The organism is Caballeronia sp. LjRoot31 (genome assembly GCF_964253885.1).
Taxonomy (GTDB): Bacteria; Pseudomonadota; Gammaproteobacteria; order Burkholderiales; family Burkholderiaceae; genus Caballeronia.
Map to the genome: position 1 here is coordinate 403,700 of NZ_CAXURX020000002.1, position 55,058 is coordinate 458,757.

Annotated in this window: 58 protein-coding genes and 1 pseudogene (2 of these 59 running past the window's edge); 34 read left to right on the forward strand and 25 right to left on the reverse strand. The window is 59.6% G+C overall.

The window, feature by feature from the left end:
• From ACSQ8V_RS20145 to ACSQ8V_RS20160, 4 genes are all read left to right on the forward strand, one after another.
• A protein-coding gene (locus ACSQ8V_RS20145; protein ID WP_436206921.1) for an ABC transporter ATP-binding protein crosses the window boundary here: on the forward strand, window positions 1-618 show its 3' portion. The gene continues 441 nt to the left of window position 1, outside the view; only the last 618 of its 1,059 coding nucleotides appear in the window; its start codon lies beyond the left edge, outside the window; it ends in the stop codon at window positions 616-618.
• 139 nt (window positions 619-757) lie between these two features.
• On the forward strand, window positions 758-1,996 hold the full coding sequence (locus ACSQ8V_RS20150) for an ABC transporter substrate-binding protein (RefSeq protein ID WP_213768186.1): 1,239 nt from the start codon (window positions 758-760) through the stop codon (window positions 1,994-1,996).
• 83 nt (window positions 1,997-2,079) lie between these two features.
• Window positions 2,080-2,994: an ABC transporter permease gene (locus ACSQ8V_RS20155; protein WP_436207969.1), complete on the forward strand. Its 915-nt coding sequence runs from the start codon at window positions 2,080-2,082 to the stop codon at window positions 2,992-2,994.
• Between the two features lies 1 nt (window position 2,995).
• Complete coding sequence (locus ACSQ8V_RS20160) at window positions 2,996-3,907, forward strand: ABC transporter permease (RefSeq protein ID WP_213768173.1); 912 nt, start codon at window positions 2,996-2,998, stop codon at window positions 3,905-3,907.
• Window positions 3,908-3,929: 22 nt separating this feature from the next.
• Here ACSQ8V_RS20160 and ACSQ8V_RS20165 read toward each other — a convergent pair whose 3' ends face one another.
• Entirely contained in the window at window positions 3,930-5,168 is a 1,239-nt protein-coding gene (locus tag ACSQ8V_RS20165) for a pyridoxal-phosphate-dependent aminotransferase family protein (RefSeq protein WP_436206922.1), read from the reverse strand.
• Window positions 5,169-5,230: 62 nt separating this feature from the next.
• A complete protein-coding gene (locus ACSQ8V_RS20170; RefSeq protein ID WP_213768176.1) occupies window positions 5,231-5,539 on the reverse strand; it encodes a DUF2917 domain-containing protein in 309 nt (102 codons plus the stop codon).
• A 149-nt stretch (window positions 5,540-5,688) separates the two neighbouring features.
• On the opposite strand from ACSQ8V_RS20170, the gene ACSQ8V_RS20175 reads away from it, so the two are divergent.
• Window positions 5,689-7,089, forward strand: a complete 1,401-nt coding sequence (locus tag ACSQ8V_RS20175) for a PLP-dependent aminotransferase family protein (protein WP_213768178.1) — start codon at window positions 5,689-5,691, stop codon at window positions 7,087-7,089.
• 1,158 nt (window positions 7,090-8,247) lie between these two features.
• Here the strand turns inward: ACSQ8V_RS20175 and ACSQ8V_RS20180 are convergent.
• The 5 genes from ACSQ8V_RS20180 to ACSQ8V_RS20200 form a co-directional block, all read right to left on the reverse strand.
• On the reverse strand, window positions 8,248-9,591 hold the full coding sequence (locus ACSQ8V_RS20180) for an ABC transporter ATP-binding protein (protein WP_436206923.1): 1,344 nt from the start codon (window positions 9,589-9,591) through the stop codon (window positions 8,248-8,250).
• An 11-nt stretch (window positions 9,592-9,602) separates the two neighbouring features.
• Window positions 9,603-11,354: an ABC transporter permease gene (locus ACSQ8V_RS20185; RefSeq protein WP_436207970.1), complete on the reverse strand. Its 1,752-nt coding sequence runs from the start codon at window positions 11,352-11,354 to the stop codon at window positions 9,603-9,605.
• A 741-nt stretch (window positions 11,355-12,095) separates the two neighbouring features.
• Entirely contained in the window at window positions 12,096-13,067 is a 972-nt protein-coding gene (locus tag ACSQ8V_RS20190) for a ferritin-like domain-containing protein (protein WP_436206924.1), read from the reverse strand.
• A gap of 390 nt (window positions 13,068-13,457) precedes the next feature.
• Complete coding sequence (locus tag ACSQ8V_RS20195; RefSeq protein WP_436206925.1) at window positions 13,458-14,708, reverse strand: NRAMP family divalent metal transporter; 1,251 nt, start codon at window positions 14,706-14,708, stop codon at window positions 13,458-13,460.
• Window positions 14,709-14,829: 121 nt separating this feature from the next.
• Window positions 14,830-15,666 (reverse strand): alpha/beta fold hydrolase, encoded by an 837-nt coding sequence (locus tag ACSQ8V_RS20200; RefSeq protein ID WP_436206926.1) that lies wholly within the window; start codon window positions 15,664-15,666, stop codon window positions 14,830-14,832.
• A gap of 140 nt (window positions 15,667-15,806) precedes the next feature.
• On the opposite strand from ACSQ8V_RS20200, the gene ACSQ8V_RS20205 reads away from it, so the two are divergent.
• Entirely contained in the window at window positions 15,807-16,130 is a 324-nt protein-coding gene (locus ACSQ8V_RS20205; protein ID WP_436207971.1) for a porin, read from the forward strand.
• A 100-nt stretch (window positions 16,131-16,230) separates the two neighbouring features.
• Here ACSQ8V_RS20205 and ACSQ8V_RS20210 read toward each other — a convergent pair whose 3' ends face one another.
• A complete protein-coding gene (locus tag ACSQ8V_RS20210) occupies window positions 16,231-16,596 on the reverse strand; it encodes a hypothetical protein (RefSeq protein WP_047845755.1) in 366 nt (121 codons plus the stop codon).
• 310 nt (window positions 16,597-16,906) lie between these two features.
• Complete coding sequence (locus ACSQ8V_RS20215; protein ID WP_436183398.1) at window positions 16,907-17,497, reverse strand: hypothetical protein; 591 nt, start codon at window positions 17,495-17,497, stop codon at window positions 16,907-16,909.
• Between the two features lie 1,163 nt (window positions 17,498-18,660).
• Here ACSQ8V_RS20215 and ACSQ8V_RS20220 point away from each other — a divergent pair.
• Both ACSQ8V_RS20220 and ACSQ8V_RS20225 read left to right on the forward strand, forming a co-directional pair.
• A complete protein-coding gene (locus ACSQ8V_RS20220; protein ID WP_436206927.1) occupies window positions 18,661-20,160 on the forward strand; it encodes an AarF/UbiB family protein in 1,500 nt (499 codons plus the stop codon).
• Window positions 20,161-20,273: 113 nt separating this feature from the next.
• Entirely contained in the window at window positions 20,274-20,594 is a 321-nt protein-coding gene (locus ACSQ8V_RS20225) for a hypothetical protein (RefSeq protein ID WP_436206928.1), read from the forward strand.
• 116 nt (window positions 20,595-20,710) lie between these two features.
• Here the strand turns inward: ACSQ8V_RS20225 and ACSQ8V_RS20230 are convergent, their stop codons facing one another.
• From ACSQ8V_RS20230 to ACSQ8V_RS20240, 3 genes are all read right to left on the reverse strand, one after another.
• Window positions 20,711-20,965 carry a CsbD family protein gene (locus tag ACSQ8V_RS20230; RefSeq protein WP_213767963.1) on the reverse strand — a complete coding sequence of 85 codons (255 nt, stop codon included), beginning with the start codon at window positions 20,963-20,965 and terminating at the stop codon, window positions 20,711-20,713.
• Window positions 20,966-21,074: 109 nt separating this feature from the next.
• The gene (locus tag ACSQ8V_RS20235) at window positions 21,075-21,431 is read right to left on the reverse strand and encodes a response regulator (protein ID WP_436206929.1); all 357 of its coding nucleotides are present in this window, start codon (window positions 21,429-21,431) and stop codon (window positions 21,075-21,077) included.
• Entirely contained in the window at window positions 21,428-22,927 is a 1,500-nt protein-coding gene (locus ACSQ8V_RS20240; RefSeq protein WP_436206930.1) for an RAD55 family ATPase, read from the reverse strand. Before ACSQ8V_RS20240 ends, ACSQ8V_RS20235 begins: the two co-directional genes overlap by 4 nt.
• A gap of 250 nt (window positions 22,928-23,177) precedes the next feature.
• Between ACSQ8V_RS20240 and ACSQ8V_RS20245 the strand changes: the two are divergent.
• The 3 genes and pseudogenes from ACSQ8V_RS20245 to ACSQ8V_RS20255 form a co-directional block, all read left to right on the forward strand.
• Window positions 23,178-23,417, forward strand: a pseudogene (locus ACSQ8V_RS20245) (LrgB family protein); the annotation flags it as partial.
• Between the two features lie 704 nt (window positions 23,418-24,121).
• Window positions 24,122-24,823: a DUF2968 domain-containing protein gene (locus ACSQ8V_RS20250; RefSeq protein WP_436206931.1), complete on the forward strand. Its 702-nt coding sequence runs from the start codon at window positions 24,122-24,124 to the stop codon at window positions 24,821-24,823.
• Between the two features lie 402 nt (window positions 24,824-25,225).
• On the forward strand, window positions 25,226-25,933 hold the full coding sequence (locus tag ACSQ8V_RS20255) for an OmpA family protein (protein WP_436183404.1): 708 nt from the start codon (window positions 25,226-25,228) through the stop codon (window positions 25,931-25,933).
• Between the two features lie 123 nt (window positions 25,934-26,056).
• Here the strand turns inward: ACSQ8V_RS20255 and ACSQ8V_RS20260 are convergent, their stop codons facing one another.
• The 3 genes from ACSQ8V_RS20260 to ACSQ8V_RS20270 are packed head-to-tail and all read right to left on the reverse strand — an operon-like array spanning window position 26,057 to window position 27,625.
• On the reverse strand, window positions 26,057-26,560 hold the full coding sequence (locus tag ACSQ8V_RS20260; protein ID WP_213767967.1) for a methylated-DNA--[protein]-cysteine S-methyltransferase: 504 nt from the start codon (window positions 26,558-26,560) through the stop codon (window positions 26,057-26,059).
• Between the two features lie 29 nt (window positions 26,561-26,589).
• Complete coding sequence (locus ACSQ8V_RS20265) at window positions 26,590-26,850, reverse strand: hypothetical protein (RefSeq protein ID WP_213767968.1); 261 nt, start codon at window positions 26,848-26,850, stop codon at window positions 26,590-26,592.
• Window positions 26,843-27,625, reverse strand: a complete 783-nt coding sequence (locus ACSQ8V_RS20270; protein ID WP_213767969.1) for a DNA/RNA non-specific endonuclease — start codon at window positions 27,623-27,625, stop codon at window positions 26,843-26,845. The genes ACSQ8V_RS20265 and ACSQ8V_RS20270 overlap by 8 nt, the downstream gene beginning before the upstream one ends.
• A gap of 240 nt (window positions 27,626-27,865) precedes the next feature.
• Between ACSQ8V_RS20270 and ACSQ8V_RS20275 the strand changes: the two genes are divergently transcribed.
• Entirely contained in the window at window positions 27,866-28,945 is a 1,080-nt protein-coding gene (locus tag ACSQ8V_RS20275; RefSeq protein WP_436206932.1) for an alpha/beta fold hydrolase, read from the forward strand.
• 60 nt (window positions 28,946-29,005) lie between these two features.
• Window positions 29,006-29,326, forward strand: a complete 321-nt coding sequence (locus ACSQ8V_RS20280; protein ID WP_213767970.1) for a YnfA family protein — start codon at window positions 29,006-29,008, stop codon at window positions 29,324-29,326.
• Between the two features lie 36 nt (window positions 29,327-29,362).
• On the opposite strand, the gene ACSQ8V_RS20285 is transcribed toward ACSQ8V_RS20280, so the two are convergent.
• The 3 genes from ACSQ8V_RS20285 to ACSQ8V_RS20295 all read right to left on the reverse strand — a co-directional run bounded on the left by ACSQ8V_RS20285 (window position 29,363) and on the right by ACSQ8V_RS20295 (window position 32,303).
• Entirely contained in the window at window positions 29,363-30,394 is a 1,032-nt protein-coding gene (locus ACSQ8V_RS20285) for a DUF2891 domain-containing protein (RefSeq protein ID WP_436206933.1), read from the reverse strand.
• Between the two features lie 299 nt (window positions 30,395-30,693).
• Complete coding sequence (locus ACSQ8V_RS20290; protein WP_436206934.1) at window positions 30,694-32,046, reverse strand: type II toxin-antitoxin system HipA family toxin; 1,353 nt, start codon at window positions 32,044-32,046, stop codon at window positions 30,694-30,696.
• Complete coding sequence (locus ACSQ8V_RS20295) at window positions 32,046-32,303, reverse strand: helix-turn-helix domain-containing protein (RefSeq protein WP_436206935.1); 258 nt, start codon at window positions 32,301-32,303, stop codon at window positions 32,046-32,048. The genes ACSQ8V_RS20290 and ACSQ8V_RS20295 overlap by 1 nt, the downstream gene beginning before the upstream one ends.
• A 468-nt stretch (window positions 32,304-32,771) precedes the next feature.
• Here ACSQ8V_RS20295 and ACSQ8V_RS20300 point away from each other — a divergent pair, with 468 nt between their 5' ends.
• Entirely contained in the window at window positions 32,772-33,428 is a 657-nt protein-coding gene (locus ACSQ8V_RS20300) for a hypothetical protein (RefSeq protein WP_436206936.1), read from the forward strand.
• Between the two features lie 6 nt (window positions 33,429-33,434).
• Here the strand turns inward: ACSQ8V_RS20300 and ACSQ8V_RS20305 are convergent, their stop codons facing one another.
• Window positions 33,435-33,632, reverse strand: a complete 198-nt coding sequence (locus ACSQ8V_RS20305) for a hypothetical protein (RefSeq protein WP_213767975.1) — start codon at window positions 33,630-33,632, stop codon at window positions 33,435-33,437.
• A gap of 62 nt (window positions 33,633-33,694) precedes the next feature.
• Entirely contained in the window at window positions 33,695-34,768 is a 1,074-nt protein-coding gene (locus tag ACSQ8V_RS20310) for an AraC family transcriptional regulator (protein ID WP_436206937.1), read from the reverse strand.
• 228 nt (window positions 34,769-34,996) lie between these two features.
• Between ACSQ8V_RS20310 and ACSQ8V_RS20315 the strand changes: the two genes are divergently transcribed.
• The 12 genes from ACSQ8V_RS20315 to ACSQ8V_RS20370 all read left to right on the forward strand — a co-directional run bounded on the left by ACSQ8V_RS20315 (window position 34,997) and on the right by ACSQ8V_RS20370 (window position 45,617).
• On the forward strand, window positions 34,997-36,130 hold the full coding sequence (locus ACSQ8V_RS20315) for an acyl-CoA dehydrogenase family protein (RefSeq protein WP_436207972.1): 1,134 nt from the start codon (window positions 34,997-34,999) through the stop codon (window positions 36,128-36,130).
• Window positions 36,131-36,552: 422 nt separating this feature from the next.
• A complete protein-coding gene (locus ACSQ8V_RS20320) occupies window positions 36,553-37,296 on the forward strand; it encodes an IclR family transcriptional regulator (protein WP_213767977.1) in 744 nt (247 codons plus the stop codon).
• A 57-nt stretch (window positions 37,297-37,353) separates the two neighbouring features.
• Window positions 37,354-38,412: a cyclase family protein gene (locus ACSQ8V_RS20325; protein ID WP_213767978.1), complete on the forward strand. Its 1,059-nt coding sequence runs from the start codon at window positions 37,354-37,356 to the stop codon at window positions 38,410-38,412.
• Window positions 38,413-38,430: 18 nt separating this feature from the next.
• Window positions 38,431-39,132 (forward strand): SDR family oxidoreductase, encoded by a 702-nt coding sequence (locus tag ACSQ8V_RS20330; RefSeq protein ID WP_213767979.1) that lies wholly within the window; start codon window positions 38,431-38,433, stop codon window positions 39,130-39,132.
• Window position 39,133: 1 nt separating this feature from the next.
• Window positions 39,134-40,093, forward strand: coding sequence for a 3-hydroxyacyl-CoA dehydrogenase (locus ACSQ8V_RS20335; protein WP_436206938.1), 960 nt, complete (start codon window positions 39,134-39,136; stop codon window positions 40,091-40,093).
• An 80-nt stretch (window positions 40,094-40,173) separates the two neighbouring features.
• Window positions 40,174-41,508 (forward strand): short-chain fatty acid transporter, encoded by a 1,335-nt coding sequence (locus ACSQ8V_RS20340; RefSeq protein WP_436206939.1) that lies wholly within the window; start codon window positions 40,174-40,176, stop codon window positions 41,506-41,508.
• Window positions 41,509-41,538: 30 nt separating this feature from the next.
• A complete protein-coding gene (gene catC, locus ACSQ8V_RS20345) occupies window positions 41,539-41,823 on the forward strand; it encodes a muconolactone Delta-isomerase (RefSeq protein ID WP_213767982.1) in 285 nt (94 codons plus the stop codon).
• Window positions 41,824-41,848: 25 nt separating this feature from the next.
• A complete protein-coding gene (locus ACSQ8V_RS20350; RefSeq protein WP_213767983.1) occupies window positions 41,849-42,145 on the forward strand; it encodes a YciI family protein in 297 nt (98 codons plus the stop codon).
• A 329-nt stretch (window positions 42,146-42,474) separates the two neighbouring features.
• A complete protein-coding gene (locus ACSQ8V_RS20355) occupies window positions 42,475-42,858 on the forward strand; it encodes a DUF427 domain-containing protein (RefSeq protein WP_436183411.1) in 384 nt (127 codons plus the stop codon).
• A gap of 204 nt (window positions 42,859-43,062) precedes the next feature.
• A complete protein-coding gene (locus ACSQ8V_RS20360; RefSeq protein ID WP_436206940.1) occupies window positions 43,063-44,391 on the forward strand; it encodes an LLM class flavin-dependent oxidoreductase in 1,329 nt (442 codons plus the stop codon).
• Window positions 44,392-44,634: 243 nt separating this feature from the next.
• The gene (locus tag ACSQ8V_RS20365) at window positions 44,635-45,204 is read left to right on the forward strand and encodes a TetR/AcrR family transcriptional regulator (protein WP_436206941.1); all 570 of its coding nucleotides are present in this window, start codon (window positions 44,635-44,637) and stop codon (window positions 45,202-45,204) included.
• A 188-nt stretch (window positions 45,205-45,392) separates the two neighbouring features.
• The gene (locus tag ACSQ8V_RS20370; protein WP_436206942.1) at window positions 45,393-45,617 is read left to right on the forward strand and encodes a hypothetical protein; all 225 of its coding nucleotides are present in this window, start codon (window positions 45,393-45,395) and stop codon (window positions 45,615-45,617) included.
• A gap of 184 nt (window positions 45,618-45,801) precedes the next feature.
• On the opposite strand, the gene ACSQ8V_RS20375 is transcribed toward ACSQ8V_RS20370, so the two are convergent.
• Complete coding sequence (locus tag ACSQ8V_RS20375; protein ID WP_436206943.1) at window positions 45,802-46,068, reverse strand: hypothetical protein; 267 nt, start codon at window positions 46,066-46,068, stop codon at window positions 45,802-45,804.
• Window positions 46,069-46,226: 158 nt separating this feature from the next.
• Between ACSQ8V_RS20375 and hfq the strand changes: the two genes are divergently transcribed.
• Window positions 46,227-46,550, forward strand: a complete 324-nt coding sequence (hfq, locus tag ACSQ8V_RS20380; protein ID WP_436183415.1) for an RNA chaperone Hfq — start codon at window positions 46,227-46,229, stop codon at window positions 46,548-46,550.
• A gap of 273 nt (window positions 46,551-46,823) precedes the next feature.
• Here hfq and ACSQ8V_RS20385 read toward each other — a convergent pair whose 3' ends face one another.
• Entirely contained in the window at window positions 46,824-47,345 is a 522-nt protein-coding gene (locus ACSQ8V_RS20385; RefSeq protein WP_436183416.1) for a DUF6572 domain-containing protein, read from the reverse strand.
• 323 nt (window positions 47,346-47,668) lie between these two features.
• Between ACSQ8V_RS20385 and ACSQ8V_RS20390 the strand changes: the two genes are divergently transcribed.
• The 6 genes from ACSQ8V_RS20390 to ACSQ8V_RS20415 all read left to right on the forward strand — a co-directional run bounded on the left by ACSQ8V_RS20390 (window position 47,669) and on the right by ACSQ8V_RS20415 (window position 52,439).
• Window positions 47,669-48,193, forward strand: coding sequence for a hypothetical protein (locus tag ACSQ8V_RS20390; RefSeq protein ID WP_436206944.1), 525 nt, complete (start codon window positions 47,669-47,671; stop codon window positions 48,191-48,193).
• 260 nt (window positions 48,194-48,453) lie between these two features.
• Entirely contained in the window at window positions 48,454-48,675 is a 222-nt protein-coding gene (locus tag ACSQ8V_RS20395; protein WP_436206945.1) for an acetyl-CoA hydrolase/transferase C-terminal domain-containing protein, read from the forward strand.
• A 69-nt stretch (window positions 48,676-48,744) separates the two neighbouring features.
• Window positions 48,745-49,446 carry a nitroreductase gene (locus ACSQ8V_RS20400; RefSeq protein ID WP_436206946.1) on the forward strand — a complete coding sequence of 234 codons (702 nt, stop codon included), beginning with the start codon at window positions 48,745-48,747 and terminating at the stop codon, window positions 49,444-49,446.
• Between the two features lie 180 nt (window positions 49,447-49,626).
• Window positions 49,627-49,989 carry a DUF4148 domain-containing protein gene (locus ACSQ8V_RS20405; protein WP_436206947.1) on the forward strand — a complete coding sequence of 121 codons (363 nt, stop codon included), beginning with the start codon at window positions 49,627-49,629 and terminating at the stop codon, window positions 49,987-49,989.
• A 391-nt stretch (window positions 49,990-50,380) separates the two neighbouring features.
• Window positions 50,381-51,553 (forward strand): metallophosphoesterase, encoded by a 1,173-nt coding sequence (locus tag ACSQ8V_RS20410; protein WP_213767995.1) that lies wholly within the window; start codon window positions 50,381-50,383, stop codon window positions 51,551-51,553.
• Window positions 51,554-51,851: 298 nt separating this feature from the next.
• Complete coding sequence (locus tag ACSQ8V_RS20415; protein ID WP_213767997.1) at window positions 51,852-52,439, forward strand: hypothetical protein; 588 nt, start codon at window positions 51,852-51,854, stop codon at window positions 52,437-52,439.
• 35 nt (window positions 52,440-52,474) lie between these two features.
• On the opposite strand, the gene ACSQ8V_RS20420 is transcribed toward ACSQ8V_RS20415, so the two are convergent.
• From ACSQ8V_RS20420 to ACSQ8V_RS20430, 3 genes are all read right to left on the reverse strand, one after another.
• Complete coding sequence (locus ACSQ8V_RS20420) at window positions 52,475-53,311, reverse strand: DMT family transporter (RefSeq protein ID WP_213767998.1); 837 nt, start codon at window positions 53,309-53,311, stop codon at window positions 52,475-52,477.
• Window positions 53,312-53,753: 442 nt separating this feature from the next.
• Window positions 53,754-54,221, reverse strand: coding sequence for a CBS domain-containing protein (locus ACSQ8V_RS20425; protein WP_436184904.1), 468 nt, complete (start codon window positions 54,219-54,221; stop codon window positions 53,754-53,756).
• A gap of 76 nt (window positions 54,222-54,297) precedes the next feature.
• Window positions 54,298-54,618 carry a zf-TFIIB domain-containing protein gene (locus ACSQ8V_RS20430; protein WP_436206948.1) on the reverse strand — a complete coding sequence of 107 codons (321 nt, stop codon included), beginning with the start codon at window positions 54,616-54,618 and terminating at the stop codon, window positions 54,298-54,300.
• Between the two features lie 131 nt (window positions 54,619-54,749).
• Here ACSQ8V_RS20430 and nhaR point away from each other — a divergent pair, with 131 nt between their 5' ends.
• Window positions 54,750-55,058, forward strand: the start of a protein-coding gene (gene nhaR, locus ACSQ8V_RS20435) for a transcriptional activator NhaR (protein ID WP_436206949.1). The gene runs 585 nt beyond the window's last position; the window shows 309 of its 894 coding nt (coding positions 1-309); the start codon lies at window positions 54,750-54,752; its stop codon lies off the right edge, out of view.

Below are 55,058 nucleotides of genomic sequence, written 5' to 3' on the forward strand. Positions count from 1 at the left end.
GGTGGCCAGCAGCAGCGTGTCGCACTCGCCCGCGCGCTGCTCAATGAGCCGCGCTGCCTGCTGCTCGACGAACCCTTGTCCGCACTCGACCCGTTCCTGCGCGTGCAGATGCGTGCCGAACTCAAGCGCTGGCAGAAGGAGCTGGGCATCACGTTCGTGCATGTAACGCACTCGCAGGAAGAGGCGCTGGCGCTTGCGGATATGGTTGTTGTGATGAGCCATGGGCGCATTGAGCAAAGCGGTTCGCCCTACGAAGTATTCAACCGGCCGCGCACGGAATTCGTCGCGCGTTTCCTCGGCGGACATAACGTGCTCGGCGCCAACGGCCGCGCGTTTACCGTACGCGCCGATCATCTGCGGATTGCACCGCACGGGTTCACGCCGGTCCAGTCACCCGCGAGCGAAACCGGCTTCAGCCGTATCGGCGGGATCCCTTGCACGGTCCGCGAAACCGAATATCAGGGTACCCATTTGCGCATGACGCTCGCCCCGCTCGACGGTTCACCCGACCTGGTTTCACTGCTCCCCGATAACGAATACGACCCGCAGCGCCTGGGACCCGATGCGCGTGTCGTGGTCTGGTGGAACGAGCAGGACGCCCATGCGTTGGCCGCATAAGAGACCGCTTTGCGTTGTACGTTGCAGCAAACGACAATTTCAACCAAGGGAGATGGCCATGACCGAGCGTTACGAACACCCGTCCGAACCGACCACGAGCGAGACACCTGCAAGTGCCGCCACGACGGAAACCAGGGGTATGTCGCGCCGCACCTTGCTCAAAGGCGCGGTAGCCGCGGCGGGAATTGCCGGGTTTCCGTACGTGCATGCGCAGGAAAAGATCACGCTTCGCTACCTTGGCACGGCGGTGAACCAGAGTTCGGACATCGCGAAAAAATTCCAGGAAGATACCGGCATCCAGATCCAGTACATCCCGGTGACCACCGACGACGTCGCCAAGCGGATCATCACGCAGCCGAATTCATTCGATATTGTCGACACCGAATACTTCTCGCTGAAGAAGCTGATCCCCGCCGGCACGCTGGCCGGCATGGACGTAAAAAAGATCAAGCTCGCCGACAAGATCACGCCGGTGCTTACCCGTGGCGAGGTCGACGGCAAGAAGATCGGCGACCAGGGTACGGCGCCGAAGAAGGTAATGTTCCTGACGGGTGCGCGCTCGACTGAGTTCTCCGCGACGCCCACCGAATGGATGACGCTGATTCCCACCACCTACAACGCCGATACGCTCGGCATCCGTCCCGACCTGATCAAGCGCCCGATCACTAGCTGGGCCGAGTTGCTTAACCCCGAATTCAAGGGACGTGCCGCACTCCTGAACATTCCCGCGATCGGCATCATGGATTCGGCCATGGCAATCGAGGCAATGGGTCATGTCAAGTACGGCGACAAGGGCAACATGACCAAGGCCGAGATCGACCAGACGATCAAGATCCTGATCGAGGCGAAGCGCGCCGGCCAGTTTCGCGCGTTCTGGAAGGACTTCAACGAGAGCGTGAACCTGATGGCGTCCGGCGAGGTCGTGATCCAGTCGATGTGGTCGCCCGCCGTCACGAAGGTACGCACGATGGGAATTGCGTGCAAGTTCCAGCCACTGAAGGAGGGGTATCGATCGTGGGCGTCGGGCTTCGGGCTGCCGCGCTCATTGCAGGGCCGAAAGCTTGATGCAGCCTATGAGTTCATCAACTGGTTCCAGGACGGCTGGGCCGGTGCTTACCTCATGCGCCAGGGCTATTACGCGGGTGTGCTCGAGACCGCCAAGACCCATATGCAGCCGTATGAATGGGACTACTGGATCGAAGGCAAGCCGGCCGCGCAGGACATCAAGGCGCCCGACGGCCAGTTGCTCGAAAAGGTCGGCACGGTGCGCGACGGCGGTTCGTATAACCAGCGCATGGGGGCAATCGCGTGCTGGAACGCGGTGATGGACGAGAACATCTACATGGTCCAGAAGTGGAACGAGTTCATTGCGGCTTAATGTGATTTAGCGCAAGGCCGGCGTGCATGTCGCGTACTTCATGCACGCCGGCCACCTCTGTTTATCCAATAGGTAAAACCGCGATGGCATCGATCGAGCTTCCCATCCAGCCGCTGGAGGCGACCGTCAAGCACCGGCGTGCGGCCGCATGGCTCCAGGCGACGCCGCTCGCGTTGACCTTCGTCCTGTTCTTTCTCGTGCCGCTGGTTATCACGCTGATCGTGAGTTTCTGGGACTTCAACGAATACCAGATCATCCCCGCGTTCACGTTCAAGAACTATGCGGCGATCTTCGACGGCTGTTCTTCGATGACCGATGTCTGCGTGACCTTCAAGACCTACTGGTCGACGATAAAATTCTGCGCAATCGTCTGGGTGGTGACGCTCGTGATCGGTTTTACAATCGCCTACTTCCTGTCGTTTCATGTCCGTTCATCAGGTATGCAGACGGTTTTATTCCTCGTTTGCACAATTCCGTTCTGGACCTCGAACGTGATCCGGATGATCTCGTGGATACCGCTGCTCGGCCGCAACGGGCTCGTGAACCAGGCGCTGCTTTCATCGCATATGATCGACAAGCCGCTCGAATGGCTGCTCTATTCGAACTTCTCGGTCGTGCTCGCCTTCGTGCATCTCTATACGTTCTTCATGATCGTGCCGATCTTCAACGCCATGATGCGCATCGACCGGTCGCTGCTCGAAGCCGCGCGCGACGCGGGCGCGAGTGGCTGGCAAGTGATCCGCGAAGTGGTGCTGCCGTTGTCGAAGACGGGGATTGTGATCGGCTCGATCTTTGTTATCACCATCGTCATGGGCGATTTCCTGACAGTCGGCGTGATGGGTGGGCAGCAGATTGCGTCGGTCGGCAAGATCATTCAGGTGCAGACCGGCTACCTCCAGTTTCCTGCCGCCGCGGCCAACGCGATCATCCTGCTGGCAGTCGTGCTGATGATTGTCTGGGCGCTGACGCGGGTAGTCGATATCCGCAAGGAGCTTTGACATGGCCGCGACTCGTCTGAATCTGAAGCACCGCGAGCGGCGTCCCGCCAGTTTCTACTGGCTCGCGCTGGTGTTCGGGCTGTTCGTGCTGTTCCTCTACGGCCCGATCATTACTATCTTCATCCTGTCGTTCCAGGGACCGGAAGGCGGTCTCACGTTCCCCATGCGCGGTGTTTCGCTGCACTGGTTCGCAGTATTGCGTCAAGGCGTGGGCGACATCGACATCTGGGCCGCGTTCGGACGCTCGGTGCGTCTTGCCGCAGTCGTCACGGTGTTGACGGTGCTGTTCTCGGTTGCGGCAGGGCTCGCGTTTCGCAAGCGCTTTCGCGGCGACACTGCCGTGTTCTATGTGTCCGTCGCGAGCCTGATCATGCCGTCGATCATCGTGTCGCTGGGAATCGGGCTCACGTTCCGGCTGCTCGATAACGGCGTCAAGTATCTTGCCGGCGCGTGGGGCCATCAATCATTCGTCGACAACTACACTACGTCGATGGGCCTTTATACCTCGGCGCTCGGCGCACATTTGACGTGGACGCTGCCCTTCGGATTGCTCGTGATGTTTGCTGTGTTCAACCGCTTCAACCCGGCGTATGAAGAGGCGGCCCGCGACCTTGGCGCGTCGCCCTGGCAGAGCTTTCGCCATGTAGTGTTGCCGATCATCGGGCCGTCGGTGATTGGGGTCGGGATGTTCGGCTTCACGTTGTCGTGGGATGAGATCGCGCGCACGTCGCAGGCTATCGGCGACCAGAACACGCTGCCGCTGGAGCTTCAGGGACTCACGACTTCCGTCACCACGCCCGTGATCTACGCGCTCGGCACGATGACCACGATGCTGTCGCTGACAGTGATGGTGGTGGGGCTTCTGACGGTTCAGTGGCTGAGCCGCCGACGGTCGAGGGCGCTTGCAGGCTGACGGTCGAAAGCTCCGTTGCGGATCACGCCGCCGATAACGACCGTTCCAGCGCGGCCACGCCGGCGGGAAGATCCACTGGCACGCCGAGGTCGATCATCGTCCGGCCGAGTGCATGGATGGTCCTGAAGAGATGATGCTCGCGGCATTGCTCGCCCATCTGACCGATCCGTACGATCGGTGCGCCGAACGAACCTGCAATCTCGACATGATGATGGCGCGAGATATGGGCGCACACATCGGAACCGCTGACGCCCTGCGGCAACGCGATACCCACGACCGAATTCAGCCGGCTCGGCTTCGGAACATAGAGCTTCAGCGCCAACGCTTCAACGCCCGCTTGCAGCGCGTTCGAACATCGCAGATGGCGCGCGAACCGGCGCTCGAGCGTCTCGGCGCAAACCAGCCGCAGCGCCTCATGGAGCGCGAGCACGCCCGACACTGGCGCCGTGTAATGGTAGGACGCGTTGTGCCAGAAGTTCGTTGCCAGCGCCGCGTCGAGGCACCAATGCGTGGGTGGGACCGGACGCGACATGATGCGTTGCCAGGCCGCTTCAGAGAACGCGAGCAGCGAGACGCCCGGGATCGATGACAACCCTTTCTGGCCCCCGGTGATCACGGCGTCGATACCCCATGCGTCCATCGGCAGCGGCATGGTGCTCAGCGTGCAGACCGCGTCGACAATCACCAGCGCGCCAGCGGCGCGGGCGACCGAGGCGATCGATTCGAGGCTGCGATTCCAGACGGTGTTGGACGTCTCGCCATGTACGATCGTCACGATCTCCGGACGAAACCGGTCGATAGCGTCCGCCGCTTGCTGCGTGTCCGCCGCGGTACCGTCGACCACGTTCAGCGTTTCCACTTCAGCGCCGGTTCGCCTCGCCATCTCCGCCATGCGTTCGCTGAAGAAGCCGTTGCAGATGCAGAGCACGCGCGAGCCTTTCCACGCGAGATTCGTGATCGCCATTTCCATGGCAGCCGATCCCGGTCCCGCCACGCCCATCACCCATTTCGATTCGGTCTGGAACACATACCGGGCCATTGTCTTGACCTGACCGATAACCGCGGCCATGGTCGAGCCAAGGTGGTTGATCACGACGCCGTTGGCTTTCGCCACGGCGTCGGGGATGGGTACGGGGCCGGCGCCCATCATCAGCAGAGGTTCTTCGGGAAGAATTGAAGAGAGCGGCAGGACCGTTGGACACGCGATGCTGAACGTATCCGGCATGCCGGAATCTGCGGAAAGGGGGTATCGGTCGTTCATCAGGTTTCGTTTAATAAAGGCGTTATCGGATGGCTAAGCGGCGGGCCGCGGCCGCGATCCGTTCACATTGCCCGCGTCCTGCGCTGGCCGAAGCGGATCAGCAACCAGTAGAAAGCGAATCGCCGAGTGGGTGAGAATACCGGCGCCGAGGCCAAAACGAAACGGCTATTTGGCTCGGATGTGCTGATCCAGACCTTCGAACGCGGCGCAAGCTCAAGCGTTTCGCCTTCCCGCAGCCACCAGTCTTCCGACTCGCCTTCAATGGTCAGCCACACCGTACCCCGGCAAACCGTCAGGGTATGAGGCCGATCGATGAGCCAGCAGGCTGGCGCATCATGGGGTTCCTGCTCCAAGGTCCGGATTTCACGCATGTCCCTCTCCCATCACGGCCGCTCACAGAGAGACGGCCTCTTGACTGCATTATTTATTTAAACTCCAATCTTAGGAATGTACAGTCGCGAACAGTTGTGCCGTACTGTTCAGTGATTTTCCCTGCACACTTGAAGAGATCACGCACGCGATGAACCTCGTCATCGATCCGCATAATGGCGTTCCCATGACCGATCAGCTTGTGACCGGCATTTCGGGCCTGATCCGCTCGCGGCAGCTTTTGGCTGGTGTGAAGCTACCGTCTATCCGTGCCCTCGCGGCTACCCAGCAGATCAGCCGCTTTCCGGTTATCGAGGCATATGACCGGCTTTCGTCACTGGGGTTGATTGTGCCGAAGCATGGTTCGGGCTTCTATGTGGCGAATCACGTGGGGGGCGAGAGCGGCGCGTCGGGCGGTTCGGACCCTCGTCTTGCCGAGGAAGAATCGCATCAGATCCTGCAGCAGTTCAACTATCCCGGCGAGACCTTGAAGCTGAGCAGCGGCTTCGTGCCTGAAGCGTGGCGAGACATCGAGGGCATTGCCCAGACCGTGCGTCAGGTCATGCGGATGGACCCGAGCTGCGTGATCGACTACGCCATGCCGCATGGCGATGCGAACCTGAGGCACCAGATCCAGATGCGTCTCTCGATAGTCGGCATTGAGGCGGACATCTCGAACGTCATTGTCACGAGCGGTGCGAGCCAGGCGCTCGATCTGATTGTCCGCTTCATGCTGAAGCCGGGCGATACCGTGTTCGTTGAAGACCCTGGCTACTACAACTTGTTCGGACTGCTCAAGCTGCAGGGCGTCAGGATTGTCGGCGTTCCACGTCTGGCGAGCGGGCCGGATGTTGATGTTGCCGAGCATTTGCTCAAGACCATCAAGCCGAAACTGTTCTTCATCAATACTGTGTTTCATAACCCGACCGCGACGAATGTCGCACCACAAGTTGCGTTCAAGTTGCTGCAACTCGCGCAGCAGCACGACTTCATGATCGTGGAAGATGACATCTATGCAGACTTCCAGGCAACGCCGACTCAACGGCTTGCATCGCTGGATCAGCTCGATCATGTGATTTACGTGGGCGGGTTGTCGAAGACGTTGTCGTCGTCGTTGCGGATCGGTTATCTGGCGGCCAAGCGCGAGCTGATCAAGGATCTGGTCGATGTGAAGGTGCTCACCAGTCTGGGCGGTTCGCGCTTTAGCGAATGCGTGGTGGCGGCGTTGCTTGAGCGCGGCACGTACCGCAAGTATCTCGAGCGTTTGCGGCGGCGCATTCACGACACACTGTCGACGGCTGTTCAGCGTCTTGAGGAGAACGGTTGGGAGGTGTTCGATGAACCCAGTGGCGGCAATTTTGTGTGGACGCGTGTGCCCGGAATAGAGGACTCGATGGTCCTGGTCGAGCACGCGTTGAAATTTGGTATCACGCTTGCGCCGGGGAGCTACTACCGTCCGAATGGTGAGGTGTCGGCGTGGGTGCGGATCAATACGGCTCATACCGACGATGCGCGTGCGATCCGGTTTTTTGAGTTTATGGGGGGAGGTTGATGTTCGCTCGCGCCGGTGGACGGGGGTTTTTAGGTTCTGGGGTTAGCGGTTCTGGGGCTATGGCGGGGGGGATTTTGGGGTTAGTGGTCGGGGTCTATGCCGGGTTGGTGCTTTCGGCCGTGGTGGTCTCCGAGAGTCGGATTTTCTCTTTATCACTGTTAGCCACTGTGCGTGGCGGCACGTCATTTCTTTGTCCAAAGCGACAAAGAAACGAAGCAAAGAAAGCGCTTTAACCGCTCTACCCTAAGTGTCCACAGCGTGCAGTTTTGATTCATAGGTGCCCCAAAAGCACGGTGCTCGCCAGAGCGAAGGATGTGTGAACCCCTCCTTCTCGCGAATCCTGACACGAACACGCTTCGCCCCGTACGCTCTCGGGCAAGCACAATTGCTAAGGAACCCACACGGCCTCACGCAGTCTTCACTGCGTCATGGCTTGGCAGGTTGGCGGCGTAGTTGGCGCGGTCGTCTTTGCAGGTTACGGTCGGACGCATATTTAAAGCTTCGTTCTTTTTGGATTGCTTGCGCGGCCTGCACCTTATTTTCGCCTACTATGGCCTCGCGCATTTCGATGGCCTCGTTTTTGTGCGGGTTAGTAATATTGTTCGAAGTGCGTACTAATCTGGTGGTTGGTTGTCCGCGGATAGCGCGGGGTGATTGGCGAAGCTGGCCACGGGGGCCCTCCAGCGCAAGCCACTCACCCAGCCTACCAAGAAACGAAGCCTTAAATGCGGGTGGGGCCGAGCGGGTTGCCGGGCGAATGGTGCTTGCCCGAGAGCGTAGGGGGCGAAGCGTGTTCATGTCAGGATTCGCGAGAAGGAGGGGTTCAAACATCCTTCGCTCTGGCGAGCACCGTGCTTTTGGGGCACCTATGAATAGAAACTGCACGCTGTGGACACTTAGGGTAGCGTGGTTTAAAAGCGGTTTCTTTGCTTCGTTTCTTTGTCGCTTTGGACAAAGAAATGACGTGCCGCCACGCACAGTGGCTAATAGTGATAAAGAGAAAATCCGACTCATGCAGACCACCACGGCCGAAAGCACCAACCCGGCATAGACCCCGACCACTAACGCCGAAAGCACTAACCCCTGACCACCAAGCCCCCTCGCACCAGCCCCCCAAACCCCGTCCACCGGCGCGAGCACCCCCCCTTGCCCCCCCAATCACGTCTCCACGTCTTCCAGGCTGAACAGCTCGGTCTGGTCGTTGTACGAAAACACCTCGCCATAACGCCCCCAATTGATCACCGAATCCAGCGTATCTTCCGCGGCGCCATCGGTCAGGAAATCCTCCAGCTCCTGTTCAAAGCGCACCCGCGGAGCCCGATGTCCCGGTCGCTCGTTCAACACCTTCTTGATGCGCGCGGCCAGCGGCACGTGCTTCAACAAATGCTCGGCGAACATCATCTTGCGTTCATGAGTGCCCAGGTCGGCGAACACATGAGCCGAAGGCGTCAGATAAATATCCCCTTCGCGCAGTTCGGCGAAACCAAGGTGCTGCAACATTTCCGCGATCGGAAACAGGTCGTCGACTTCCAGATGCAGCGATCGCGCGATCACCGGCATGTCCGCGCGCCCGTTGTACGGAGCTGCTGCGAGCGTTTCAATCAGGCCGGCCAGCAGGTTGGTCGACACATGCGGTAACCGGCTGCCGAACTCAAGCGTCTGCTTGGTCGCCTCGCCGGATTGCCGCGCGGTCATCTTGGCGTAGATCTCGTCGACGAGGGATCTGAACGCCGTGTCCAGCCGATTGCGAGGATGCTTGAACGGCACCTGGATCTCGGCGATCACCCGGCCCGGATTCGACGACAACACCATGATCCGGTCGCACATGAACACCGCTTCTTCAATGTTATGCGTCACGATCAGCACCGACTTGATCGGCATCTTGCCCTGCGTCCAGAGGTCAAGCAGATCGGTACGCAAGTTCTCGGCCGTCAGCACGTCGAGCGCGGAGAAGGGCTCATCCATCAGCAACAACGTGGGGTCCACTACCAACGCGCGTGCAAATCCCACCCGCTGGCGCATCCCGCCCGACAACTCACGCGGATACGCGTTCTCGAAACCGTCGAGCCCGATCAGATCGATTGCCGCAAGCGCTCTCGCGCGTCGAGGCGCAGCGCCCACTCCCTGCGCTTCCAGCCCCGCTTCCACGTTCTGAAGCACTGTCAGCCACGGGAACAGCGCGAAGGTCTGGAACACCATCGCGACGCCGTCGGCGGGACCTTCGAGCGGCTTGCCTTTATAAGTGACGTCGCCGGTGGTCGGCTCGATCAAGCCCGCAATGATCCGCAATAGCGTTGACTTGCCCGAGCCCGAGCGCCCGAGCAAGCCGACGATTTCACCCTCGCGCAAGGAGAGATTGACGTCGTCGAGCACGAGCAGGTCGCCCTGGCTTTTCTTGAAGCCCCGGGACACGCCCTTGACGCTCAGGATCTCTTGGGCCGCACGGGGAGCAGGGCTTGTCGGCGTAGTGGGGGAGGCGACGTTGAAGTCTGAATTTGGCATGGAATGGATCCTCAATCGACTCGAAGCCTGGCTTCGGCAAAGGTGAACATGGGGCGCCACAGCAGGCGGTTGAAAAGCGTGACGAACAACGACATGACGGCGATGCCCAGGATGATCTTCGGATAGTCGCCCGCGGCGGTGGTCTGCGCGATGTAAGCGCCGAGGCCATGCGCGGCCACCTTGGTGTCGCCCCACTGCACGAACTCGGCGACGATACTGGCGTTCCACGCACCGCCTGAAGCCGTGATCGCACCCGTCACGTAATACGGGAAGATGCCCGGCAGCATGGCCTGGCGCCACCATTGCCAGCCGCGAATCCGGAAGTTGGCCGCCACCTCGCGGTAATCGTTCGGGTAAGCCGTCGCGCCCGCGATCACGTTGAACAGGATGTACCACTGCGTACCGAGCACGATGAGCGGCGACAACCAGATATCGGGGTTCAGGTGAAAGCGGACAATCACGATCACGAAGATGGGAAACAACAGGTTCGCCGGAAACGCCGCCAGGAATTGTGCGAGCGGTTGCACTTTCTCGGCGAGCGCGGGACGCAATCCGATCATCACGCCAAGCGGGACCCAGATCACCGACGATATCGCGATGAGGATCGCCACACGTAGCAGCGTAATCAGGCCGAGGACCAGCACGTGGCCGACTTCATCGAGATCCACGCCGGTGCGCACGTAGCTGACCACGCGCCAGACCACATAAAGCGTGACCGCGATAACCACGACGCTCCAGATGATGTCGCCGAAGCGCGACGGCGCCCGGCGCTTCGTCACACGCAAATTCGCGCGATCGAACGAGGGCATGCGCAGCGGGACGCGGGCGGCGGTGGCGAAGACCCAGCCGGCCGGCACGAGCAAGCGGTGAATCAGATGTGTGCGTCGAACCAGGCCAAGCACCCACGACTCCGGGGCGACACCGGAACTGGTTGTTTCCATGCGGAATTTGTCGGCCCAGGCAACGAGCGGACGAAACAGCAGCTGGTCGTAGCCCAGGATCACGACGGTCATCGTGAGGATGACCCAGCCTACCGCGCCCATGTCCTTTTCGGTGATCGCCTGCGCGAGGTACGCACCTATGCCCGGCAGCGTAATCGTATTGTTGCCGACCGTGATGGCCTCAGAGGCAACCACGAAGAACCAGCCGCCGGACATCGACATCATCATGTTCCAGATGAGGCCCGGCATCGAGAAGGGGACTTCCAGTTTCCAGAATCGTTGCCATGCGGTCAGGTGGAAGCTGCGAGCGACTTCCTCCAGGTCTCGCGGCATCGTGCGCAATGACTGGTAGAAACTGAACGTCATGTTCCACGCCTGGCTCGTGAAGATCGCGAAGATCGCCGCGCATTCGGCACCCGCCACGCGCGTTGGAAACAGCGCGATGAAGAACGTGACCGTGAACGAGATATAGCCCAGGACCGGAACCGACTGAAGGATATCCAGGATCGGAACCAGCACTTTTTCCGCCCGGCGGCTCTTGGCCGCGAGGGTGCCGTAGATCAGCGTGAAGACCAGCGAAGCGATCATGGCGGCGAGCATACGCAAGGTCGTGCGCAGCGCGTATTCAGGCAGGTTCGATGGCGCGAGCGAGATCGCCTGGGCCTTAAGCGTGGCGATAGGCGCCATGGTCTGATGGAAGCCGATAGCCGCCATCGCAATCAGGCAGATGATCAGGGGGAAGGCGACGAAGTCCCATCGATTAGGCAAGAGCCGCCAGGCAGACGCGTTAGCCGTGCGGTTCAGGTTGAATCCGAAGTCCATATATTCTCCGAACAGCGATGCTTGAAACATGACGACGTGCTCTTTGAGCTTCGAGCCTTGAATGCCGTCATGCATTGATTCACCAATGCATACGCATACATAAATAAGAAGGCATTGGCATGCGGCCAGGCCATGATAAAAACATGAACTGTAAGCTTTGATCGTTAAGAAATGCGGCTAAGCGACAGCGTGCGCGCGACTTGTCCGGACATGATTTGTCCGGGTAATTTCGACCGTTCTTTCTGGACGGCCCGACACTACTACAAACCGTGTTTCAGGCACAACCTCGGAGGCGTAACTTGTCCATTTTTGCCGGGCGGGCTGCGGTTAAAACGATCGTCTGTCAAGGATCACGCGCATGTGAGCGCCGCAACGGAGTGCGTGGAGTCGGGTCAGCGTCTGCTTAATGCGTGTGTGCATGAGGGTGCTTGTCGGCTGTTTGAAGGCTGAGGCGCAACGGGAGTATTTCGTTTCCCTTACGGATACCTGGAGAATGGGATGAATGCGGTTTTGCCGGCTTGGCGGTGATATCAGCGTTCACGCTGCCGTAGTGCGATGGCAAGGGTCGTCTTGGTTTTACTCAGTGCATGGTTTGGTTCGTGCCGTGTCGATTTAAGAAATTTAGTTATGCTTTATTATTCGGAGCCTTCATTTCAATCGTCAAGGCATATAAAAACGCGCTGATTTCCACCACTTGGGTGGAAATCAGCGCGGTGAAGCCGGGGATGTTCCTGCCTACGATCAGGCGCTCATGTGCAGATCGCCGTTGACACCCGCCGGGAAGAATCCGCCCTGCGTGACCGCCGCATTCGTCAGGTAGACGATGTTCAGGACATTCGGGTAATTGCGGCTGAACGCGAGGCCATTGGAATCAAGCGGCACGATGTTCGAGCTGCCTGCCGTTGCTCCGGAAATGCCTTGGTCATCGTTGCCCACGTTGTCGAGCGCGTCGCGTGCAGCGGAGATTGCATTAGCCGACGCAATAAGGCCGAGCGCCGGGTTAGCAATACCTTTTGAATAAAGCACCGTGCGCACAAGACCGGCGTGATACGCCTCCGCTGCCAGAATGCCGGCGGCTGCTTCCAGATAGGTCTTGTTCGTGATCAGCGGCGCGGCGCCTTTATAGGCCGTCACGCCGACGTCTTCAAAAATGAAGGCGGCGAGCAGGAAGGTCTCGTCGTTCAGATAAGGGTCGAAGGCCGTGCCCGCAGGAACCAGCCCGGCCGCTTGCGCCGCTTTGGAGAACGCCCCGTTCGGACTTTGATAGCCGACGTCGAGGGCCGGCATGGCGACCGCCGACGCACCGAGCGCCGTGCGCAGGAACGTGACATGTTCGAGTTCGTCTTTGGCGATCTCGTTTGCATACGCCTGGACTACCGGATCGGAGAAGGTCACTGCATGGCCCGGGATGACCGTTCCAGGCGTGCCCGCACCGCTCACCAGGCTCGCTGGCAGGCCCGCGCCGGTAGTCGCGTACGCATAGAAGGTTGCTTCGAGATATTCGAGGTTCAGTGCGAAGTTGAGTATTTCCGGATCGGTCGGGCCGCTACTTTGCGCCGATGCACCCGAGGAGCCGCCGCCACATGCGCCAAGGATCGTGCCGCCGATAAGTCCAAGCCCGACGCCCCCTGCGCTTCTAAAGAACTGTCTGCGTCTTGCCAGCTTGTCGGCGCGCTGCACGAGCACATCCATGACCTTTGAATTTTCTGACATGATATCTCCTTGAACCGTTCTGTGAACTAACCAATACGGCGACTGCGTCCGATGAAAGCCCGAGACGGAAAGAGCAGCGGACAGCAGACGACGAGGCGCCAGGCGAGCTGCCTGTGTCAAACGTGAATCACGAACGCGTGACGAAGCACGACGCGGAGCAGCAGAGCTGATCCGGCGCCTCTCATGTCACGTACGGGTGGATACGCACGCTGACCGCGAGACGGATGCGTGCGCGATCAAAAATATTTCGAGTGATTACCCGGTGAACGACGGTGAATTTTTTCAGATGGTCGTTTTGACGGAATGCAAAGACGTGTCCGGCATTCAATACCGACGTCCATGCCAAAGAGGTATGTGGCGCTGCAAGCAGTCCGGGATTGACGCGGATGCTTATCGCGAGAAAAAGCTCAGGCCAGCGCCGAGTACGCCGGCCGCGGACACCAGCGTGGCAATGCCGCATACAAGCCATAGGTAAACGCCGCGAGGCCGGTGCTGAGGTGGCAGCGCGGTCACGCTGAGCGCGATCAGCAAACCCACTACCAGCGGCAACATCAGCGCGTTGACCACCTGGGCGGCCACGTTCAGCGAAATGAGGTTGGGCGCAAGCCACACGACGGTCGCGCTGCCAACGACCGAGGCCACATACACCCCATAGAACCAGGGCGCACTCCCGGGCCGGTCTTCAAGTGAGCGCTTGTATCCCGCCACCTCGCCCAGCCCCCACGCGAGCGACAGCGAGCAGACAATGGCCGCCACCATCGATGCCCCGAGGACACCCGCGCCAAACAGAAAACGTCCGACGTGCGGTCCCACTGCTGTCGCGAGGACATCGCTGATTTCTCCCACGCTTTGAAAAGCGTGTCGCTGACCGTCTCTCGACAGCGTTGCCGCGACCGCGACCAGTACCGCTGCTGTGAGCAACTGCGTGAGAACCGCACCGGCGGCAGTTTCGATTCGGGCCGCGGAATAGTCCTGGGCGCCCAGCTTTTTATCGGCCACTGCGGCCTGCTGATAGAAGATCATCCAGGGATTGAAGGTCGCGCCAATCAATGCAGCCGCGAGATAACCGTAATGATGATCGGAGAGCGGAAGCTGGGTCATCTGGCGAAACATGCCGGGGATGTCCGGGTGGGCGTGCCACGCGACCGCAAAGAAGGACAGTTCGAAAGCGCCAATGACGATGGCGAACTTGTCCACGCGTTTATGCGAGCCGGTGAACACAATGCCCACCAGGAACGCGGCGGCGAGCGGCAACGTGACGGACCGCGAGACGCCGACCATCTCTCCTATGCCGGCGACCCCGGTGAACTCCGTCACCAGCGAGCCGAGTACGGCGATGCCTAACCCGACGGCCGAGACCCATGCCCAACCAGGACCGAAGTTCGCGCGAACCAGCTCTCCATGACCCATCCCGGTAAAGATACCCAGCCGCACGGTGAGCTCCTGGACCATGTAAAGCAGGGGGATGAGTGCCAGCAAGACCAGTAGTAGCTGAGGGCCCCATTGCGCGCCGCTCTGCGCCGCGGTCACCACATTACCGGCGTCGCAGTCGGCGAGCATGACGAGCAGGCCGGGTCCCCACAGGGTGAGCCAACGCAGACTGGGTGAAACCTTCGGTTTGAGCAGCGAGGAACCAGTCATGCGTTTTGAAAGGAAACGAAGCGTGTAGAGGGTGACCGATTGTATCGAGATTTCGGTCTTCCCAAGCCGGCACATCGTGCCCTTCACGCGTCCTTCAGCGGTCCTGGTTCGTGCCGGAGCATCAGCTACTCCTGATACTTCTGACGAAGGTCGCGATCGCGGCATCGAGCATGGCGGGGCACTGACGGTGCGGAGAATGTCCGCACGCCGGGAGCTTGGCGAGCTGTGCCTGCGGCACATGCGACGCGATGGCGTCGATCTGCGCCATGGTTGCGTACTCGTCGTCGTGTCCTTGTACGGCGAGCAGAGGGCACCGGATGGAAGACAGCCGGTCCGTGATGTTCCAGTGCCTGAATTCGGGATTCAGCCAGATATCGTTCCATCCGTAGAAAGCTGAATCGACGTCAGCGTGATAACGCGACAGCCTGGCCCGCAAATCGCCTTGCGTGTACAGGGCGGTTGCCTCCGAGATCGCCTTGACCGATACATCTTCAACGAATACATGCGGCGCAATCGCAATCACGCCACCTGGCGCGTCAGGGAAAGCCGCCGCATAAAGCAACGCGATAGAACCGCCGTCGCTATGACCGATGACCCACATCCGGGTGCGTTCGGCGCTGTCTATGCCGAGGACGTCGAGCAATGCGGGCAGGACGTCATGAGCCTGCCGTTGCATGAAATCGACCGGCCATTTAACGTCCGGTGCGCGTGGGGTCGAGCTGCCATAACCCGGTCGCGAATAGACGAGGCCACGCAACCCCAGTTGTTCGCATAGCTTCTGCGGCCAGTCCTTCCACATGGAAATGGAGCCGAGCCCTTCGTGCAAGAAGACGGCGACAGGAGCATCGGGCTGGCCGGCATTCAACCATTGATACTCGAGACGAAGCGATTCCCGATCGCCCGTTGCGGGCAGATCGGCCAGGCCGATTGCAGGGATGTGCTGGTCTAATCGGTCCATGACTCGCAGCCGGGCAATGGAGAGGGCGGAGAGGGACATTCAGGCATCAAGGGCCGGCTCGCGTGATTTAAATCTCTGGATTTTATCAGTCGCGGTTTTCGGCAGGTCTTCAGCGACCAGGATGTCGCAGCGCCGCAGTACTGGCCGTATCGGCGATGTCGGCCCCCTGCGCTTACGCGCAGAGCAGCGTTACCCTGGTCGGCATTATCGACGCTGGTATCACGTACTTCAGCAATTTGAATGGGCACGGGACCTTCGTGGCGAACGACGGCTCGATCCAGTCGAATCGCTGGGGTTGTCAGGCAGCGAAAATCCTGGCGGCGGTATCGGGCGGCGCGGCGCCTGTGTTTCTCGGCGGTGGCCCGGCACCCCGTATTTTCCAACGGGCTATATGTCGGATCGGGAGATTCGTCGACGGCAATCCGGATCGGCATGCGCACAAAGTTCTGAAGCCGATGCCTTAAAGCCGACGCATTGAAGCCGGCGCAGCAAAGCGCTTCAAGGAAGGGGGCTTTCGTCAAATCGATGATTCTCGATCAACGAAGGCCCTTGGGTTTTTCCGGGTCAGTCGGCCGGCCGTTTGTCGGCGAGCGCGCGCTTGCATTCATCGAGGACGCGCAACACCAGCTCCGATTGATAATTGAGGTCGTCGCTGTCCAGAATCTCTTCCACGGCATCGCGGGCCCAGTCGGCATCCACGAGTTCCGAGTGCCGCTGGGCGAGGTCGGCTGCAATGGCTGACAGCTTCGCGATGGCGAGCCATTCAGCCTGGCGCTTATGCCTGTCCAGCCACTTGTGAGCCGCTTGTACGTGAAAAGCCGCAGTGGGCCAGGAGCCGTTCAGATAATAAGCGCCGAGGCTTCCGCAGGTAAGCCAGCAGAGCAATTCCACGCGGTCGGTCGGGCTGAGATTGTGGCGTACATCGTTCATGGCGGAGCTCACGAAGATGATTGACGTGTGCCGGACGTTCTGATTCCGGCATGAAAACGATAGCACGCTACGGTGCAATGCGGAATCCTCCATTTCCGCCGGGCGTTCGCCGGCGAACAGGCGCCGCAGCGAGCTTGCTCCCGGCCGAGGGGGCGCCCCGAGCCGTCTCAGCCGGCTTTTGCATGGCGGTGCCGGGAAAAGTGCTTGAGCGGGGCGCCTTCGTCGACGCATGGAGGATCGTGTCTCCACTCCCCCGGTCATACGCCTGTTCTTGCCGATGTAACGTCCGCAAGCAACGCCGGGCGGCGCTTCAGGATGCCATCGCCGCAGTCATTTCTCCATAGGACGACTGCAGCCGGTCGATCTTTTCCCGCAGGTCGTCGAGCCGGTACGTGGCTTTGTTGGCCAGTTCCCGTACGCTTTCCAATAGATGCTCGCACAAGGCGGAATGCCGGGCCGCCATTGAATCGAACATCAGTGCCTCCACGCCTTCTGATTGACCCGCTGCCGTCGTGACGTGGACCGGAAGCGCCACTCTCTGGGCCGTCCTCATGCGTTCGGTCACGGCGGCGAATTTCTCGACGGGACCGATGGCCGTAAGAAGGGAGGCATCGACTTCATCGAGCGCCGCTTTCAGGTCGAGCGCGTTCTCTTCTATCGAGAGGGTTAGTCCTTCCACCTTTTGCGGCGTCATGTAACCTCGCCTGGCGAGGGTTTCACTTGCATTGACAATCGCGGCTGTAATTGCCGATACCGCCACTCGCTCCGTCTCAACACGGCTTTTGAGGTCGGTGCATTCCGCAATGACCTCATGGAAGGCATTAAGGTGTGTTTCGATCACTGGAGTAGTTAGCATAGTGATAATCAAAAGTGGACAAAAAATGACAAAAAACTGTTTCATGCGTCCAAGTAAGCATGCAACGTGCCAATCACGACAGTGAGATTTATCGAGAACCGTTGCTAGGTTCGACGCTATCGCGCAGAGGCAGGCAGGAGAAGGAAACAATGCGTCTGAATAGATACCATTTCGGACGATCCGATAATTTCGGTCAATTTTGCTTATTCGGGAGCCTGTAGCTTCCATCGAAACGAGAAAATTTCCGGTCCGATTGGCAGTAACGTTTACTGCGTCGAAATAGATTTTTTATGCGTTGCAGTTTTTAAACTGCCTGCGCTCACGGTCGGATACTCTATTTGATAATCCTCAAGCCGGGTTCGAGAAAAGAAACCGATATCTGGATTTTGAAAATGCGTAAATTATTCACAGATGCCATGAAGGTTCTTCAAAATGGAAACAATTAAAACGTTTGCATGTTTTCGCAGGTGTTTCGTCTAATGACCAGAAGAATCAAACCGGCAAGTTATCCCAGACCGTCGCGCATTTTGACCCATCTCGAGAAATGGTGCAGGGATCGCTATGGATTGGCCGGCACCTGCTACGCCGGCGGGGATATGCATTCGCGGTTGAAAAAGGCCGCACGAAGCGGTCTTCACGGATTTTAACGCGCGGCGGTATATGTCGTGATTTAAGCCAAATCGGACTATTGGTGCACATATGGGAAACGCGGCGCAATCCATTGCATCGGTCGTCCTCTGGTGTGATGAGGCCCGTGTGAAAAACTGGTGATTAAATATCGAAATTTGAAACAGTGCCGTGAATTGATAATGTGCCAGGAGGCCGTGTTTAAAACGTTTAGATAATCAATGTGCTCTGTTTAGCGTCACAATTACATTGTCCGTGATGAATGGCCGCTTGAGCCGCATGCTGGAGAGTTAGCTTTGGACCGTGCTGGCTTGCAAGCAGCTCGCCGATGAATGCAGCAGATCGCCCAGCCTGGGTTCGACGCGCCGGCCTGTTCTGTTCTATCTTGTGTGATGTTGTTCAAGCCGCCGGTAGCCTGAGTGTTATCCATGAGAAATCTTCAAACGCTTGCGCGACCAACGTGAATTACGCAAGGATTGTTCTCTTGAGGTTTTACTTACGCGGGCACCCCTGCCTTCCACTCTATCCACCTCACCCAAGGAGCGAAAAATCAGCTATTCGAGCATGTGCCGGGTGAACCCATGACGCAGCGCGTGCGTGCAATCTGGCGCCTCGCGACGCTGTTCGTGCGGGAAAGCCGCGCAAAGTCCGCCGCCGATGCCCCTATCCATCGCGTCTTGCGCTCGTTCGCCGCCGGCGTGCGTAGCCGTGGCGCCACCAGTCTGGCCCAGCGGGTGCCGGTGCTGCAGAACCTCTCCGGTGTGCTGACCATGGCGTCGGGCCTGCTGGCGCAACATCCGGGGTTGGCCGAGACGGCGGTGCGCGTCGCGCTCGCCGAACTGGATACCCTCAAGGCGCCGCTGAAAGACGCGCCGCTGCGCCGGGCCCTGGAGTCTGCGTTGCCGCCCGGACGGGCTGCCGCGTTGATCGATGTGGACGCCGAGCCTGAACGCTGTGGAATAGCGCGGCAGACGCATCGCGCGCTGATCATGCTGGATGCGCCCCCTCGCATCAACGCGAGCGCACCGCCGGTGGCCGTACGCGTCACGTTGATCCGTATCGATACACGCGCCGAACTGGTGCAAGACCTGGATGTGGCGAACTCGGCGGCGCGTTTGGCCGGGCGTTTTTCACGTGAGGTTCGGGAGCAGAACGTGGGCGCGCTGATCGCACGCCTGACGGAGTCGGTGACCGGGATGCTCGATTTGCGCCAGCGCGCCGCCGATCAAAGCTTTCTCCGCTACCGGTTGCGTGAGGTGAACAACGACTCGCGCGTCGTCGTGCCCGAAGTACTCTGGGATTTTTGCAGCGACACGGCGCTCGTCACGCGCGCCGTGCGCAGCGTGCCGCTTTCGGACGCCGATGCGCTGCGCGCCCACGGCCTGGACCCGGCCCAATCGATTGCCACGTGGATCGAGGTTTTTTTCGAGACGGCGCTCAGCGAGGGCGTGTTCCATGCCGGTCTTGAAGCGGCGGGTGCCGCGGTCAGCATCGAACCGGAAACCTTTGGGGCGCTCGTGCTTGACGGAGATTCGCCCCTCACGTTTTTCGCCGCGCACGAGCGCAGTTTCCTCGTTGCCGGGTCGAACGCGTTGTTGCACGGCGATCACAAGGCGGCTGCGCGTGAACACATGCGGCATGGCCGGCCCGACGAACACGAGACGCAGCATGCGGTGCGTGTGGAAGCGACGTATCGGCGGGAGGCGGAGCGTTTTGCCGGCGATGCCCATCGGCATCGGACAGCCGCCGATCTTTTTACCGCACTGGGCAAAGGACCGCTGGAACACGCCTTTGGCGACGCCCATACGGGCATCGCGTCCCGGGCGGCGTTGCTTGCGCGCTCGGCGCAGAGCATCGAGGAAATGGCGCGGCGGATTGCTCCGGATATCGACGTGTGGCCGATCGCGCGCAAAGTGATCATGCGTCTGGCGCTGGATCAGTTCAGTTCGCATGGCCTCGTCGCGCAACTGGCGAAGGAAGCCGTGCACTGGCCGCACGCGTTGCCGCGCGTGCCGAATCTGCTGGCGGATTGGGTGACGCGACAAAACCGCCGCAATGCGGATTCGCGTTCCGCGCGGTAGCTGTGCTTTGATATTCCGGTCGCTCGGAGCGGGTAAAAAGCTCGGGAAAGCATCACAAGGAACGTCTATTGCTCGGCTGATGGGACCTCAAACCGTCAGGACAGGAGCACACAATGACCACGACACAACCGGCCACTACGCAACGCGACCTCGATAACAGCAAACCGCTTGGGGACTCCGGCACTGGCGGTGACACACGCCAGGCAGCGAGGCCATCGAGCGCGAAAGCAGAACCTGGCGAGCCTGACGGCCGCAATCTCACACAGGATCCAAAGCAGACTGCCGAAGTCCCGCTCGGCAGCGGCAACACACCCGAAGCGAGTGGCAGCGGTGGGTTCGGATCGCACAGTTCCGAGCCGGAAGGGGTTTCGAAACAGACGCCGGTCGATCCGATGCCCGCGACCAATGACAAGGACGACAAGCCGCCGAAATAGCGGAACCGCGCCCGCTCCCTGGAGCTGGTCTGAAAATGAGCCGGTCAGGACACAAAAAAACCGGCCGCACTTTTCAGCACGGCCAGCCGTTTTTCACACAACCCATGGCGCTCAACTTACCGTTGCCGTGCCCAGATCGCGCCGAGCACGAATCCGATTGCACCTGCTACCAGCACGCCGTTGATCGGCTTTGCGATGACCGCCTCACGGACTTGGTCGATGGTTTCGCCGTAGTTAAGCTGAATCTTGCCGAGCACCTGGCGCGCTTTGCCTTCAGCCTGCGTCGCGGTGTCGCCGGTCAAACCGCCGACCGCATCCTGCACCTTGCCCACGACGGTTTGCGCCGCGCCTTCTACCTGATCCTGCACCATGGTGCCTCCCGTTCTAGTTGAAGCGGTTTATGAAGAATCCGGCTAACCGGAGCGTTTTGATTGAGCAGGGATCGTGCCCAGGCGTCATACCTTCCTACGCGGATTGCCCTCAGGCCGTGCCGATCAGCCGCGCGACGATGTCGACGAGTTCATCGATGGAAAGCGGCTTCCGATGGAATTCGAGGTGCGGGTGCGTGACCGCCGGCGTGCGCGCGGCGGCGCTGGATAGCACGACGGGAATCTGCGCGAGGGTGTCGTCGGCGGCGAGTGCGTGGCATAACGCGACGCCGTCCATGGTGGGCATCATCCAGTCCGTGATGATCAGGTCGGGCTTGTTGGCGCGCACTGACTCGAGCGCCAACAAGCCGTTTGACGCCGTACTGACCTCGTATCCTTCCATCTGAAGCACAAGCCGCCAAGTGGTCAGCAGGTCAAATTCATCGTCTACGACGAGGATCTTTTTCATGTCCGCGTGCCGGAGTCCGGGTCGGATGGCGTGAACGGGATCGTGCCGCGCGCCGATAACAATGTGGTCTTGCCGATGAAACCGTCCGTGAGACGCAAGCCATTTTCATCGATGACGAAGCGGCGAATGGACGAATCGTGGGCACTTTCGCGCTGCTTGATAACAGAGATGATCCGGTACAGCGAGGTGGTTGTCTCCACATATCGCATCAACACGATGTTCTCCGTCATCGCCGACGCGCGGATCGAGCCCCCATGCGCCATATCGGCATAAAGCGGCAGCTCCTCGGTGAGCAGCGTCGTGATGCTTTCCTGGCGCAGCCGGTGCGTCAATGCGTTCAGGAACAGCCCGAAACGCTCCATGCGGTTCGCCGAATCGTGGAATCCCTCAATCCCGTCCACCACCAGCCGCGACGCGCCCGCACGCTTCACTACCGCAATCAGCTCGGCCGCCAGTTCGTCGATGGCGAGTTCCACCGACGGCCGCCATTCGACGATCAGACGGCCGTCGGCGACTGCATCGGCAAGATGGATGGACACGGATTCCGCCTTGGCGACCAGCCGCTCCGGCGACTCGTAAAAGCCGAAATACACGCAGCGCTCGCCGTTAGCTACGCCGGCTTCCAGAAATTTCAGCGACAGCAGCGTCTTGCCGATCCCCGATGGCCCGATCAGCGTCGTAGTCGAGCCTTTCACCACGCCGCCGCCGAGCATGGCGTCGAAGTCGGGGAAGCCGAACGCCAGCTTCGACTTCAGGTCCGGCGCTCCTTCAAGCAGCTTCGCGCGTGCTTCCAGGCGTGGGAACGTGACGAGGCCGTCGGCGGTGATCTTGAAGAAGTGGCGTCCCAGCAGATGATCGCGGCCGCGCAGTTTATGCACTTCCACTTCGCGCGCGCGCCGCATGCCGGTGGCGAAACGGTTGAGTTCGACCAGGCCGTCCACGAGCGTATGTTCCGGATGCGGCTCGTTGCCTGACAGCGGCGCGAGGATCAGCGTCGTGCAGCCCGCGGCCGTCACGAACGCGCTCAATTCGTGGATGAACTGCGACAACTCCAGCTCGGTGGAACTGAATTCGCGGGCGCTGCGAAAACCGTCGATCACCATGAAACGCGGGCGGCTTGTCTTGATGGTCGACGCGATCAATGCGAGGAAACCGTTCAGGCCGTCGCGCATCAGTTCGTGGTAGCCGGACACGAACAGCATTTTGTCCGAGATAGCGTCGGCGTCGTAGAACGACAGCCCTTTCAGATGCGACAGCAGCTTCGAATGCGACTCCGCGATCAGCGTGATGTACAGCACCGGGTCACCCTCGGCCACGCGATGAAAACCGATCTGCGTGGACAAGATGGTCTTGCCCGCTCCTGCCATGCCTTCGATCAGATACAACCCGCCCTTGATCAGGCCGCCGCCGAGTATGTCGTCAAGGCCGGGCACGCCGGTTGTCACGGTGTTCCGGTCGGAATCGGTTGGGCTGGATGGAGTGGCTTGGTCGGTCATGGAGATCTCGTGTGCCGTCGCTCGGCTCGTTCGTATGTCGCGTAGAAACGGATTATCGCCGAGATGGCGGGCGATGTCGGAATTTGTAAATTTTCATGGAGGCGTCGATTGAATCGACCGGATTAAATCGACCGGAATCGGGAGTTGAGAGCTTGATCCGAGCCCGCGCGGCATCAGCCCTGCCGCATCAGCCTGATTGCGCGCACTTTTCGCGCCCGGTCGCGTTTGTCGAGTTGTGTCGCGCCACCGGCTGGTGATTTGCACTGGCGTGTTCGGGGTGCTATCGGCACGCACGAGCCTCGACGTTTTACGTATCGAAGAGCCCGATGTGCGAGGGTTTGCGCCTGGCGTGGCATCGCATGGCATAGGGACAGCGCGCGTTTTCCAGATCAGCGACGAAACGGGCGCATTCGCCGGCCTCGGCATGGGCTTGAACGGATTGTTCACGGCATTCGTGATGCCGGTCTTGTTGCCGATGGTTTTGCGCTGAATCAACTGACCTGCGGAGAATTGAAACGATCAAGGCCGTATAGGAGAAATTCGGAACTTGCTCATGGTTCGGACGGCACGGAGATGGTCTCATCTTGGCTGGTCGCGAGCGCTGTTATCAGCACACGCGAATTCCTCTCCTGTCTCACGCCTGTCACGAGTACGCGGTTCAGCGGTTGTTCGCGCGCAGGCATTTTTTGCGCGAGTCTTTCTCATGTCCTTGCATGTCTGTTCATTTCATTCACATTCATTCCGTTCAGTTTTCACGACTGCCAGCCTGGTTGCGTTGGGTGTTTTGTTCCAGGTCTCGCCGAGCATGGCGGCAAGGTCCGTCGATCCACGCATCTACTCGGGCGCGCCGTTCGCTTTCAAAGCGGATCGAGGAATCTTTTCCGCAGTGCCGACACACCCGGTCGATGCGCGCATCTTCTCGCCCATCAGTTCAGCCGGCGACCAGCACGCTCGAACGGCCGGTCAGGAGCACGCGCGCCTGCGTCACGATATATAAAACACGGCAGGAATTCCGCAATGCTTATGCAATGCCCCGTTACATGAATCGCTTCATGAATCGTTTCAAACCGGTAAGTGTTTTCAGGCGATGATGAGACTTTAAAAAGCCTCTTCATGCATTTTCCGCTTTAGCTTTTCTATCTGCCATAATTCCGGTGCTTTCGCATTCTTAATTGCGTTCAACCCGGAAATTCCATGAACTCCAACACTACAACGAGAGGCGGGGCACTGGTCTTGGCATGGTTCGTCCTGTGCGGCGCAGCGTGTGCTGCCGGGCCCGCAGCGCCCATGCTAGGCAGTGCCCCGGCGGCCGATGCACTCGGGGACTCAAGCGCGCGCCGCAGTCTTCTGACCAACGGCGCGGCCGACGAACCGCAGGCAACAGTGAATGGCAACATCGCGGAACTGCAGCAAATGATTCGCGACGGAAAGGTGACGGAATTGCGCACCACGTATAACGGCAGCTATGGCGCGAGCATGCTGTTTTACCCCGATGAAATGACGTTTTATATTGCATTGTTTCAGCAAAAGAAATTCTGGCGCGTGGTCAAGACTCAAGTGGATTCGCGTGCGGAAACAATATATGCGGACTTTGCCAAGAACAGCGCGGCGCTCGCCGATACCGAGATCCGCCGGACCAAGCTCGAAGCCGAAAAGAACTTTGCTGACCGGCTGATCGCAGTTCAACAAGGGCGCGCGAATCGTCTGCAGGCGGACCTCGATGTCGCCCGGGCGCAGCAAAGCCAGGTCGCCGATCGGCAGGCCGAGCAACAGGAAGCGATCCGTTCGCTGCGGGCGCAACAGGATGCCGCGCAAGCGCAATTGCGTGCATTGCAAACCAAGGTTCAGGATCTTCAACGTCAGTCGGATGTCGACCTGATGCCGTTGCCAAAGTGAAGCGTGCCTGACGGATCGGGCTTCCTTATCTTGCCTTTTCTGCCTGCGCTTCGATTGCTTGCAGCGCATTTCAAACTGTGAAAAAGCGGCCGCATTCGCGGCCGCTTTTCATTCCCCGCGCAGTAATGATGCGTCAAAAGTTTTCTGATTGTTCACGTTTATGGGTTGTTTCCGAAATCGCTCGAAAGTGTTTCATTAATTAGGAATTATCCAGTTAGGAATGCTAGTTTCTGCGTGCTAACATGCCGCGCGATTTCGGATTCCAGATCATTTTCAAGATCCAGGTCGAAGGCTTGAGGCGAATAAGGTGGCTGTGAAAATCGGGTAACTGTCTGATGGCCCATCCAGTACGCATTTGTCTCGATATTTCAGTCACACGTCAATTTAAGAATGGTAAACAAGATGTCCAATAAACTAATCGCTGCAGGTCTGTTGTCAATCGGCGCGCTCGCTGGCTGCTCTACTGCTTCGGGCCCGACTTTCAACGCCAACGAGATCCAGACGGCCAATGGCGCGCAGGTTTATCGCGTTGAATGTCATGGTTTGTTCGAAGGCGTGGCAGCATGCGTGAAGCAGGCGCAGAAAATTTGCGGCGACAAGCCCGCGTACAAGCTCGAAACCATGGAACGCCTGCGTGCCGCCCCGTCTGAAGACGCGGCCGATCCGCGTATCCTGACGTTCCAGTGTGGCGCGCCCGCGCAGCCGGAAGTCGCACCGGCGCCCGCACCGGCTCCGGTGCCGCAGGCCGCGCCGGAAATGCCCCGCCAGATCGATTTGAGCGGCGACGCGAATTTCGCTACCGACAGCGCCACGCTGACGGAAAAGGCGAGCAACACGCTCGACGAGTTCGTGTCTGCTGCCCAAGGCGTGACGTTGCGCCAGGTCGCAGTGGCGGGCTACACGGATTCGACGGGTTCTGCAACGCATAACCGTCAGTTGTCGCAACGCCGTGCGGAATCGGTGATGCAGTATTTGAAGAGCCATGGCCTGCGTTCGCAAAACTACACGGCGCAAGGGTTTGGCGCGGCGAATCCGGTCGCATCGAACTCGACCGTCGCTGGCCGTGCAAAGAATCGCCGCGTCGAAATTCGCGTCAGCACGCAGCAATAATCGGTGTAGCTGTTTCAACGCCCCGGACGCTGTTTCCAGGCGTCCAGAAGCGTAAAACCCCCGCAGGCGCGTTGCGCCTGCGGGGGTTTTTTTGATGCCCATATTCGATCTATCGGTTGCGTTTCAGAACAAGGTGAGTTGCGCGCGTCCCGGGCCGCCTTCAAGGGTCAGCAGATGTTGCTTGCGCTCGACGCCGCCCGCGTAGCCGGTCAGCTCTCCATCGGCGCCTATCACGCGATGACACGGCACGATGATCCCCACGGGATTGCGCCCGTTCGCTCCGCCCACGGCTCGCGACGCCCCCGCGGCCACGCCCATCCGGCGCGCAAGATCTCCATAGGTCCAGGAGGTGCCGAACGGGATCTCTTGCAATGCCGCCCATACACGCTGCTGGAACTCGGTGCCATTGAGCCGCAACGGTACGGAAAACACCGTGCGCTCACCGGCGAAGTACTCGGCGACCTGTTCCTTCGCCGCCATGATCGCGCGTGACTTCGGCGTTCCCGTATCGATGAGACCGGCGGGGAAGTGCTTCTGGCCGACGAAGAACAATCCCGTCAGGTAGTCGTCCTCCGCGCGATACGCGAGGTGGCCCAGCGGACTCGGTGCAATGTGGCATTCGCTCAAGATACGTCTCCGGCCAATTTTCTTAACACTCAGATGAACGGATTATCCGTCTTGCCCGCTGGCTTTGGCGGTTCATCGGCGAGTTTCACGGGTAAGCCTGCGTCATTCTGCAAGGCATCGACGATAGCGTTCACCGCCTTTTGCAGCGCGAGCGCCGTGCTCAAGCCGGTCTTGTCGCGTGCAATTTCCAGGTCGCCGGAAATGGAGAGGCGCGCGGTGTCGTTGGCTATCACGAGTGCGTCGCCGTTGATGTTGAGCGTATCGGTATCGTTGGCAAATGGCTTAAACACCTTTCAGTCCTCCAATGCGTTGGTCTTTCAGCGTGTCCGGAATGCCTGGAAATTGCAGCCCGCTCATGGCTTCAAGTTCATGGACCGTCTTGACCGTGTATTCGTTCGTCGGCGTGTTGTCGACCACCACGGCGAACGCCAGGTCGCGGCCCGGTAGATACACTACCTTATACAATTGCGTGGGCACGAGCACATGCGACTCACCAATAGTCTGCAACTGCCGTCCGGAAAACAGGGGCCCCGTGACCACGTAGGCATCGCCGGATTGCTCTACCAGCCGTCGCACGGACTGTTCTATGCGCGACCAGATGCGCCGGTTGTTCGATGGATTTTGCGGGACGACGTTCGCGAGCGAAAACGATTCCGCCATGCTTTGCTTATTCCAGCGATCACCGGCCGGGCTCATGTGGCCGCGATCGTAGCCGCTCTTCTTGTAGTCCGAGAGCGTGGCGCTGTTGCCGGGCGGCAGTTTTTTATCGACGAAAAAACGGTTGGTCCGGGTGTTGTCGCGGGCATCGTCCATGTGCTCCGCCGTCAAGTGTTCCGCCGACCACAACGGCCCGTGTGTCACGCCGGAATGCAGGACAGCGAAGTCGGAGTAACAGAGTTGCTGCGTCGAGACGCGCATCTTCGCATTGGCGACAATGGGCGCGCGGCCACCGGGGCTGAACTGGGAACAGTCGTTGGCCGCGAAGGCGTTGAGGGACAAGGTAGCGCCGAGCGCGGCCAGTAATGGTGCAACATACGGTGCAAAAAGCGTGAAGCGGATTTTCATGCGGCGTGCGGGAGTTGGGTTTCGTCGAGGCGGGAGTATAAGGCGCTGGGGACCATCACGCGACGATGAGATCGGTGGTATCGACGGTATCCATGCTGTCGGCGGCCAAGACACGCAAAACGCGCACGCGATAAAATTCCCCCGCCGTCGCCGCGCGCATGCGTGCATCGTGGGGCCGCGACGGTCCCATCCGACTTTGCTGATTTTTCCCTTGTTTTCCATTTGCGAGCTTCCGCGCCCATGACTTCGATTAGCCGCATGCTTTGTGCTGTTTTAGCTTTAGCCGTATCGATTGCATCGCCCGCTTTCGCCGATGAGCCCGCGTCCTCGCCATCGGTCGCTTCATCTCCGGCACCGTCCGACAACGACGGGCCTGCGTACGGCCCCGAACTCCAGGGCTTCGACTATCCATATCCGGTCGGCCGGTTCGCGATTTCATCGCAGCGGCAAATCGTACGCATGGCGTATATGGACGTCGCGCCCAAGCGTCCTAACGGACGGACCGTCGTCCTCCTGCACGGCAAGAACTTTTGCGCGGCGACGTGGAAGGAGAGCATCGACGTGCTCACCGAAGCGGGGTATCGCGTGATTGCGCCGGACCAGATCGGCTTTTGCAAATCGACCAAGCCGGTGCGGTATCAGTACACGTTCCAGCAACTGGCGCGCAATACGCACGCGTTGCTTGCGGCGCTTGGCGTAAAGAAGGCGACGCTCGTCGCGCATTCCACGGGCGGCATGATTGCGGTGCGATATGCGTTGATGTATCCGCAAGAGACCGAGCAGCTTGTGCTGGTGAATCCGATCGGGCTGGAGGACTGGAAGGCGAAGGGCGTACCGTCCATTTCGATCGATGACTGGTACGCGCGCGAGTTGAAGACCAGCGCAGACAGCATTCGCAAATACGAGCAAGCCACGTATTACGCAGGTCACTGGGACGCACGTTACGAGCCGTGGGTGCAGATGCTGGCGGGAATGTATCGCGGGCCGGGCAAGGACGTTGTCGCCTGGAATTCGGCCTTGCTCTACGACATGATTTACACGCAGCCGGTCGTGTATGAATTCGGGCAGATCAGGACGCCGACGTTATTGCTGATCGGCGATAAGGACACAACCGCGATTGGCAAGGATCTCGCGCCGCCGGAGATCCGGCCGACGCTCGGGCGTTATCCGGAGCTGGCTAAACGCGCGGTGGAGGCGATTCCCGGTGCGAAGCTGGTCGAGTTTGCGGAGTTGGGGCATGCGCCACAGATGCAGGACCCGCGCGCGTTTCATCAGGCGTTGCTCGCCGGGCTGGCGGCGCTTGGTGAGAATGGCAATTGAGCGGGTGCTGATAGAACCGCTTATAGAAACCACCGGTCAATCCCTCGTGCACATGAAACCATGAAGACGTTCCTGCTGTATGTCGTGACCGCCATCGCCGAGATAGTGGGCTGCTATTTCCCTTACCGATGGTTGAAGGAGGGCGGTTCGCCCTGGCTTCTCATCCCCGGTGCGCTGGCGCTCGCACTCTTCGCATGGTTGCTCACCCTGCATGCCAGCGCCGCCGGCCGCGTGTATGCCGCGTACGGCGGCGTGTATATCGCCGTGGCGATCATGTGGCTATGGATCGTCGAACGGATTCGCCCGACAAGCTGGGATCTTGCCGGCGTCGCGATCGCGCTGGCCGGCATGAGCGTGATCGCGTTTCAGCCGCGCGGGTGAGATCGCAGGCCGGAGCGACGCTAGGCGTCGAACCGGTCAGGCCTCCAGCGCCAGCAACGCAAACGTCGCGAGCCAGTGCTCGCCCATGTAGTCACCCGCCACATGCGCCAGGCCTTCTGCAAGGTGAGCGTTCGCTGTGGCGTCAAGCAAGCCGATACGCACGTCGCCCGCCGGCAGCCCACGTGCGAGTGAACGCTGGCACCACGCGCGGCTGAGATTCAGGCCGTCGAGGTGGGCGAGCTTGCCGTCGCTGCGATCGGTCACGGTGGCCGGCACGAACAACGTCGCGGGTTCGCTCTCGCTCAAGCGGGGCAGGAAGCGATCGAACCAGCCGGCGAATTCGGCTGCGGGCAACACTCGGTGCATCAATTCAGCCTCCATCAGCGACGACGATAAAAACTCATCGCCGCCCGGTTCCCACGCCTGACAACCCGCATCGTTCAGATACCAGCGGCGCGCGGTATCGGCGATCAGCGTTTCGAACGCCGTGTCACCCACCTGACGCGCGTAACCGATAGCCAGCGTCAGCGCGAACGCCGTATTGAAATGCGTGCCCACTCGCAGCGGATACGTCAATTTCGGCAGGTACTCCGTGAAACGTTCGACAAACGCGTGCGCGAGCGGCGCCAATGCCACGGACCAGCGTTGGCCTTCCGTTGACTGCATCGAGTGAAGCTGGCCAGCAAGCGAGAGCAGCCACGCCCAGCCGTACGGACGCTCGAAACCACGTGCCTCCGGACGCTGCAAGTACGCGACTTCGGCGGCGACGTTGGTATCGGTGAAATGCGAGTCGATCAACGCGCGAATTTCCGGTGCTTCCGGCAACGCGGGGAAGCGGTCGACAAGCCGCGCGATCAGCCAGTAGCCGTGCACGCACGAGTGCCAGTCGAAGCTGCCGTAGAAGATCGGATGGAGGGCGCGTGGGCCTTGTGCATCGGCGGCGCTGCCCATCACGTGGTCGAGCTTGTTCGGGTATTCGCGGGTGAGGTGGCCAAGTGCGAGCCGGGCGAATTTCGATGCCAGGGCGGCATCGAGCGTGTGCTGCGTTTGATGGGACTGCGGGTTCATGCGGTTCTCCAGAAAAACCAGGCGTCCGCAATTATGGCAAAGACTTCGGCTCAGGGGCCGCATGAATGGAGAGCCGCAACACGGTGCCAGGGCACTGTTTTCGGTTACTTAGGGTAATGAATAAATTCTTTCAATTTTGAAAATTGTAAGGTTCGTTCTGAACGTTTCATGCTTCCCATTGGCTGCAAACCGTTGATCCAATGGGAATTCAAAGCTGAAAAAGGTTTTGCGAAATTTCGCTCAATTCGTTTTCTGACAAAAACTTGTTCACCGATGTGCGGTGGGCTTCGTTGGAACGCTCAGGCAACTAACCTGGCTGGCATCGCGTCGAGTGCGGCCACGGTTCTGCGCAGTCCCTCGAAGATACGGTCCGCGACCTTGGCCGGAAAACCCTGCGGCAGCTCAGCCGACACACGCTCGATAACACCGGGCGTCTGTGCAATCAGCCGCTCGATGATCGGCTCCGCATCCTGTCCATACGAGCATCGCGGCGCCATTGCGTTGAAGTGGCGGCGCTGGATATCGCGAAAAGCGTAGTGGCGGTTCTTGCCCGACACAGCCATGGCAAGCCGGGCCCTGAACCACGACCACTGGTTCGCTCCCTTCCCCTCGACCGGCCAGATGGACATGACGTCATAAAGCGGAGTCAGTCGATATCGTCCGCCCGCGAGAAGCCGGATGCTGAAGTTCTTCGCGTGCCCGTCCGGGGCCGCCAGCAGCCAGAAGAGGATCTGCGTGGTCAGCAGCGTTTCAACGTCCTTCCTAGCCGTCTCGGACTGCTGGAGCACTTGCGCCAGATCGATCACGCCCGGGCCGCCTTCGTTCTCATACTTCTTATGCGAGGGCAGCCCCATCACCTGGCAAAAGTCCTCTTGCGGCAACCTCAAGATCCACTTGCCGCTTGAGTGCATCTGGCGGTCGAAGCGTTTTACGTTCAGCACGCGTTGCTTGCCGAAGGTCTTGATCTCCGTTTCAGCGACCGGTACGCCATAGGCCTGCAGGAGATGCATGCACAGCCATTCGTTTTCCACCGATGTGGTGAGGTCCGCGCGCCGGTTGCCTACCAGGCCGAGCGGAAGCTTCAGGATATGCGTGGTAGGCGTGGCGCCGTGGGGTTTCATCCACTGGCCTTCGTGCCAGAGAAGCGCCGTCTTTTCCTGCGCGCCGGCGAGGGAAATCCGGAAGTCGTCTTCGTCGTCCTGGGGGCCAAAAGTGCCGCTGCCCGCAGTCTGGTTCAGAAGAGTCTCGATTTCCCTTTCACTGAGCGGGGTGCCATCGATCTGTTCGACACCGGTGGGCTGCTCGTCGATGCCCAAAAGCTGGACCGCGCCGACGCAGTCCCGGCCAATGGCCTGCAACAGATCAAATGCATCTAGCGTATCCGTCCGGAATCGCTGGCCGATTCGCTTTCGAATGACTTCGCTGTCCGGCAGCAGGTTGTCGAAGTAGTTAAGTACGCGCTCGCCTTTGAGCGGGGCGTTATCGAGCGGGATGGGGAGCGACAGCGAAAGGGGGCGGCCAATGTCGGAGGCGGCCCACTCAGGGTCGTAGGCGAGTTCCATCGGGCCGCGAGTGGGGATGCGCCAGATGCCCATCCGTACGCCGTTGACCCATACCGACAGCGCTCGGGAATGTGGCTTGCGTCCTGCCATTACCACTCCAGCGCAGGCGCGGGGGAGGATGGAGCAGAGGAATCCTTGTCCAGAACCAGGAGTTGCAGCTCGTATGCACCAAAAAGCGTCAGCAACTGATTGAGTGTCAGCGCGCCGGAATCGGTCTCGAGCGTTGATATGCGACTTTGGCTGATGCCAAGCCTCGCGGCCGCTTCGGCTTGGGTGAGGCCCGCGCGCCGGCGGCCGGCCGCGAGAATCTGACCCATCTGATAAGGCGTTGCGATGGTCTGTTGCATGACAATTATCTCTCACACGAATAAACGCAATTTATTCGTTTGACAGATATTTGTCAATTATTTGTGTGGCAGATATTCGGCAATTATCTGTCACACGCATAATTGTCATTTATTCGTGTGAGAGATATTTTTCACAAGCCGCTCCGACATCGCACGATGCCGAGTGTTGAGCAGACTGAGTGGATCTAGCTTCCGCTTCCTGAGTCCTCAATTCCGCGCACTTCTTTTCACGCGGGGTTGCCCTTAAACCACGCGTTTTGTGTCGATTCTGCGGGTTTTTACCGCCTGCATAGACAAAACGCGCATTATTGAGATAACGGTAAGATTGCGGTCAGATGCCCACCTAGGCGACGCCCCTGATCACGATCCGGCTCGTCGCCGTGATGACGGGCTCGCCAGGACCTAAGCGTCAAGCGCATGTGGCCCGCTGCGCGGCGTTTGCGAGTCCGTCTGCTTGGAGACTAGCCCATGGAAGATTTCGATGAAACGCTGTACCTCGTGTGGCAAGCCAACCTGAATGTGCTTGCAGGCTCGCCGGCTGGCGGCGCGAGGATTGCCCGCATGATGAGTTTTTCCCCGTCGTACATGAAACTGATCCTGGCCGGAAGGCGTGATTTCAGTGAGGAGTTCGTGCGCGGGGTGGAAACCGTCACCGGCTTGCCGCCGCGCTGGCTGGACGAGCGCCGCGACCAGCGCGACATTCCGCCCGAGACCCAGCGCGCAATGGATGAGGAAACGCCCGCTGCCGTTTTTCGCGGCAATGCGCACCCGGCGCCCAAGCGGCCCGTCCTGCGTGGGCCGGAGCCGCTCCTCTCTCAGATGGAGGCGACCCGGCGCATCGCCGACCAGGCGCTCCAGCAAGTGGAGACGCATCGGCGGGACCAGATGTTCCGGCGCAACCGCGACCTGTTATTGGCCGACCTGCGCCGCGTGGAGCGACAGCTTTCGATGGTCCAGCTCGATGGCATCAATGCGAAGGCGGAGGATTTGCGCGTGTCGGGAAAACTGGACGACCCGGTGAAGGCCGATCTTGCCGGACGGATCGAGCAGATCGACAAACACCGGGCAATGCTGATGCAGCATGTGGAGAAGCTGGCCCTGCTACTGACCGGTCTCGACGACTAGAGCGGGCTAACGCGTCCGCTTGCCGTGGCTGTCGTGATCGTTGCGAGGCTTCGGCTCGGGCGCAGGTTCATGGTCGACCGAGATCGCGACCGGATCACTTGCGGGAAAACTCTCGTCCAGCGCTTCGTCCAGGGCGGCCTCGCGATGATTTGCGTCTACCGGCGCTTCCGGCTTGCTGTGCGGTGGTGTTTTCGCTTGCGGCATGGCAACGCTCCTTCAATGGACCGGCAGGTTTTCACTATAGCAGCGCGACGGTGCGCGCGTTGTCATGCACCGGCGTCGACGCCGGTACGCATGCCGCGATACGCCGCTGGCCGCACCCCCGTCCACTTCCTGAATGCGCGATGAAATGCGCTGGGTTCTGCGAACCCGAGCGCATGCGCGATTTCCCCGATAGTCTGCGTCGTGTCGGCGAGCCGCGCGATGGCGAGATCGCGCCGCAACGCATCGCGGATCGACTGATAGGTCTCGCCCTCTTGTTTCAGGCGGCGTCTCAACGTGGCTTCGGCCATGTTCAGCGCCGCCGCAATGCCTTCGCTATCCGGCCAGTCGATGGGCGGCGCCGACCGCAATTTGCGGCGAATCCGCGCGGCGAGCGAATCGGGATTGCGATATTTCACGATGAAATTGGCCGGCGCCTCGCGTAGGAAAACCTTCAGCGTGGCGGCCGTCTGAACAACTGGCAACATGACGCAGTCCGGCGCGAGATCGACATACGACGCGGGCTGGTCGAAGAACATTGCGTCGCAGAACATCAGCCGGTATTCGGCGGCTGCCGCCGGTTCCGGGCAGCGCAGATGCGCGGCCAGCACCGGAATGCGACGGCCGGCCAGCCAGCACAACAAACCATAGATCATGATGAACGCGGTTGCGTAAGCGAACATCGGGCGGGGTGAGCGGGTTTCAATACCGGTGTCGACGAGGCGAATTCTTACGCGCGTGGGGCCGGTGTCGATTTCGCATCGCAGGTCGTCCAGCACGAGCCGCAGGAAACCCGCGATGCGGGTCAGCGCCTGCCCAGCGTCGCGCGAACCCAGCGCCGCATGACAAAGCAGCGCGAAGCTGCCACGGCGCATCGGATGGCTGTCCTGGCCGAAGAATTCGTCGTCGAGCACATCTGCGACGGCGCTCCACAAGCGGCCGTATTGCGCCGCCGATACACGGGCGAGCGGTGCTGCGAGCGTGGCGGGGTTGATGCCCGCTCGCTCCAGTAACGCGACGCGTGCCACGCCACGACGCTCGGCGCACCGCAGTGCTTCTTCGACGAAATCTCCCGCTATGGTCCCGCGTTCGTTGCCTTGGCCACGCGGCGTCCTGGGAGCGGGCGGAGCCGCGGTCACGGCCGGCCGGGGCCGTTGAACATGCGGGTTTTTCGGTGTTGGGGTAGTCGTTGGGGTAGTCACTAGGTGGCGCATTCGCTCAGGAAGCTTGATCGTTTCAGGCATCGGCAGACGGGCGCGTCGCGCCTAGAATCTGGCGTGAGGCAATTTGCCATTCGCTTCACGCCTAAGCGCAGCAGTGTAAGCCCAGTGCGTTCCCCTGTATTTCACACGAGCCAGACCATCATGATCGACAGCTTCCTGACCGATGACCAACGCATGATCCGTGACGCCGCGCGCGACTTCGCCACCGAAGTGCTGGCGCCGCACGCGGGCCAGTGGGACCGCGATGCCGCTTTGCCGGACGAAGTGGTGCGGCAACTCGGCGAGCTCGGCTTGCTTGGCATGATCGTGCCCGCGGAGTGGGGCGGTACGTTCACTGATTACGTGGCCTATGCGTTGGCTATCGAAGAAATCGCCGCGGGTTGTGCCTCGTGTTCCACGCTGATGGCCGTGCACAATTCTGTCGGCTGCGGACCGATTCTGGCGTTCGGCACTGAAGCGCAAAAAGCTGAATATCTGCCGAAACTGGCAACCGGCGAGATGATCGGCGCGTTTTGCCTGACCGAGCCGCAAGCCGGATCGGAGGCTAATAATTTGAAGACGCGCGCTATCGAACGCGACGGCCAGTGGGTGCTTTCCGGCGCGAAGCAGTTCACGACGAACGGCGCGCGCGCGGGCATGGCGATCGTGTTCGCCGTTACCGATCCGGAGCTTGGGAAAAAGGGTTTGTCGGCATTCATCGTACCGACGAATACACCGGGCTTTAACGTCGGGCGACCCGAGCACAAGATGGGCATCCGCGCCTCGGACACCTGCCCGATTTCACTCGAGGACTGTACGATTCCTGCGGCCAACCTGCTGGGCGCGCGCGGCGAAGGGTTGAAGATCGCGTTGGCTAATCTGGAGGGTGGGCGGATTGGTATCGCCGCGCAGGCGGTGGGCATTGCGCGTGCGGCCTTCGACGCGGCGCGCACTTATTCGCATGAGCGCGTGCAGTTCGGCAAGCCGATCAAGGAGCATCAGTCGGTAGCCAACCTTCTCGCCGATATGCAGACCAGCCTGAACGCGGCGCGTCTGCTTGTGTTGCACGCCGCGCGCATGCGCACCGAAGGTTTGCCGTGCCTGAGCGAAGCGTCGCAGGCGAAGCTGTTTGCATCGGAGATGGCGGAGCGGGTTTGCTCGCAGGCTATCCAGATTCACGGCGGTTATGGGTATCTGGAAGACTATCCGGTCGAGCGTCATTATCGCGATGCTCGCATCACGCAGATCTACGAAGGCACGAGCGAAGTGCAGCGCATGGTGATCGCGCGGCAGCTTTAGAGTGCACGGAGATTCAGTGTGACGATGTCTAAACCACGCTGATTGACGCGGTCAGTTCGGACGGTTCGAAAGCGGCGAAGCCTTGTATGAAGGCTTCGCCGCTTTTTATTGCTCCCGGATAGGCTCACCGCTCGCATCCTGCAGGTTCTCACCGGTCGTCGTATTTCGATCCTGGAAAGAAAACGAATGCCCGGGGAGTCGATGATCAAATCCAGAACGAGGATATTTATAAGGATAGCTATCTATTTAACAATCGCTCGTGCAATGAAAGAGGCAATCTGTTTCTCGTGACAGTCGGCGGCTGATTTCTTCAGGTTTCGTCCGGAATTGTTCAGACCAGAAGGCGGTGAGCAGGGGCACATTCATAGGTGTATACCCCAAACCTCTTGCGTTGAAGTTATCGATATACCGATAATGTTGTCATGGATGTGAAAACTGCAGTGCGCGTCTTTGACGTGATCAACCTGTTTGCCGAAGTCCGGCAGCCGATGATCTACAGCGAGATTGCGCGTCGAACCGAAATCCCTTTGTCGAGTTGTCATGCGCTTTTGCAGACGATGGTGGCGAAGGGTTATCTCTACGCGCCGGGCGTAAAAGCAGGTTATTACCCGACGCAGCGCTTGTTGCATGTCGCCCGCGACATTTGCAGCGAGGACCCGCTGACGCTGCTGTTCCAGCCGTTGCTGACAGCGTTGCGTGACGCGACGGGCGAAACAGCTGCGCTCGCGACGCTCGCGGGCACTCGGGTGGTCTATCTGGACGTCATGGAATCACGCCAGAAGATTCGCTACAGCGACGAACCTGGCGGCTTCATGTACGTCCACGCCAGCGCGGCAGGCAAGGCGCTGCTCGGCGCGTTGCCGGTGGATGCACGCCGGCGCCTGCTCGACAATTGCGAGCCGCTGAGCGCATCGACGGACGGTTCGGTGATCGATCGCGCGGCGCTGGAGGTTGAAGTGGAGCAGGGCGTGACGCTTGGCTGGCATCGTTCGACCGGAGAGAACGTCGAGGACGTTGCAGGCCTTGCGAAGGGATTCTCGATCCACGGTGAAGCGTTCGCGCTTGTTATCGGCGGCCCGAAGGCGCGCTTGCTGAAGAACCAGGAGCACGCGGTCACGGCGCTCCTCGATATTTTCGACCGGATACCGCAGACGTTGATCGGCTAGCGGCTGTGATGATGTTGGTCGCGCCGACGGCTCAAGACGTCGTGCAAGGAGAAGAACATGCAGGATCAGAGGCGCTGGAAGAACCGGCCTGACGGTTCAAACTGGGGCGATTTCGGCCCAGACGATCAACTCGGACGACCGAACCTGATCACCACGGAACAAGTGCTGAAAGGTGCGCGCGAGATTCGTGCGGGCCTGAGTTTCTGCCTGTCGCTGCCGCTCGATTATCCGGGCGACAGCAAGCTGAATGTGCGTCGCCATCCTCCGGTTTTGCGGCCCACGACCAAGGATGGCCTGTCCTATGTGAACTTTCCGTTCGCGCGCCTGGAGGAGCAGGCGACCGACGTGGTCAGCGACGATCAAGTTCTGATGAGCCTGCAATATTCCACCCAATGGGACTCGCTTGCGCATGTGGGCGCGCTCTTCGACGCCGACGGCGACGGCGTGGCGGAAAGCGTCTACTACAACGGCTACAAGGCGAACACGGACATAGTCGGGCCAATGGAATACCGTCGCGACGACGCGTTTGCGCCGCACGTCTGTGGTAACGAACATAGCCACGCAGAAGCGCTCGGTATCGAAAATCTCGCAGTGAAGGGCATGCAGGGACGCGGCGTTCTTGTCGATCTCGTGGCGCATTACGGGCGCGAGCATCGTACCGTGGGTTACGACGACCTGATGTTCGCCATTGACGCAGACAAGGTACAGATCGATCGCGGCGATATGCTGCTGCTGCGCACCGGGTTCGCTGAACTGGTGCTGGAAATGAACCGTCATCCCGATGAAGCCGTGCTCAACAGTCAGTGCTGCGCACTCGACGGCCGCGACCAGCGGCTGTTGCAGTGGCTGACCGATTCGGGCATTGCCGCGCTGGTGGCGGACAACTATGCGGTCGAACGTTATCCGGCGCGTCCGGCGGAAGGTCACTATCCGCTGATGCCGCTGCATCATCATTGTTTGTTCAAGCTCGGCTTACCGCTCGGCGAGCTCTGGTATTTGCGCGATCTGGCGGCATGGTTGCGTGCCAACGCTCGTTCACACTTCATGCTCACGGCACCGCCGCTGCGTCTGCCGGGCGCAATGGGTTCGCCCGTGACGCCGATCGCAACCGTCTGATTTCATAAAGCACACGATATGACACGAGAACGAGTTTTGATTACCGGCGGCGCGGCCGGAATCGGTGCGGCCTGCGCCGAACGCTGTGAAGCAGACGGCTTCGAAGCCGTTGTGATTGACCGGGTGGGCAGCGGGTTTATCGCTGATCTTTCGGATACCGAAGCAACGGCGAAGGCACTCGATCAGGCGCTCGCGGGAGGCCCGATCACGCGGTTGGTCAACAATGTCGGCGTGGTGGTACCGGCCGGCGCAGGTGAGCAAAGTCTCGAAGAACTCGAGCTCGCGTGGTCCCTGAACGTGCGTTGCGCCATGCAGTGCATGCAGGCGCTGCTGCCGGGCATGCAGGCCGCGGGTTTTGGCCGTATCGTGAACATGTCTTCGCGCGCGGCGCTGGGCAAGGAACTACGCACTGCGTACTCGGCGACCAAGGCCGCGTTGATCGGCATGACACGCGTATGGGCCCTCGAACTCGGCCGTCATGGCATCACGGCGAACGCGATTGGCCCTGGCCCGATCCGCACTGAGCTCTTCGATCGCGCGAACCCGCCGGACAGTCCCCGTACGCGGGCGATTGTGGAAAGCGTGCCGGTGAAACGCGTGGGCACGCCGGAAGATATCGCGCATGCCGTGTCCTATTTCCTCGATGCCCGCAGCGGTTTTGTCACCGGCCAGGTGCTCTATGTATGTGGCGGAATGACGGTCGGCGTGGCGGGAGTCTGAGATGAGCATGGCTGATATCCGGCGTGTGGCGATCGTGGGGGCGGGGAGCATTGGCGTTGCGTTCGCCGTGGTGTTTGCGCGCGCGGGATGGCCCGTGCGCCTGTTCGATCCAGAGGTGTCGCGCCGCGATGCTGCACCGGGAGAGATCGGGCAGCGCCTGAATGAACTAGCGCGTTTTGGATTGCTCGACGAGGCCGCTGACACGGTGGCGGCGCGGGTCCAGATGGCAGCGTCCATAGAAATAGCGGTTGCCGACGCGGATTTCGTGCAGGAGTGCGCACCCGAGCGGGTGGACATCAAGCGTGCGCTGTTTGCGCAACTCGATGCTGCCGCGCCCGCGAAGGCGATCTTCGCCAGCGCTTCATCGGCTCTGACGGCATCAAGCTTTGTTGATGACTTGGCCGGCAGGCATCGTTGCCTGATTGCGCATCCGGGCAATCCACCCTACTTGATTCCCGTGATCGAGATTGTGCCCGCGCCTTTTACCGCGCCTGACGTCACGACACGCACGCTGCAGCTTTTCCGCGATGCCGGCCTGCAACCCGTGCTGGTATCGAAAGAAGTCGAGGGGTTCGTCTTCAACCGATTGCAGGGCGCAGTGCTGCGCGAAGCGTATTGCCTGGTCCGCGACGGCGTTGCGACCGTCGAGGACATCGACACGGTCATGCGTGACGGCCTCGGCTTGCGGTGGTCCGTGATTGGACCATTCGAAACGGTGGACCTGAATACGCGCGGCGGCATCAGTTCGCACGCGCAGAAGATGGGGCCTGCATACGAACGGATGGGCGCGGAACGCGGCCAGCACGATCCGTGGACACCGGAGCTGGTCGAGAAGGTGGCTGCGGCAAGACGCGCGGCGGTGCCGCTTGAACAATGGGAAGAACGCGTGGCATGGCGCGACCGCGCATTAATGGCGCTGGCCCGCCACCGGCGGTTGGTGGCTTCAGACAACGATTCCTGAGAGCCGAGCCACCGGCCTCTTTGCGGCGAGAACGTGACTTTAAATTTTGCTTAACTAAATAATACGATAGAGACATTGCAATGCAGAAAATAACGGGATTCTTCACTGAACTGATGCGCAAGTATTTGCCAGATCCGTTTGTATTTGCGATCGGGCTGACCCTTCTCACCATGATCCTTGCCGTATTGGTGCAGGGTCAGGGCATCGTGGCGCTGACAACAAGCTGGGGCAAGGGCTTCTGGACGTTGCTCGCGTTCACCACGCAAATGGCCGTGATCCTGGCGATGGGTTACGTGCTCGCGACCGCACCGCTGACTGAGCGATTCCTCGATCGCATCGTGATGCGAGTGCATGATCCGCGTATGGCGATCATTGTTGCCACGCTGGTGGGCGGCATCGGCAGTTATCTCAACTGGGGCTTCGGGCTGGTGATCGGCGGCATTGTCGCGCGCAAGCTGGCGCTCAGTGTGAAGGGCGTGCATTACCCTTTGATCATTGCGTCGGCCTATAGCGGTTTCACGCTTTACGGTCTCGGATTATCGGCAAGCATTCCCGTGCTCATCTCAACCAAAGGTCACCCGATGGAAGCGCAGATGGGCGTGATTCCGCTCTCGGAAACCATCTTTTCTCCGACCATGCTCGTGACCAGCCTGGTCGTGCTGATCACGCTGCCCTTGCTCAATGCATGGCTGCATCCGAAGCCGGGCCAGCCTGTGACCGAGATTGACCGCACGCTTGAGGAGCGCACGCGAGCAGCCCAAGCGGCTGTTCCCGCCGACGCCGGCGACGAACACACGTTCGCCAGCCGCCTGAACAACAGCCGCTTGCTGAGCGGCTTGATTGGATTGATCGGCGTGGTCTACGTGGTGCTGTATTTCCACGGCGGCGGCACGATGGATCTGAACCTCATCAACTTCATCATCCTGTTTCTCGGCATCATCTTGCTGGGCACGCCGATCCGTTACGTCGAGAAACTCAACGAAGGCATCCGCACGATCAGCGGCATCATCCTGCAATATCCGTTTTACGCGGGCATCATGGCGATCATGGCGTCGTCGGGACTGGTCAACACGTTTTCGGAGTTCTTCGTCAAGATCGCGACGCCGCATACGTTGCCGTTCTGGGGCCTCATCAGCTCGTTCTTCATCAATTTCTTCGCACCTTCAGGCGGCGGTCACTGGGTCATCCAGGGGCCGTTCATGATCGAGGCGGCGAAGGCGATTGGCGCGTCCGTGGGGCATACGGCCACTGCGGTCATGCTCGGCAACGCCTGGAACGACCTGATCCAGCCGTTCTGGATCCTGCCGGCGCTCGCGTTGTCGAAGCTCAAGCTGAAGGACATCATGGGTTATACCGTCATCATGATGTTCTGGATCGGTATTGTTTATACCGTCGCGATTCTTTCGTGGGGCTAGGCGGTTCAATCATCTTCCGGAGGTCCGATCATGTTGTTCCTGGTTCATATGGTGGTACAGATTCCCCTCGATGCCGACACCGAGCTCATCGATAGCCTGAAGGCCGACGAGAAAGCGTTCTCGCAAAAACTGCAGCACGAAGGAAAGTGGCGTCACTTGTGGCGCGTGGCTGGGCAGTACGCGAACTACAGCGTCCTCGACGTCGGGTCCAACGACGAGCTCCATACGTTGCTTAGCTCGCTGCCGCTCTTTCCTTACATGGCGATCCAGGTCACGCCGCTTGCGCAGCATCCGTCGGCTATCGCGCAGAACTAGAACCGAGTTCGATAAAAGGAGTGTCATGGCGTTCATTATCGAAACGTGGGACAAGCCCGGTCACGCATCGGTGCGCATTCAAGAGCGCGACGTGCACCTGGCCTATCTCGAAGCGAACAAGGCACTGTTGCTTGCGTGCGGCGCGAAACTCCAGGACGACGGCAGTAACGCGGGCGGCGGCTTGTATGTAGTCGACCTCGAGACGCGTGAGGAAGTCGAACGTTTCATCGCGAACGACCCATTCGCGCTTGCCGGTTTATTCGAGCGCGTGACGATTACACGCTGGCGCAAGGCCTATGTAGACGGCAAGGGTTATTTATAGGCCGTGCTGCATTGCTTTCATGCGGCTCGCCATGGTTCGACCCGGCAAGCGGCGTGACGCTCGGCAAGCCAAACAAATCTTTCAATATCATTTCCGCTGGCTGACTGTTCTGCGCGTGTTCCCGCCGCTGCGGCTTATCTGTTTCTTGACGCAATCTTGACGCAAGCATCCTGTCCTGGCGGCCGATCTGCCAAGGCGGTGGTACCGACGCGCAAACACGCGGGGTGCACGGCAAGAAAACGCGCTTTCCGATACCCTGCAGTATTCGTAGGTAACGACTATCTCACTTCGCTGAGTCCGTTCACCCTTGCTTCAAGGAGCACGAAGCCATGCAGACCAAAACAGTCAGGATTCCCGGCCCCGATCACCCCATCACGATCGAGCCCAACCCGGCGCGGATCACCGTCACGATCGGCGGGCGTGTCGTTGCAGATACCCGCGAGGCACTGACGTTGCGCGAAGCGTCGTACCCGGCGGTTCAGTACATTCCGCGTAAGGACGTCGACATGTCGCTGTTGCAGCGCACCGACCACGCGACCTATTGCCCGTACAAAGGGGACTGCTCGTACTACAGCATCCCGCTGGGTGGCGAACGTTCCGTGAACGCGGTATGGACCTATGAAGACACCTATCCCGCGGTCGCCCAGATCAAGGACCATCTGGCTTTCTATACGGATCGGGTAGACAAGTTCGACGTGCAACCGGCCGGCTGACACAGGCATGCGGCGTCGCCCGCGCGGCCGCATGCATCGGCGACGCCACACGCTTGCCCAAAGACAAAAGACTGACCAAGCCGTCCTTGATCGATAGCCGTTCGTGCACGCTTTTGCCATTCGACGTATTTTATCGATGACGCCACGAGCGCAGCGTTTGCCTTGGCCGTCGAGGCACTTCTATCAACGCTGGAACGGAATCCCATGACCCCCCAACGCCGCTTGCGGCTCGGCGCTTTCATGCGCCCGGCCACCATTCATACTGGAGCCTGGCGCTACCCCGGTGCATTCCCGGACGCCAACTTCAATTTCGCCCATCTCAAGCGTTTTGCGCAGACGCTGGAGCGTGGTCGTTTCGATGCCTTCTTCATGGCAGACCATCTAGCCGTGCTCAACATGTCTACCCAGGCGTTGAGGCGAAGTCACACAGCCACATCATTCGAGCCGCTGACATTGTTGTCGGCGCTCGCCGCGGTGACCGAGCGCATCGGCCTGATCGCGACAGCGTCCACCACGTTCGACGAGCCTTACCACGTCGCGCGCCGCTTTGCCTCGCTCGACCACTTGAGCGGTGGGCGCGCTGGCTGGAACCTCGTCACCACGGCCAATCCGGACGCGGCGCTCAACTTCGGTCTGGAAGAACATGTGGAGCACGGCGAGCGATATCGGCGGGGCCGCGAGTTCTTCGATGTCGTGACCGGTCTCTGGGATAGCTGGGCTGACGACGCCTTCATTCGCGACGTTGAAAGCGGCACGTTCTTCGATCCCGCCAAGATGCATGTGCTGAACCACAAGGGCGAGAACCTGTCGGTGCGTGGGCCGCTCAATATTGCGCGACCCGTGCAGGGCTGGCCGGTCATCGTGCAGGCGGGGTCGTCGGAGGCGGGGCGGCAGATCGCGGCCGAGACGGCGGAAGCGGTATTTACCGCGCAGACCACGCTAGCAGACGGTCAGCGGTTTTACGCCGATATCAAAGGACGGATGGCGAAACTCGGGAGAAATCCCGAGCATCTCAAGATTTTGCCGGCGGCGTTCGTCGTGGTCGGTGACTCGTTGGACGATGCGCGGGAAAAGCGGGCGCGCCTCGATAGCCTTGTTCATTACGACAGCGGCATCGCCTCACTCTCGATCATGCTTGGTCACGATGTCTCAGGCTTCGATCCGGACGGGCCGTTGCCCGAGATACCTGAAACCAATGCAAGCAAAAGTGCCCGTGAGCGCGTGATCGACTGGGCCAGCCGCGACAATCTCACGATCCGCCAGCTTGCGCAGCGGGTCGGCGGTTATTCGGGGCTTGAAATGGTCGGCACGCCCAGGATGATTGCGGACCAGATGGAGCAATGGCTCGTGGAGGACGGATCGGATGGTTTCAACGTGATGTTCCCCTATCTGCCGGGCGGACTCGACGATTTCGTCGACAAGGTCGTGCCCGAACTGCAGGCAAGAGACATCTTTCGACGTGAATATGAAGGCGTCACCCTGCGAGAGAATCTTGGATTGCCGAGGCCCGAGAACCGTTTTTTCAAGGCATGAAGAACGGATGACGCTGTCTGGCTGAGGCGTCATCGGGAAACAAACGTTTCTTTTCGCCAATTGTTTCGCACGCCTGAATATGATTCCATCGTCCGGTGGAAAATGGCGCGAACAGGCAAGCGGCAACGAATACTGCGTCGAGCCGGAGCGCGCCTGTGCCATTCCGGTTCTGCATTAAGATTGATGTCCCGGGGGTGCCTGTAGGGTGCCTATAGTCACCCCATCACAGGACAAACGAAGGTCATGGGACATTCACAGGCAGAGAAGGCGGCTACGCATCAGCGAATCGTCGATGTGGCGGCACGACGCTTCCGGGAACTTGGGCTGGACGGCATTGGTGTTGCCGACGTCATGAAGGAAGCCGGCATGACGGTCGGCGGTTTCTACAAGCATTTTGAATCGCGCGACGAACTCGTGACCGAGGCGCTCGAGGTTGCATTCAAAAGCCTGGACGTATGGGAAGCACGTGCAGAAAACCTCGCGCAAGCGGTACGCGATTACCTGAGCGAGGCGCATCGGGATGCCCCTGGCCAAGGCTGTGCGCTGGGCGCGTTGCTGGGTGATGTCGGGCGCAGCAATGACGCCACGCGTGAGGTATTCACTGAAAGGGTCAAGCACAATCTCGCATTCTCCGAGGGTTTGCTCGATATCGCGGACCCGGCTGAGCGCCGCGCCCGCGCAATGCTGCAGTTGAGCGCCTGTCTCGGCGCGATCGGGTTGGCGAGAGCAGTCTCTGACCCGGCTTTGTCGAAGGAGATCCTGGACAGCGTCGCCGGGCAACTGATGCCCTTGTTGCCAGGGGCGCCGGCTTGAAGGACACGCGTCGACACGCGTCGACGCGCGTAGCGCTACAGAAGGGCGTATACCGGTTTATTGGAAACAATTCTTGAAGCGGTGCGTGCATTACATTACATTCGACCCGTTGTCTGCCGGTCGGTCATCGAACATGGATCCGGGTGGCCGGCAATCGAATGCTGAATCGTGCTCTTTGGAGATTGACGATGAAAGTGCTTAACCTGATTTGCGTATCCGCAGTCTTGCTTGGCGTGTCCGGCATGGCCGCGGCGCAGGGCAACGGCAACGGTGGTTCAGGCGGCGGCAACGCGCATGGCGCTGCAACGGCCGGTCCGACCACCGGGGGTGACAATAGCTCCACGCCGGGAAGTTCGAGAGGCAAGCCCCACCTCTTCAAGCACAAGAAGAAGCCGGTAACCCCCGCTCAATAACGCCGGACGCTGAAATCCAGGCACCACCCGTGTTAGCCGGTGGCGAACACAAAAGGCTGTTGCGACTCGGGAAACCGGGCGTGATGGCCTTTTTTAACCTCTTACGCCGTTCGAATGGCGGATTGCCCGGGAGCGCGCGCTTCGGTCGACCGCATGTTCGATGCAGCTCAGCCTGCAGGATTTTTCAGCGATCATCTGGAAGTTGCCCGACGTTGCCCGTTGCGCTGCGGGGCGCCGGCCGGCGATAGTTTGTCCGGTTTTGATCTTGTTCGTCTTCAACGGCCACGCCCACTCGATATTCCAGTGGGTTAGTATCGGACATACGAGTGTGGGCGCTTTTATCGGGCTTGCGAATATTCGGAAACTGATTTTTCGTGCGAAATTTGAACTCCCGGGAGCGGCGTTGCTCGAATGGGGGCAAACGGTGCGCGGCGCCGCCCTCTGGCATCATGGTGTTACCGAGCGGCGAGAAACGGTAGCATTCGGTCAGCGCAAGTTGTTTCTCCGGGACTCAATGTGAGTCCGACGGCTGCGCACTGTGTAATGCATCAAGATTCCGGCGGATATCTGCCGGAACAGTCTGAAATACTAACGTCAGGTCGAAAGAGAATGGCTACAGAACCCCAGCAGCAAAGTCAGAGCGACGTGCTTAACGCCGCCCGCAAAGAGCGCAAGCGTGTCGCAATTTTTCTCGTGAACGGGGTACGGCTGGTTGGCCACATCGAATCGTTCGACCAGTATCTGGTCATGCTGAGTTCAGCCGCCGGTATCCAGGCGGTGTACAAGCACTCGATTTCGACCATCCAGGAAGACACCGGCAAAGCATTCACTGCGGGTGCGCCACGCACGGGCGCTCCGCGGGACGCGGACTCAAAGCGTCCCGTCGCTATTTCCCATAAACGGCGCTTGCCGACGAATATGGGCGGCGAATGAAATGCCCGGTTCATGCGCCAGGACGAAACCGGCGTGTGAACCACGGTTGCTACGTAAAAGGCCGGTTCAGGTTCGCTGGACCGGCGGACCGGTGAAGGCTTGGGAAGGATGCACAGGAACGCGGCGAACATTGCTGCGCCGGCCCGAATTTACCGCAGAACATGAAAAAAGGCGAAGCCCAATTGGGCTTCGCCTTTTTTCGATTGATTGTCACCATTTTGTCGCCATCTGGCGTGCCGCCCGACGGCGCTTACCAGGTCCGCTCGGACGTTCTCATCGCCCCGAGGACGTTTTCTTGCGCATCACCAGCACTGCACGCCGCCCGGTATGCACGATGTCTTCGCGCTGCTTCTCTTCAGGAGCTGGCCGCGTAGCGAGATCGAGCGCGTTGACAACCGATTCCAGCCGCGTGTCAGCGGCAACTTCAGCGTCGTCCACCTTCGCCCCGGCATCTGCGGCCAGCGCATGCCGCACGTCAACGGTACGGCACCGGACGTCAAAGCCGCTCGCGCGGATAAGCGTCTCGCGCGTCTTCCAGAAAACCTCGGCGGAGCGGGTCATCGGTCGCATGGCGACGTATTCAATAATCACGGGATAACCCCGCACCCGCGGGTAAGCCGAGAGTAACTGGCCCGAACGGATGTACTGCGTGTAACGATCGATTTTTTTCGTCAGCAGCGCAAAATGCGTTGCTTCGTCGTCCCAGTCGAGGTCGTCGAAAATGCCGACGTACACGCGCTTGAACAAAATGTTCACGCCGACGTAATCGATAGTGTCCACGTCGAGAAGAGACATGGTATTTCCCCAGCGCCCGATGCCGGGCAAAGATTGCAGGTGCCTATTGTAATGGACTGCGTCATCCTAAATAAGTACGCGGAGCATGATTGCAACAGTGTACGACCTTCAGGCCTGACGACTTCCAACAAGCTCCGAAATTGAGTGTTTTGGTACGCAGATCAAACTCCGATCTTGAAATAGGAGGATACCTAAAAAGAAGTGGGATTGATTGACAGGTCCCATCTCGAAAAACAAACTGGGTTCACTTTATTTAAATAGTTTGTGCGATTAGATCGGACAGCGCACGAGCGGAACCTTATTTGTCCGGCAGGAGTAACAACATGAAATCGAAGTCAACTAAAACCCTTTGGTCAGTCAAGTCCGCATTGATCGCGGCCGCATCGTCAATGGTAATGATAACGGCAGGCGCGTTTGCCACGACTATCGACGGCACCACGTCAGTGCGTGTTGGCGGGCGGGTACAGTCGGTGGACATGGTTACGCACCAAGTCACGGTCATCAACGCACAGGGCGGCACGGAAGCGTTCCAGGTCGGCAACAACGTGCCGAACCTCGACAAACTGAAAGCCGGCACGAACGTGGTAGGTTCGGCACAGCGCGCGGTCAGGCTGACAGTGCTTGATGCATCATCGTTGGCGGCCGTGCCTTCGCCGGACGGTAGCCGGGTCGTGGCCAGCGTGGCACGCGTCGACGGCGGGTTGATGACGCTCAAGGACACGCAAGGCGACGTACTGACGGTGCAGGCAAATTCGCCAGCGGCTGCCGCCACGGTTGTTCCGGGTACGCGTGTGCTGGTCGATCTCTCGAACCCGAATTCGCTGGGTTCAGGAAAAGCGCTTAACTGAAGCAGTCGGATTCCTCCGATAGCCGGCAATTCGTCGAAACTTCATCATGTGTACTTCGTTGGTGATTCAGATCCCCGCTGGATGACGAACGGCGAATCGCCCGGGTAAAACCGGTTGATTTCGAGCTTCTACGGAAGCGCGGTAACGCGGCAATCAAGGTACCTCCGCGACCACGCGTTATCGCTAAAAAATCCATTCGGCGCAAGCCGGATGGATTTTTTTTAAGCATTGCGCGTAGCCTGCCTCTTGTTTAAAGGGCGTTGCCCAACGATCACCCTTCCATCGAAAGTTATCCTGTCAGCTATGTGGACGATCCCCACAAGATCTCCCGCAACGACAACTTTGTCTCGGTCAACTCGACCATCGAAAAGGACCTCTACATGCTGCGCGCGGTGCTGAACGGCAGCGCCGATGAAGTCGTCGAACTGGCGAACACGTGCTTCAGGCAAGCACGCCGGGCGCGTTCGGCGTGCTCGCGATAAAGTAACCGGCGAACGCTTGGGCGCAAGCACGGTGCGCTTAAGGCATGTAATCCCGAGACGAGGGCTTTAATGAATAACGACGATGCAACCGGCACTGTGACCGTGATGCAGGCGCTGATGTCGCGCCGCTCCATTCGCGCGTTCCTGCCTGACGTGGTCGACGAAACCACCCTGCGCCAGATCTTTGATCACGCCCGGCGTGCGCCGTCGGGCAGCAATACCCAGCCGTGGAAGGTTTATGTGCTGACCGGCGAAGCGCGCGATGCGCTCTCACGAAAGATCCTTGCCGTGTACAACGATCCCGAGGCGGACAAGCTGCACGAGGAAGAATTCGCTTACTACCCGCGCAAGTGGACCTCGCCGTTTATCGACAGAAGGCGCGAACTCGGCTGGTCGTTGTACTCGCTGCTCGGAATAACGCGCGAGGATAAACCCCGCATGAAGGCCCAGCTTGGCCGCAATTTCGAATTCTTCGGCGCGCCGGTCGGCGTGATTTTCGTCACCGATCGCAGCATGGAGCAGGGTTCATGGCTCGACTACGGCATGTTCCTGCAGAGCGTCATGCTGATGGCGCGCGCATTCGGGCTGGATACTTGTCCTCAGGCCGCGTTCAACCGCTATCACCGGATCATCGCGGAACATCTGGCGCTGCCTGACAACGAGATCGTGGTGTGCGGCATGAGCATCGGTTACGCAGATCTGTCGCAACCTGAGAATGCGCTCGTCAGCAGACGAGAAGAGGTCGACGACTTCGTGCGGTTTTTGACGTAACGGCATGACCGGCATCGAAAAAAACAGGGGTTTTGTGATTTACTTCTTACGGATGTGCTACACGTTTTTACAAAGAGTTGGTTAAGATATCCACGCGTGTCCGATGGCTCGCGAACAAGGTCGTAAGTGTGGGAATATCTGGCACGTAGCGAAGCATGCAGGTCCAGCACGACAAACGCGGTGGACGCCAATGGCGCTGCCGCACCAAAAAAACCGCTTTTCGTGGAGAATCTCGTTATGTACCGAATCCGCATGGCTGCAATGGCTCTCGTCGTATCAGTATCAATTGCCGGGTTGACCGCCCCTGTCGCGATGGCGCAAACCGCCACCACCGACACGGGTGCTTCCACACCTAAGCAGGTGCAGAAGGCGCAACGCAAGGCTGCCCGCAAGGCCGCCCGCGCCAAGAAGAACGCCGAACTGAAGGATCTGGAAAAGAACGGCTACCAGCCAGGCGGTGACCAGACCAACTACCCGCAAAATATCCAGAATGCGGAGAAAAAGTCGGCGGCTGAGAAAGCCAAGGCAGCTTCTGCGCCCTGAACGCCAAGCTTTGGACGTACTGTGATCGCATGAAAATAACCCGCTGAAAGCGGGTTATTTTTTTCCAATGCGTCGAATTCGCGGCAATTCAATTCGTCCGCGCGGGGTTCCTGGCAAAGCGCAGATTCTTTTGCGGTTCCATGCAGTGGCTTGTCATGCTTGCCGATGTGTTCACGAAGTGCGAGCCTTGCGAATCCTTTATGGCATGCACGTTGCGAGCCTTTTGGCAGCGGCTACGCACCGGCAGATTTTTTGTTGAACCGGTAGAATCGGATGCCGCTTCGGGCCGGGCTTGTTGACGGACGGTCAGACGGTCAAACGTATCGACGTAGCGGGTCGCCGGTCTCAATCTCGGTTCAACCTACCGGCTTTATCTTCCACCAGGCGGTCTATGCGACGTTCCGCGTTTTTTATCCGCGTCATCGGTATCGGAATTCTGTTTCACGTATATATCGGCGTGCGCCTGATTCCGGTTGCACCCGTTGGCGCGCCGCTGCGATGGCTCGCAGTGCTCGCACTCGTAGCTTCCTGCTTGCTGATTCCGCTCGGCATGGCTGCGCGTAATATCAGTCAGCAACCGCTGTCCGATCGTCTGGCGTGGATCGGCCTGCTCACCATGGGGTTCTTCTCCTCACTGTTGGGGCTGACTTTTCTCCGCGATATCGTATTGCTGGTCTTGCACCTGATCAGCAGCGTGCAAAAGGATACGAGCGGCTGGCCTGGTTTCATCGCCTGGAGCGCGCTTGGCGTGCCGCTGCTCGCCGTGCTGGTGACCCTGTTCGGCATCTACAGCGCGCGGCGGCGTGCCGGGGTGAAGAACGTCGATGTGCCTATTGAGAACCTGGCTCCCGCGTTGAATGGCTTCACCATCGTGCAGATCAGCGATATCCACGTGGGCCCGACCATCAAGCGTCATTACGTCGAAAAGATTGTGGCTGCGGTCAATGCGTTGTCGCCAGACCTGATCGCCGTAACAGGCGACGTGGTCGATGGTTCGGTGCCGCATCTTGCCGCGCATACGCGGCCACTTTCCGACCTGAAGGCGCGGCATGGCGCGTTCCTGGTCACCGGCAATCACGAGTATTACGCCGGCGCGGACAAGTGGATTGCTGAATTCCGCCGCCTTGGGCTGAAGGTGCTGCTTAACGAACACGTGATTGTTGATCACGACGGTGCGCGTGCAGTCGTGGCCGGCGTGACCGACTACGGCGCGGGCAGTTTCGACCCGGCCCACAAAAGCGATCCGGCTAAAGCCATGTTCGGCGCACCAGCCGACATTGCGTTTCGTCTGCTGCTCGCCCATCAGCCTCGCAGCGCACCGGCGGCATCGAAGGCAGGGTTTACGCTGCAATTGTCCGGCCACACGCATGGCGGTCAGTTTCTGCCCTGGAATTTCTTCGTCCGGTTACAGCAGCCTTTCGTTGCCGGACTCGAAAAGCTCAACGACTTGTGGGTGTATACCAGCCGCGGCACGGGCTATTGGGGACCGCCAATACGCATTGGCGCCCCGTCCGAAATTACCCGTTTGCGTTTGGTGAACGTGAGTGGCGCGCGTCCTGCCTAAGTCCTGATTACCAGTCAGCTTCAAAGATTCAGGTTTTGCCCGGTGTCCTGAAAAGGACGCGGGTTTTGCATGGAATTCCTGTTGAATTGAAGTGATTGTGATAAAAATTAAAATTAATCCGATCTATTAAATGCTTCACCCGATTACTTGATAATCAGTAATTAATGCGGTTTCGTGGACAGAACTCCGGTGTGCGCGGTATAAATAGCGCTCGCAAATTAATGCGCTGGCGCTTCCAAATAGAATTAATCGTTCGATTCGGTGCGCGATTTAATTTTCCTTCGCCCGGAGAAACTGCATGACCGCAAAATGGACTGTGGCTTTATCGTTTGCCTTATTAACGGTGACAGCGCAGGTTGGCGCGCAAACCGATCAGCAACTTTCCAGTGCCGCAATTCAATCCGCGCTGAATGCCCCGCCAAAGCAGCTTCACGCGCAGATTGTCGGTATCGACGCGGGTGCCAGGACCTTGACGCTAAAAGGCGCGAAGGGCCGGGTGCTACCGGTGGCGGTCGGCAAGGAGGTGACGAACTTCGATGCCTTGAAGATTGGCGATCGTGTGGATGTGCAGGTCAGGGACGCGATGCTGATCAGGGCAACGAAAGCGTCAGCGAAGGGTGACGAATTGCGAAAACGTGTCGATACCGAGGTTTATGCGCCCGCATCCGGTTCTCAGGGTTTCGGCGCAGTCCACGAAACCGAGATTGTCGCAACAGTGCAGAGTGTCAATAGCAAGAATAAAACAATCACCCTGCGTGGCCCATGGCATACAGAGACGTTCGATTTAAGTTCTGAAATAGCCGCATATAAATTGAAGCCGGGCGACACCGTTCACGCCGTATTAATTTCAGCCACGGCAGTGGAGGTTACGCCCACGGCGAAATAATGTGTGGACGTGGTTGAAAATCCGCACTTCACCATTTAAATGCGGATCAAAACCGCGCCTGCCGTGACGAGTGCGCACGCCAGCACGCGCCGCGCGGTCAGCTTTTCTCGCATGAACAGCCAGCCGATCAGAACGGCGAAAATCGAACTAAGCTCGCGCAACGCTGAGACCATCGCAATGGGCAGATAGCGAAAGGCAATGATCACAATGGTGTACGCGACCATTGCGATCGCTCCGCCGCTTAAGGCTTGCAGCGAGCGTCGCGGGTCGTCGAGGAACAGGCGGCGTGGGCCGCCGTATCGATAAAAAGCCATCGCGGCGAGGGGCAGGTTGAAGAGGATATACGCCCACGCGATATATCCGAAGCCGCTACCGGCTACGCGCACGCCGATGCCGTCCACGATTGTGTAAGCGGAGATAAACGCGCCCGTCACGAGCGCGGCCGGCACACTTGCAGTGGCGAAACGGCGCTTGCGGAATGCCAGAGAAATGATACCGATCGACACGAGCGCGACGCCCGCCAGCGCGAGCGGCCGAAGATGTTCGCCCGCGAAGACGAACGCGCCAGCGAACACCAGCAGCGGCGAGAGGCCGCGCGCAATGGGATAAATTTGCCCGAAGTCACCCGCCTTGTAGGCCTTCGCCAACGCCACGCAATAACCGAGCTGCAAAGCCGCCGATGCCGCGATGTACGGCCAGCTTGCACGCGCCGGCGCGGGCACGAACAGCAACACGATCGCCGAACACACGAGGTAGGGGAAAGACATCATGCCGAACTGCCATACACGGTCGCCGCTGGTGTGCAGGAAGGCGTTCCAGGTGGCGTGCAGCAGCGCGGAGAACAGGACGAGCAAGACGATGAAAGGCTGCATCAGGACCGCGGGAAGGGTGCTGGCATGGTGCCGGCGTACGTGGCAATGAAAGGCGTTTGGTGGCGAAAAGTGGCAAACGGCGAAACGCCATTATGTCAGAGAACGCGCGCTGCCGCTGGCCGGACGAGCCGCCCTGTCATGACAGTACCGCTTGACCACCGCCTGCGCGCATTGCGTTCGACCGCGCGGCGCTTTTCTCACCTACCCGTAGCGATGCGAAACCCATGCGCATAGGTCTTGCAGCAGACTGATTACATCACAGCCGGTCAGTGCCTGATTTACCAGAAGCCGTTTGTTTCAATCGTTGCCTCAGTCTTTCAATGAAAATTCAGACAAGGGCCGTAGGGGCGCTTTCGCGTCTCACGCAACGGCTCCTCGCCAGGAAATTGATTCGATTTCGCTTCAGTCCGACAGGGTTTTCCTAATAAACCGCCGCCCATGTCTAGCGTGTTTCGACCGCTGACTCCGCTGCATGGCTGTTGCCGCGAATGTAGTGTTCCAATTGGTGGATCGTGAATTGTTGCTCGACGATCAGGTTCCTGACGAGATCGCCGATTGATACCATGCCGATCAGCAGGCCGCCGTCGATCACCGGAAGATGACGTATGCGGTTTTCAGTCATGATCGTCATGCATTCGTCTGTCGTTTGATTGAGACGAACGTATCGGATGGCTTTCGACATGACATCGCCCACGGGCGTCTCTTTTGACAACCGGTCATGCAGCACGATTTTCCGGGCATAGTCGCGCTCTGTCACGATGCCGGTGATGTGCTCTCCGGACGTGACCACGAGTGCGCCAATCTGTTTATGTGCCATCAGCTTGATGGCGTCGAAGACACTCGCCGACGCCTCGATCGTGTGAAAGGACTGATCTGTTTTTGAACTCAGCAATTGTGCGACTGTTGCCATCATGTGCCTCGATTAAGAAATAGGTTTGAGCTGTTACTCGTGTTGCGCGCATATCCGCGCTTTTCAGCCGACGTTGTCAGCCGAAGTCGAACAGGTCACCGAGAAGCGACTTCTTCTTTTTGTACGGATAACGCCGGTCGCGATACTCATCGTCGCCGTAACCGTGGCGGCGATCGCGGTCGTTGTAATGACGGCCTTCGTCATGCCGGCGCGCGACCGGGGTACTTGCCGCTGCCGCTTGCGCTTGCGGGACAGATTCGTCAGCGGCGCGCCCGATCAGTTTGTCGAGCTCACCACGATCCAGCCACACACCACGACACGTCGGGCAATAATCGACTTCGATTCCCTGGCGGTCCGCCATCAGCAGATCCGGCGTCTTGCACACTGGACATTTCATTACTTTGGCTCCTTCATCAAAACCCTAACGAAGCCTCAATGTATCGGATGAAAGCGTAATGTAAAATTCGTATTTTTGGCGTCAATACTTCGGGAAAACCGATGTATCCCGGCATCGCCATGGAGACGTGGATGAACTTCAAGCATTTGTATTATTTCTGGGCCGCGGCGCATGCGGGCGGCATTGCGCGTGCCGGCACGCAGTTGCACATCACGCCTCAGACGCTGAGTGGCCAGATCAAACTGCTTGAGGACGCGCTCAATAAAAAGCTCTTTAAAAAGAGCGGCCGCAACCTTGAACTGACCGATGCGGGCCGGCTTGCACTCGATTACGCCGATGAGATCTTCTCGCTCGGCGCCGAGCTGGAAAGCGCGGTCAGGCAGGAGAAGGAAGCCGCGCGGGCGCAACTGCGCGTGGGCGTGGCGGATTCGGTTCCGAAG

Excerpts from the sequence above, each read along its gene's own strand:
- ACSQ8V_RS20150 (WP_213768186.1), top strand. The coding sequence starts at position 758 with ATGTCGCGCCGCACCTTGCTCAAAGGCGCGGTAGCCGCGGCGGGAATT.
- ACSQ8V_RS20155 (WP_436207969.1), top strand. The coding sequence starts at position 2,080 with ATGGCATCGATCGAGCTTCCCATCCAGCCGCTGGAGGCGACCGTCAAG.
- ACSQ8V_RS20160 (WP_213768173.1), top strand. The coding sequence starts at position 2,996 with ATGGCCGCGACTCGTCTGAATCTGAAGCACCGCGAGCGGCGTCCCGCC.
- ACSQ8V_RS20165 (WP_436206922.1), bottom strand. The coding sequence starts at position 5,168 with ATGAACGACCGATACCCCCTTTCCGCAGATTCCGGCATGCCGGATACG.
- ACSQ8V_RS20170 (WP_213768176.1), bottom strand. The coding sequence starts at position 5,539 with ATGCGTGAAATCCGGACCTTGGAGCAGGAACCCCATGATGCGCCAGCC.
- ACSQ8V_RS20175 (WP_213768178.1), top strand. The coding sequence starts at position 5,689 with ATGAACCTCGTCATCGATCCGCATAATGGCGTTCCCATGACCGATCAG.
- ACSQ8V_RS20180 (WP_436206923.1), bottom strand. The coding sequence starts at position 9,591 with ATGCCAAATTCAGACTTCAACGTCGCCTCCCCCACTACGCCGACAAGC.
- ACSQ8V_RS20185 (WP_436207970.1), bottom strand. The coding sequence starts at position 11,354 with ATGGACTTCGGATTCAACCTGAACCGCACGGCTAACGCGTCTGCCTGG.
- ACSQ8V_RS20190 (WP_436206924.1), bottom strand. The coding sequence starts at position 13,067 with ATGTCAGAAAATTCAAAGGTCATGGATGTGCTCGTGCAGCGCGCCGAC.
- ACSQ8V_RS20195 (WP_436206925.1), bottom strand. The coding sequence starts at position 14,708 with ATGACTGGTTCCTCGCTGCTCAAACCGAAGGTTTCACCCAGTCTGCGT.
- ACSQ8V_RS20200 (WP_436206926.1), bottom strand. The coding sequence starts at position 15,666 with ATGGACCGATTAGACCAGCACATCCCTGCAATCGGCCTGGCCGATCTG.
- ACSQ8V_RS20210 (WP_047845755.1), bottom strand. The coding sequence starts at position 16,596 with ATGAACGATGTACGCCACAATCTCAGCCCGACCGACCGCGTGGAATTG.
- ACSQ8V_RS20215 (WP_436183398.1), bottom strand. The coding sequence starts at position 17,497 with ATGAAACAGTTTTTTGTCATTTTTTGTCCACTTTTGATTATCACTATG.
- ACSQ8V_RS20220 (WP_436206927.1), top strand. The coding sequence starts at position 18,661 with ATGACGCAGCGCGTGCGTGCAATCTGGCGCCTCGCGACGCTGTTCGTG.
- ACSQ8V_RS20225 (WP_436206928.1), top strand. The coding sequence starts at position 20,274 with ATGACCACGACACAACCGGCCACTACGCAACGCGACCTCGATAACAGC.
- ACSQ8V_RS20230 (WP_213767963.1), bottom strand. The coding sequence starts at position 20,965 with ATGGTGCAGGATCAGGTAGAAGGCGCGGCGCAAACCGTCGTGGGCAAG.
- ACSQ8V_RS20235 (WP_436206929.1), bottom strand. The coding sequence starts at position 21,431 with ATGAAAAAGATCCTCGTCGTAGACGATGAATTTGACCTGCTGACCACT.
- ACSQ8V_RS20240 (WP_436206930.1), bottom strand. The coding sequence starts at position 22,927 with ATGACCGACCAAGCCACTCCATCCAGCCCAACCGATTCCGACCGGAAC.
- ACSQ8V_RS20250 (WP_436206931.1), top strand. The coding sequence starts at position 24,122 with ATGAACTCCAACACTACAACGAGAGGCGGGGCACTGGTCTTGGCATGG.
- ACSQ8V_RS20255 (WP_436183404.1), top strand. The coding sequence starts at position 25,226 with ATGTCCAATAAACTAATCGCTGCAGGTCTGTTGTCAATCGGCGCGCTC.
- ACSQ8V_RS20270 (WP_213767969.1), bottom strand. The coding sequence starts at position 27,625 with ATGAAAATCCGCTTCACGCTTTTTGCACCGTATGTTGCACCATTACTG.
- ACSQ8V_RS20275 (WP_436206932.1), top strand. The coding sequence starts at position 27,866 with ATGACTTCGATTAGCCGCATGCTTTGTGCTGTTTTAGCTTTAGCCGTA.
- ACSQ8V_RS20280 (WP_213767970.1), top strand. The coding sequence starts at position 29,006 with ATGAAGACGTTCCTGCTGTATGTCGTGACCGCCATCGCCGAGATAGTG.
- ACSQ8V_RS20285 (WP_436206933.1), bottom strand. The coding sequence starts at position 30,394 with ATGAACCCGCAGTCCCATCAAACGCAGCACACGCTCGATGCCGCCCTG.
- ACSQ8V_RS20290 (WP_436206934.1), bottom strand. The coding sequence starts at position 32,046 with ATGGCAGGACGCAAGCCACATTCCCGAGCGCTGTCGGTATGGGTCAAC.
- ACSQ8V_RS20295 (WP_436206935.1), bottom strand. The coding sequence starts at position 32,303 with ATGCAACAGACCATCGCAACGCCTTATCAGATGGGTCAGATTCTCGCG.
- ACSQ8V_RS20300 (WP_436206936.1), top strand. The coding sequence starts at position 32,772 with ATGGAAGATTTCGATGAAACGCTGTACCTCGTGTGGCAAGCCAACCTG.
- ACSQ8V_RS20305 (WP_213767975.1), bottom strand. The coding sequence starts at position 33,632 with ATGCCGCAAGCGAAAACACCACCGCACAGCAAGCCGGAAGCGCCGGTA.
- ACSQ8V_RS20320 (WP_213767977.1), top strand. The coding sequence starts at position 36,553 with ATGGATGTGAAAACTGCAGTGCGCGTCTTTGACGTGATCAACCTGTTT.
- ACSQ8V_RS20325 (WP_213767978.1), top strand. The coding sequence starts at position 37,354 with ATGCAGGATCAGAGGCGCTGGAAGAACCGGCCTGACGGTTCAAACTGG.
- ACSQ8V_RS20330 (WP_213767979.1), top strand. The coding sequence starts at position 38,431 with ATGACACGAGAACGAGTTTTGATTACCGGCGGCGCGGCCGGAATCGGT.
- ACSQ8V_RS20335 (WP_436206938.1), top strand. The coding sequence starts at position 39,134 with ATGAGCATGGCTGATATCCGGCGTGTGGCGATCGTGGGGGCGGGGAGC.
- ACSQ8V_RS20340 (WP_436206939.1), top strand. The coding sequence starts at position 40,174 with ATGCAGAAAATAACGGGATTCTTCACTGAACTGATGCGCAAGTATTTG.
- catC (WP_213767982.1), top strand. The coding sequence starts at position 41,539 with ATGTTGTTCCTGGTTCATATGGTGGTACAGATTCCCCTCGATGCCGAC.
- ACSQ8V_RS20350 (WP_213767983.1), top strand. The coding sequence starts at position 41,849 with ATGGCGTTCATTATCGAAACGTGGGACAAGCCCGGTCACGCATCGGTG.
- ACSQ8V_RS20355 (WP_436183411.1), top strand. The coding sequence starts at position 42,475 with ATGCAGACCAAAACAGTCAGGATTCCCGGCCCCGATCACCCCATCACG.
- ACSQ8V_RS20360 (WP_436206940.1), top strand. The coding sequence starts at position 43,063 with ATGACCCCCCAACGCCGCTTGCGGCTCGGCGCTTTCATGCGCCCGGCC.
- ACSQ8V_RS20365 (WP_436206941.1), top strand. The coding sequence starts at position 44,635 with ATGGGACATTCACAGGCAGAGAAGGCGGCTACGCATCAGCGAATCGTC.
- ACSQ8V_RS20370 (WP_436206942.1), top strand. The coding sequence starts at position 45,393 with ATGAAAGTGCTTAACCTGATTTGCGTATCCGCAGTCTTGCTTGGCGTG.
- ACSQ8V_RS20375 (WP_436206943.1), bottom strand. The coding sequence starts at position 46,068 with ATGATGCCAGAGGGCGGCGCCGCGCACCGTTTGCCCCCATTCGAGCAA.
- hfq (WP_436183415.1), top strand. The coding sequence starts at position 46,227 with ATGGCTACAGAACCCCAGCAGCAAAGTCAGAGCGACGTGCTTAACGCC.
- ACSQ8V_RS20385 (WP_436183416.1), bottom strand. The coding sequence starts at position 47,345 with ATGTCTCTTCTCGACGTGGACACTATCGATTACGTCGGCGTGAACATT.
- ACSQ8V_RS20390 (WP_436206944.1), top strand. The coding sequence starts at position 47,669 with ATGAAATCGAAGTCAACTAAAACCCTTTGGTCAGTCAAGTCCGCATTG.
- ACSQ8V_RS20400 (WP_436206946.1), top strand. The coding sequence starts at position 48,745 with ATGAATAACGACGATGCAACCGGCACTGTGACCGTGATGCAGGCGCTG.
- ACSQ8V_RS20410 (WP_213767995.1), top strand. The coding sequence starts at position 50,381 with ATGCGACGTTCCGCGTTTTTTATCCGCGTCATCGGTATCGGAATTCTG.
- ACSQ8V_RS20415 (WP_213767997.1), top strand. The coding sequence starts at position 51,852 with ATGACCGCAAAATGGACTGTGGCTTTATCGTTTGCCTTATTAACGGTG.
- ACSQ8V_RS20420 (WP_213767998.1), bottom strand. The coding sequence starts at position 53,311 with ATGCAGCCTTTCATCGTCTTGCTCGTCCTGTTCTCCGCGCTGCTGCAC.
- ACSQ8V_RS20425 (WP_436184904.1), bottom strand. The coding sequence starts at position 54,221 with ATGGCAACAGTCGCACAATTGCTGAGTTCAAAAACAGATCAGTCCTTT.
- ACSQ8V_RS20430 (WP_436206948.1), bottom strand. The coding sequence starts at position 54,618 with ATGAAATGTCCAGTGTGCAAGACGCCGGATCTGCTGATGGCGGACCGC.